This is a genomic window from Bradyrhizobium sp. BR 10289, assembly GCF_019455385.1.
Taxonomy (GTDB): Bacteria; Pseudomonadota; Alphaproteobacteria; order Rhizobiales; family Xanthobacteraceae; genus Bradyrhizobium.
The window spans coordinates 590,295-644,734 of sequence record NZ_JACOFR010000002.1 but is presented as its reverse complement, the minus strand read 5'-3'; the positions used below and the strand labels follow the sequence as shown (position 1 = coordinate 644,734).

Sequence of the window (54,440 nt, the reverse complement as noted above, 5' to 3'; positions counted from 1 at the left end):
GGATAATCTGGCTCACGGACGGCTCCTGTGAATGGGTGTGTGACAACCTCATTCTGGCACAACTGATGCCGTAGGGGGCCGTCCACACCATCAGAAGCGACACACTCTGTAGTCAGCTGGGCCCCGGTTCTGCGGCGCACCGCGGAGGCGCGCTGCGCCGCGTCCGGGGCACGAGACCATCATCTTTAATCCGAACTTAAGCGACCTGCCGCATCATCTTCCTCGCTTGGGGGAATGAACATGCGGTTGCGGCTGAAGGCGGACGGACGGGTCGTTGAGTTGCGGGACGGACAGGAATTTCCGGTCCAGCCCTCGCCGGTGCAGACCATGGACAACGCTGTACAGGGCGACAGCTCGCACGCGGTGCGTGATTTGCGCCGCCGCGCCTGCCTGACCCAGATGGAGTTCGCTGCAAAGCTCGGCGTGCCCGTCGAGACCATCCGCAATTGGGAGCAGGGCAAGCGCGCTCCGCGCGGGCCGGCCCGTGCGCTGCTGGCGGTGATCGCGCATGCGCCCGATACCGTGTTCCAGGCGCTCGCCAAAGCCTGATACCAACCTCCCGTTAGCATTGCACTGAAGATCCGGCCCGGCCTCCGTTGCACTCTGGCGGACCGGGTCCATAATGATGCCTGGTCACGACCGGTCACGACTCGGCACGACTCTTTGGGGGCGCTGCAACAGAGAGGATTCCTCATGCTGTTCGTCCAAGCCAATGGCGCAAGGATACCGGCGATCGGGCTCGGGACCTGGGAGCTGAGCGGCCGGCCGGCTGCACGCGTCGTCGAGCAGGCGCTGCGACTCGGCTATCGCCATATCGACACCGCGCAGATCTACAACAACGAGCGCGAGGTCGGCGACGGCCTGCGCGCCTCGGGCGTGCGCCGTGACGACATCTTCCTCACCACGAAAGTCTGGACCAGCCATTTCACGCCCTATGACCTCGAGCGCTCGGTCAAGGAGAGCCTGGTGCGCCTGCGGCTGCCCTCCGTTGATCTCTTGCTGCTGCACTGGCCTAATCCGCACGTGCCGCTGGCGGAGACGCTCGGCGCGCTGTCGCATGCCAAGCGCATGGGCCTCACCCGCCATATCGGCGTCTCCAACTTCACGGTGGCGCTGATCGAGCAGGCGGTGGAGCTGTCACCGGAGCCGCTGGTCTGCAACCAGGTCGAATACCATCCCTATCTCGACCAGACCAAGGTGAGGGCGGCCTGCGACCAGCACGGCCTCGCGCTGGTGGCCTACAGCCCGATCGCCAGGGGCCGCATCAAGTCCGACCAAACACTTGCGGCGATCGGCCGCGCGCATCGCAAGAGCCCGGCGCAGATCTGCCTGCGCTGGCTCGTGCAACAGAACGTTGCCGCGATCCCGCGCACCTCGCGCGTCGAACGCCTGTCGGAGAACATCGATATCTTCGATTTCGAGCTGACCGATGCCGAGATGGCCGAGATCGCTGCGCTCGCCAGCCCCAAGGGCCGCCTGACCGATTTCGGCTTCGCACCAAAATGGGATTGAGGGGGGCTTCCGTTATGCTAGGACCAGCCCGGCAACCCGAAGTCAGGCGATGGAACTGCGGAAGATCATACGGACGGACCTTGCAGCGTCGGCGATCGCCCATCTGACGCTGGTCGGGCTGATCATCCTGATCAGCGAGGTCCATCCGTTCCGCACCGCGCCGCAGGAGACCGTTGCGGTCGACATCGTCACGCCGGAGCAGGTGAAGGAGCAGGAGACGAAGGCGGAGGAGGCCGCAAAGGAGAAGGCGCCGGAGCCGACCCCGACTCCCGAGCTGCGACTGCCGAAGCTCGACGTCACCGACAAGGCGGAGGCGGCGCAGAAGCCGGCCGCCAAGCCCTCGCCGCAATCCTCGCAGCAGAAGTCCTCGCCCGAACCGCAGCAGCCGGCGCAGCAGAAGCAACCGCAGCCGGAGCCCTCGCAAGCGCCGAAGCAGCGTGAGGCCAACGTCCAGCCGCAGCCCCAGCAGCCGCCGCCATCGCAACAGCCGCCGCCCCAACCGCAGTCCCAATTGCCGCCGCAGGCGGTGCAGCCGCCGCCGACATCGCAGCCTCCAATGCAGCCGCCGCCACAAGCGCCACCGCCGCAGGCCGCGCCACCGCCGGCCTACCAGGCGCCCGAGCCCGACGTCACCGTCAAATACGGCGTCATGCTGGGCCTGCCGGCCGAATTGCCGGTAGAGCTGCCGAAGGACGCCCCCAAGGACGACGGTGGCGACGCCAAGGATTCGATCGCAGCCAAGCTGCCGGCGGAAGTCATCGCTGAGCTTCGCCGGCACTTGAGGAGCTGCGCGAAACTGCCGGCCGGTGTCGCGCCAACCGATGCCGTGCGCATCAAGCTGCGCACGGTGCTTGCCACTGACGGCACGCTGGCGCGCGAGCCGATCCTGATTGAAGCCCCGCCATCGGCGAAGGGCGTGGCCATGGTGAAATCCGCAATGGCCGCGCTCCAGGCCTGTCAGCCCTATAAGATGCTGCCGGCCAATCTCTACGCGGAGTGGAAGGTCTTGGATCTGCCGTTCAGTCCAAGGGATTTCGGCGGGTAGCGCATCCGGGCGCACATTGAGCTGTGAATTGGAGAGCGACGTCGTTCCTCATCCGACGTGGGGGGCACTTGTGTGGAAAAATGCCGCTCTGGTGCCCCGGCTCTGCGAAGCAGCGTCATAAGCGCGTTTACGCGCGTCTTCGACGCGCTATGGCGCTGCATCGCGTCCGGGATACGCGCCTAATGACCGCGCTTGACCTCATCGCCCGCGACGGCCTCCGGCGCCATCGCGGCCCAGGCGCTGGATGCGAACTGCCTTCGCCAGGTCACGATCACCACCGCGGCCGTGCTGACGAACAGCACCCAGGGGCTGACGAACCAGCCGAGATAACCGAGCGCGAAGAAGAAGGCGCGCTGGCCGCGGTTGAAGTGACGGCCGGCGGATTCAAACAGACGGGTGGTGCGGATGACATGGGCTTCCGCCGCCGGCGTGTCGCGCTGCGAGGCCGGCGGCATGCCGCCGTAGAGGATCGCGACATAGTTGAACAGGCGATAGGCCCAGGCAAATTTGAAGAAGGCGTAGACGCAGATCAGCACGAGGCCGACGCATTTCAATTCCCACATGGCGGGCGAGGTGCTGAGGTCGATCGGCAGCTTGCTCAAGATCGTGATCGCGTCGTTGGTGGCATGCAGCAGCGCCAGCGCGCCGCCGAGCGCGATCAGGCTGGTGGAGGCGAAGAAGGCGGTGCCGTTTTGCAGCGAAGCCATGATCTGCATGTCCACCATGCGCGCCTCGCGATCGAGCAGGCGGCGGACCCAGACTTCGCGATAGCGGTTCATCCGCGCCGACAGGCTGTCGCGGCCATAGGCCGAGTGTTCCAGCGTCAGCGCATAGACCAGCCATTCGACGATGAAGAAGCCGACCGCGGTGATGTCGACCCAGTGCCTGCTCATAGCTCTCTCCTCGCAGGCCGCAACGATTGCCACGCAGGACCGATGGCGGCAACGATTGATTGGCGGCAGCGGATGGCGCTAAAAGCAGCCGAATCCAGAAGACTTGCTCCAGAACATTTGCGGAAGGACCCGTGACATGGCTGCTCTCAAACTTGCCATCGGCAACAAGAACTACTCGTCATGGTCGATGCGGCCCTGGCTCGCGCTGCGCGCCAACGACATCCCGTTCGCGGAGACCCTGATCCCGCTCTATACCGACGACCCCGCCGACAAGCAGCAGATCCTGTCCTTCAGCCGCGCCGGAAAGGTGCCGGTGCTGGTCGACGGCGACATCACGGTGTGGGATTCGCTCGCCATCATCGAATACATCGCCGAGCGCTATCCCGAGAAGAAGCTGTGGCCCGACGGCGTCGCGGCCCGCGCCCACGCCCGTTCGGTCTGCGCCGAGATGCATTCCGGCTTCGTCGCGCTGCGCAGCGAATGCGGCATGAACCTGCACCGGCCGATCCGCGCCGTGCCGCTGTCGGCGGATGCGAAGGCCAATGTCGCGCGCATCGAGGAGATCTGGCGCGAGTGCCGGGCGCGCTACGGTGCCAACGGACCGTTCCTGTTCGGCCGCTTCGGCGCCGCGGACGCCATGTATGCGCCGGTCGTGCATCGCTTCCGCACCTATGCGATCGAGGTGGCGTCTGACACGAAAGCCTACATGGAGACGATGATGGCGCTGCCGGCCTTCCAGGAATGGACGCGCGAAGGGCTTGCCGAAAAGCTCGTCATCGCGAAGTTCGAGGACGCGTGAGCATGATTGTGATCGAGCGCTGCTTGACGGAATCCCGGGTGGCGGCGCTCAATCACGGAGCGGCTACGGCTTAGGAGAGGGCACGCCATGGGTATTCTGGACTCGCTGGAAAACAACCCCGCGCTGCGCAGCGCACTTGGCCAGCTCGGCGCCGCCGTGCTGCCGGCTGTGCTGAGCGAGGTGCTCGGCAGCAACAATCAGGGCGGCCTCAGCGCGATCGTCGCGAAGCTCCAGCAGGCGGGCTTCGGCGACCAGGTCAAATCCTGGCTCGGCAACGGCCAGAACCTGCCGATCTCGGCCGACCAGCTCCGCGCCGTGCTGGGTAACGACACCGTCCGCCAGCTGGCGGCACGCTACAACATCCCGGTCGACCAGCTCGGCCAGATCCTCGCCCAGGAGCTGCCCAAGGCAGTTGATCATGCGAGCGCCGACGGCAAGCTGCCGCATGGTGCCTGACGGGGCGGTTCCAGCGGTATTCAAGTGGTCCGCTGTTCCAGTTATCGTCCTGAAAAGACTTCAAAATTTGTGCGTTTGCCATGCTCGGATGAGGCTGGCCAAAAACGCCGCATGCGTGCTATACAGCGGCTGGGTTTCCAGCCGGCCTCGCAGTGGGACCATGGGCGAGGCAGGCGTTGTTTGAGTAATGGAGAGGGTGTTGAAGCACAAATTCCCCGTTGGAACGCGCGTTCTGTTCACGGCCAGCAATGTCGCGCGCCCCGCCGCCAGCGGCTCCTATGAAATCATCCGCTTGCTGCCGACCGAAGGCGACGACTGCCAGTACCGGATCAAGAGCTCGACCGAAGCTTTCGAACGGGTCGCCAAGGAAAGCCAGCTCGCTCAATCCTGACGCGCTGACCACTGCGCATTGACGTTGCGGATCAATGATCCGCTCGCCGTCAAAAGGCCCGCTTCGCCTCGACAAGGTGGGCCGGGGGGCAGTTGCCGACTCGCGGTGCTCGCTTGACCAATCGCTCTCAGCTCGCGTGAAGGGACGTCGCGCATGAACTGGGCATGGGCCTCATCGCTCGACCAAATCTGGCGCTCGCCGGCCTTCCCGATGTGGATGACGCTGGCGGCTGCCGGCTTCTTTGGATTGATCCTGCTGATCACGTTGCTGCGCGCCGAAAAATCGGTCGCCAACGGCGCACTCACCGTCATCACCCTGCTTGCCATCGGCATCGCCGTGGCCGCCACCATGCGTCTCTATGGACCGGTCGGGCAGACTACGCCAGCCGAGGCGCGCGCGCAGGCTGCCGTCACCGCAAGCCTGCCGGCGCTGTCCTGCCTCGATGACCTCGCCGGCGATGCCGTGGCGATCGGCTGCGAGAAGGCGCTGTTTGGCGCGCCCGACACGGCGGCCGCCGCGGTGACCACCACCGCTGCCAGGATCGACCGCCTGACCGGGCTTGGCGATGTCGCGACCGCCGAGAAGAACCTGACGCCCGACATGAAGGTGCTGCGCAAATCGCTGGAGCACGATCGCTACGGCCTCGTCGCGCAGGTGCTGGTCGCCCGTGACGGCTGCACGCAGTTCGATTGCGCCGCGTTCCGCTCGCTGACCGATCAGCAGCAGGTCGCTGCCAACATGGACTCCCATCTCTACGATCAGCTGGTCGCGCGCTACGCGCCGACCTGGAATGCGCCCGCGGCGGCTCCGGGGCCGGTGGCGGCGCTGCCGGTCACAGGTGCGCTTGCCGGACTGCCGCCGTCGATGCCGACAGGTAAGCCGACCAACGCCGAGTTCCCGAGCGCCTCGTCGACACCGCCTGTGAGCATCATGAATCCGGAGCCGGCCGCGCGCCAGGCCGCGCCGGCCGCCGGCACGGCGCCGGCAGCGTCGCGCGCACCGGCTGCGACGTCGGCACAGGCTGCAGCTCCCGCGGCACCTGCCGCCAAGAAGCCGCCGGCACCGAAGGCTGCGCGCGCGCCGGCGCCGGTTCCGCTCGCGCCACCGGCGTCCGCACCGGCTGCTCCAGCTGCGGATAACGAGTAGATCGGCATTCCAAATGGGTGGCTGCCCGGCTAATGCTGGGCCATGCCACTCCATCTGATCAAGCTTGCCGTCGGCTGCGACTCCGTCAAGGAATTGAAGGAGTGGGTGGCCGAGCGGATGCAGACCGCCAAGAAAAAGGGTCTGCCGCAACACCACATCCACATCACCCGCATGGTGCCCAAGCGCGATGCCGAGATCCTCGGCGGCGGATCACTCTATTGGGTGATCAAGGGTGAGATCGCCGCGCGCGAGAAGATCATCGGCATCGAGCCGTTCCGCGACAAGGACGGCATCGGCCGGTGCCGCATCGTGATGCAGCCGAAGGTGATCTCGGTGTCGCCGCGGCCGATGCGCCCGTTCCAGGGCTGGCGCTATCTCACCGACGATTCCGTGCCGGCCGATCTCGGCAAATCCGCCGCCGGCTCGATCGCGGCGATGCCTGAGCCGATGCGCCGCGAGCTTCGCGATCTCGGACTGCTGTAATCACACCGCGATATTGTCAATCAGCCGCGTCGTGCCGAGCTTTGCTGCGACCAGGATGCGCAACGGGCCGTCCTTGAGCGAGGTGACAGGCGCCAGCGTCCCGGCATGGCGGGCCTCGAAATAGTCGAGCGCGAAGCCGGCCGCCGTGATCGTCTCCGCGCCGCGCGCCATCGCGGGCGCGATCGCTTCGCCCGCCTTGATGCGCCCGGCGCTGTCTTTCATGGCGCGGTAGAGCACGGTGGCGGTCTGTCGCTCTTCCGGCGAGAGGTAGACGTTGCGCGAGGACATCGCGAGCCCGTCCCGCTCGCGCACGGTGCGGGAGCCGATCACCTTGACGCCGAGGTCGAGATCCCGCGCCATCTGCGTCACCACCCGCAATTGCTGGAAGTCCTTCTCGCCGAAGATCGCGACATCCGGCCGGCATTGCGTGAACAGCTTGCCGACCACGGTCGCGACACCGCCGAAGAAGTGGGGCCGGAAACGATCCTCGAGGCCGGCCAGTGCCGGGCCCTCCGGCACGATGCGGGTCGCAAAGCCCTCCGGGTACATCGCCTCGACACCGGGATGCCAGACGATGTCGACGTCCTCGGCGGCGAGCTTGGCGATGTCGGACTTCCAGGTGCGCGGATAGGCGCCAAAATCCTCGGTAGGTGCGAACTGGGTCGGGTTGACGAAGATCGACACCACGACGCGGCTGGCGCGCCGTTTGGCGAGGCGCACCAGCGACACATGCCCGTCATGGAGCGCCCCCATGGTCGGGACCAGCGCGACCGTGGCCTTTCGCTTGCGAAGATTGTCGACGGCGCGTCGCAGGGTGGGGACCGTGCGGGCGATCAAGGGGCTGCGTGACATCAGAGCTCGACGGGGTTTGGGATTGGGGCGGGCGCGTCCCGGCGCCCGGCTGGCTAACCTTAACAAGAGGCGCTCGTGGACGCCATGCATCCGGATGCGGCACAGCATCCCGTGTCGAGCCGCGCATGATCTCGCGAGTGTGTGGGCTGGATCACAGACGGTGGAAGGCGCTGCGATTCATGATGAAGAACGGCGCAGTGCGAATTGCATTATCTGTCACGCATTTCACTTGACCGCAGCGGCGGCCAACTCGAAGATATTCGTCAGGGGTTTTGAGGATCGCGATGCTTGTGCAGGCTAGCCAAGGCCGATCGGGCTCGGCGCATGTGGTCGTGCTCGGCAACGAGAAGGGCGGCTCCGGCAAATCGACCACCGCCTTGCACATCGCAGTCGCACTGCTGAAGGCCGGCCAACGCGTTGCCACCATCGACCTCGACTGCCGCCAGCAAAGCTTCACCCACTACATCAACAACCGTTCCGCCTGGGCCCGCCGCACCAAGCTCGACCTCGAATTGCCAGTGCACCGCTGCATCAAGCTCGGCGAGACCATGCAGATCGCCGAGAACGAGAACTCGGAGTTCCAGCAATTCATGGAGGCGGTCTCGGCAGTCGAGAGCAGCTTCGACTTCATCGTCATCGATACGCCGGGCACCGACAGCTACCTGATGCGCCTTGCGCACTCGATGGCGGATACGCTGGTCACGCCGATCAACGACAGCTTCCTCGACTTCGACGTGCTCGGCACCGTCGATCCCGCCACTTACGCGGTGACGGGCGAGAGCCATTACGCCGAGATGGTGCGCGACGTCCGGCGCAAGCGCCGCCAGCTCGACGGCTCCTCGACCGACTGGATCGTGGTGCGCAACCGCCTGTCGATGCTCGGCTCCCGCAACAAGCAGCTCGTTGCCGACGGCTTGAAGGATTTGTCGCTGCGGCTCGGCTTCCGCTACGTCGACGGCTTCGCCGAGCGCGTCGTCTACCGCGAATTCTTCCCGCGCGGGCTGACCGCGCTGGACGAGATCGACGAGGCCACGCTCGGCATGCGGCCCAATCTCGGCCACCTGACCGCGCGGGAGGAGGTGACGAGCCTGCTCCGGCAGCTCAAGCTGCCGCTCGACGAGCGCGGTCGGCGCCGTGCGGCAAATCGCGCCGAATGGTTCAGCCAGGTCGACAAGCCGCTCGAAGTCCACGACATCCTCGGCGCCTGAACCGGCGGTATAGCGCTACTTCCAGTAGATCCAAGCGGCCGGTTCTCGCCGGAACCGAGCGCGAGCTCGGCCGTTTTCACCCCACGTTTACTGCGAAATTGAACCCGATCGAGACCGGTTGCGTCCGATGGTGACCTGCACCCTGACGTAGCGGTATGAGAATGGGGTGCCCAACAAACGTGTGCGACGCACAATGAAAGGGCTCCCGGTTCACAATATTTAGCCTTCCTGTCACGCGGCTGTGACATATATTAGGGAATAGGCGCGAAGGGGCCGGAGAGCCCCGGAAGAAACACGATTTTCAACAGGGGTTCAGGCCGCAAGAGCCTGAGGCTGAGGACGAAAATGAAGCGTGGAATTGCCGTTCTGGTTTCGGTCAGTGCCCTCTGCGGCATCGCTTATTTTACGGCGAGCAAGTGGGCGATCAAGCACGAGACCATCACCTTCTATGACGCCTCGCGCGACAACCGTCCCGTCCCTGTCGATATCGCGGTTCGCCGCGATAAGGAAATGCAGGCCAACGCCGGCATGATCACGTTGCCGGTCGCGGTGATCAATCACGGCAATACCGTCAAGAACACCGAGTACGGCTTCCTCGCCAACATCTTCGCGGCGCGTGGTTACATGGTCGTGAGCCCGCAGCATGACCTGCCGACCGATCCTCCGATGGTGACCAAGCCGGGCGAGCTCTATGTCGGCCGCCTGCCGCAGATCCTGCGCGGCGTCGCCAACATTCATCTCGCGATGCAGGAGATGAAGAAGGTCCAGCCGAACGCCGACTACGACAAGGTGACGATGGTCGGCCACTCCATGGGCGGCGACATCACGATGTATTTCGCCAAGCAATATCCGGATGAGGTCAAGAAAGTCGTCACGCTCGACAATCTGCGCGTGCCCTTCGTCACCGCCGGCAAATTCAAGATCCTGTCGTTCCGTTCGCAGGACCCGCAGTTCAAGACCGATGCGGGCGTGATCCCGACCGACGAGGAATGCGAGAAGGCCGGCATTCAGGTGGTGAAGACCGAATTCCAGCACAACGACATGCGCGACACCGGCCCGGATGCCGCCAAGAACTCGATCCAGAGCATGCTGGACAAGTTCCTGAGCGCCACCGACAGCGAGGTGTCGCCGGTCGACACCCAATCGTCCCCGCCCAAGATTCTCGAGCCGGGTCCGGTCGCTCTGATGGCACCCGCCAAGAGCTGATGCACAAGAGCTGACGGCTCACTGAAAGGACGATACCGATCTTCAAAGCCTCCGCCGGCGTTCGCCCGCGGAGGCTTTGTGCATTGACCGAACCGAGTGCGCTGACCACATTAGCTGCTCACGTAAGGTGAAGGGCAGCGATGTCGGGCGAACCCATCAGACCGCGGGGTGGCGATGCCGTCTCGGCGCAAGCCGGCGGCGCGCTACCGCAAGCCAGCACCTCGGAGGATATCGCCGCCTTCGTCGCCAAGGCGCGTGAACTCTCGCCACATGCGCCCGGCGCCAAGGGGCGGCTGATTTTCGCGCTGGATGCGACGATGAGCCGACAGCCGACCTGGGACATGGCCTGCGCGCTCCAGGCCGACATGTTCCGCGAGACCGCGGCGCTCGGCAGTCTCGACATCCGGCTGGTCTATTATCGCGGCTACAACGAGTGCCGCGCCACGGGCTGGATCTCCGACAGCGCAAAGCTTGCGACGCTGATGAGCAAGATCGATTGCCGCGGCGGCGACACCCAGATCGGCAAGGTGCTGAGCGAGGCGCGACGCGAGGCGGTCGCCTCCGGCGTGCGTGCCGTCGTGTTCGTCGGCGACGCCATGGAGGAGAAGGTCGACGAGCTCTGCGCCAAGGCCGGCGAGCTCGGCATGCTCAAGGTGCCCGTCTTCCTGTTTCAGGAAGGCAACGACGCGATGGCCGAAAAGACCTTTCGCGAGATTGCGCGACTGACCGGCGGCGCCTGGTGCCGGTTCGATCCCGGTGCGGCGGCGCAGCTGCGCGAACTGCTGCGGGCAGCCGCGGCCTATGCCGTCGGCGGCCGCGAGGCGCTGTTGAAATTGGCGAAGAGCGCGAGCGGCGCGGCCAAGCTGATCGGCCAGATGAGGTAGCGCCGTCGCGATCCGCGGGATACGGACGCCATGCTTTTTGACGCGAGGCCGACTATATTCCGGCCATGACCCTGATCGCCGGCGCCGTCGCAATCATCACGCTTTACTTGCTGCTCCAGATGTTCCGCTCGGCCAATCCGGCGGTGCTGGCGCGCACCATCAAGTTCGGCGGCGGCGTGCTGGCGCTGGCGGTCGCGGCCTTCACGGGCCTGCGCGGCGAGCTGGCGGTGGCAATTCCGCTCGGAATTTTCGGCGCCGGGCTTCTCGGCTGGACGCCGCTCGCAAATGCCGGCCTCGGCAATGTCGGCGGGCTGTTCGGCGGCGGCGCGAACCGCCCGACGGGTCGGGCTTCGCGCGTGCGCTCGCAGTTTCTGGACATGCGGCTCGACCACGATTCCGGTCAGCTCGCAGGCCAGATCATCGCCGGTCCCTATGCCGGGCGCAGTCTCGACGAGTTCGATCTCGCGGGCCTGCTGGCCATGGTTCCGGCGTTCGACGCCGAGAGCGTGGCCCTACTTGAAAGCTATCTGGACCGCCGGTTTCCCGCCTGGCGTCAGAACGCGCAGGGCGATGCGGCAGGGCGGCAGCGCCGCACGGCGGCGAACGGTAAAATGACGCCGGAGGAAGCCTATCAGATCCTTGGCTTGCAGCCGGGGGCGGGGCGCGACGACATCAGCCGGGCTCACAAGTCCCTGATGAAGAAACTGCATCCCGACCAGGGGGGCTCGACGTATCTCGCTGCCCGTGTGAACGAGGCCAAGGATACTCTGCTTCGTACGCATAACGGCTAACTCCGGCATCACGCTACAAACGCTAATCCCGCGTCAGCTCCGCTTGCTCTGTCTGCCGTCGCCCCGATGCCCGCCTTGTCGGCGTGGTCGATCTGTTGAGTAAAAATTTAACCGTAAATTGTTGACGAGAGGTTGTCGGGAACTGACTTTGCGTCGCCGCACCTCGCGAAACGAAAAAGCCCGCACCGAAAGGCGCGGGCTTTGGTTTGAGGCGATGCGACGTGGATCAGTTACGGACCGTGATGCAGGAGATGTCGGCGCGCTTCAGGGCGCGGCAGACGGCCTCGGCCTGATCCCGCTCGAGCCCTGCGAAACGGGCGCGGTAGAGCTTGCGATTATCCTTGGCAACCACGGGCTCGGTGAACGGATCAGCCTTGCTGAGCAGGCCGCGGGCCGAGCTGCGCGCGGCGTCGATGCGCTGCTGGGCCTCGTTCTCGCTCTCGAGCGCGCCGACCTGGACGATCCAGCCGCTGTGGGTGACGACCGGCTTGGTGGTGGCGCTCATCTGGACCGGCTGCGGCGCCGGATCGGCGGAGGCGAGCTTCGGTGCCGGGGCGGGCGCGGCAGCGGTTGCGGCGGGCAGAACGCCGAGGATGCCATTGCCGGTGCCGAAGCCGGCCGGCTGGCGCGGCATCTCGGCGCGGACGCTCTCAGCCTTCGGCGCTTCCGGCTGGCTCACCGTCTCGGGCTTGTTGATGAGGTCGGCGCGGGCAACGACCGCGGTGGAGGTCTCCGCCACGTCGGGGCGGGTGGCAATCGTGTTCGTGACCTGCGGGGCGACCTGAGCCGGGGCGGCGGAGGCGACCTTCACGGCGCCGGCCTTGACCTGAACGGTCTTGACCCGGACCGGCTTCATCGGCTCGGACGAACCGGGGATGATGGCGAGCGGCTGGCTCGAGATCACGCCGTTGGTGAGCGGCGCCGGCTCGATCTTGGATTCCGTCGACCGCACCTCAGGCTTGACTTCGGGCTTGGCCGGAGCCGGGGGCACCGCGGCAGTCGCAGCCGCCAGCGTCTGCAGACGAGCGGCGAGACGCGACGGAGCCGATTCCGGAGCAGGGGCGGCAGCGGCCTGGATCTGCGGAGCGGGCCGGGCCGGCGGCGTATCCGAGGCGTCAGCGACATCGGTGCTGGCGTCGGCGCCGTTGCGTTCGGTCACGGCGGCGACGGTATGGGTGGTCGCCCCCTTCTCGAGGTTCTCCGCGAGCAGGTTGCGCATGATGGCATCGCGCGAGCCGCCGCTGCGGCCGCCCAGTACCACGCCGATCAGGTAGCGGTTGCCGCGGCGCATCGAGGTGACGAGGTTGAAGCCGGAGGCGCGGGTGTAGCCGGTCTTGATGCCGTCCACGCCCTCGACGCTGCCGAGCAGGTGATTGTGGTTGCGGATCGACTGGCCGCGCCAGTTGAAGGTCGAGGTTGCGAAATAGCGATAGTAGCGCGGGAAGCGCTCCTGGATGGCACGGCCAAGCGTGGCCTGATCGCGCGCGGTGGTGACCTGCTCGTCGTTGGGAAGGCCGTTGGCGTTGCGGTAGACCGTCCGGGACATGCCAAGCGCACGCGCCTTGCGCGTCATCATCGCGGCGAAATCGTCTTCGTTGCCGGCGATCGCTTCGGCGATCACCACGGCGGCGTCGTTGGCGGAACGGGTGACGAGGCCCTTGATCGCGTCCTCGACGCGGATGGTCTGGCCGGCACGCAGGTTCAGCTTGGTCGGATCCTGGTCGGCGGCGTGCTGGGAGACCGGCATCTCGGTGTCGAGCTTCATCTTGCCGGACTCGAGGCGCTCGAACAGCAGATAGAGCGTCATGATCTTGGTGAGCGAGGCGGGGTGGCGTATCCCGTCCGGGGCGTTCGATTGAAGCACTGCGCCGGAATTGCCGTCGACGATGATCGACGCGAATTTCTCGCTGGAGCTCTCGGAGACGTCGCTCTGCACCCGGTGGTGCGCGTAGTGACGCCGATGCCGACGCGCCTCGGCAGCATCGGTGGTAAAGATGACTGCGGTGGTGACCGTAAGAAGCCCAAAAACGCCGACCCGCGCCAAGCGCGAGGAAGACAAGCTGTTACGAAGCATGGAACCCCGTCCCCGTTTCTGACTTGATCACCGGCTCCTGAGGCGAAATTGTGCCCATTGGACCCGGGATCATTACCTGCTCAGGCTGTCCCTCCGCTGGTGTTCACTGCGGGAGACGTTGGGCCTGAGCCGCTATTCTGGCTAAGGTGATGTTCTCAAACGGCTTTTGGCCGATTGCGGAAGCTGAACACGTCCAGGGAATCAGGGTAGGGGGCCGCGGTTTCCAAAAGCTTAAGGAACCCTTGCGGGAAACTCCGGGAATCTCAGCTATTTGCGACGAGTTTTGTGCGTCGCACAAGATTCTTGACTTTTTTGTGCGTTGCACTAATTGTAGGCAGAGTCAGGGAGCCGGGGCTTCCGGACGCGAGCCAGGGAAAAGGATTCCGAAATGTTCAAGGTTGAAGACTTTCAGAACTACGGGAAAGAGCAGTTCGAGACGTGCGTTGCCTCCGCGACCTCGGTGCAGCACGGCCTCCAGGCGATCGCCAGCGCCTATGGCGACTACACCAAGAAGTCGTTCGAGGACACCAAGTCCTTCGTCGAGAAGCTTTCCGGCGTGAAGTCGCTGGACAAGGCCATGGAAGCGCAGACCGACTTCGCCCGCTCCGCCTACGAGACCTTCGTTGCGGAATCGCAGAAGATCGCCGGCCTCTACAGCGACCTCGCCAAGCAGGCGTTCAAGCCGGTCGAGACCATCGTGTCGAAGTTCACCCCGGCCGCCCACTAATTTTCCCGGACATCCTGGAAGCAAAAAGCCCGGCTGAAGCAGCCGGGCTTTTTTTGTTTGGGGCACGCTCCCGCTTATTTCGCGACGCGCAGTTTTGAGATCTGCGTCAGGATGTTTTTGAACGCGTCCGAGGTCTGAGTGGAGCTCGTGATCATCTGGAAATTACCGTTGGTCGCGCAGTCCTGCAGCACCTGGGATTTGGCGTCCTGGTTGTTGATGTTGACCTGGATGGTGAAGATCGTGACAGGGTTTGCCGTGTCAGCCTTGATGTTCCGACAGAGGATCTCCTGGCGGTTGTCGATACTGGACTGCGACGTGCTCCAGCGGTTCTGGGTGTTCAAGCCGTCCGACAGCAGCACGATATAGTCCTTGTAAACGTAGTTGCTGGCCTTGGCCGGCGCGGCAATCGGTCCGTTGGTCGTGCTTAGGGACTGCCAGCCCCAAGCGAGGCCCACGGCCTGGTTGGTATTGCCGCTCGGAGACATGGCTGAGATCTGGTCCTTGAGCGTCTGCCACTGATTGCTCATCGGAAACACCGTGGCCGGAAGGCAGCCGGACCACTGCTCCGCATAGAATTGCTTGGAAGGGCTGCCGCCGCCCGAGTCCGGCGCGGTGTTTTGCGTATCATAGTCCTGGTCACGATCGTTGACGCAGCCCGTCCAGGTGCTGCGCGAGGGGGCGGCTGCAGCCGTTGCCGCAGTGCCGTCGCCGCGCCAGAGGTGACAAATCTTGTTCGAGCCGGTGCCGGTGCAGGTGCACGCCGTGTTCGATCCGCAGCTTGCGCTCGAGCCGGTCGCGGTTGTGTAGCAACCGTTGTAATAGATACCGGTCTTGCCCGGGCGCTTGTAGCCACTGTCGATGCTCGGGCAGATATATCCGGCATAGGTGCCAGTCGAAGGTATCTTACCGTAGGGTGCGGCCTGCGCGCCGGGCAAGGTCGCCGGCCGGTCCATGCAGGTGAAGCCCTGATTGCCGTTCGTGAAGGGGCAATCCGATCCGCCGACGGCCGAGTTGAAGGCGCTGGATTTGTTTCCGACGAGGATCGGCGGTTCGCCCTCCCACTCGGTCCAATTCAGCCACGACGCACTGAGATTGCTGGAGCCGTTGGTGGTACCGACGTTGACGTCCTTCGAGAACGGAATGATCGAGATGTAAACGTCGCCGGTCTGCTTGTTGTAGTTGGACAGCGTGTCGATCATGTCCTTGGCCGCGGCCTGCATGGCGGTCATCTTGCCGTTCTGCCCCATCGATCCGGTGTTATCCAGGACCATCGCCACCCGCATGCGGGTGTTTCCCCATGCCGAGGTCGAGCTCGCGCTGAATCCGAGCGCCGGATAGCCGGCGATCCTCATGAAATCGGTCGGTATACTGCCAGACCCGGTGACGACAATGTTGGAGATGCCGTTCGAGTCCTTCGGCGTATAGGTGGCGTGGATGTCGGTCGTAGCCACCGCGCCGGCGCGGCCGGTGTAAAGGCCGCTGAAATAGGATTTCGCCCTGGCTTCGATGTCGGTTTCCGTGATGGTGCCATTCGTCAGGTCTTTTGAGACCATCAATGCGGCCGAATCGAGCGCGACTTGCAGCGAGGTCCGTGTTTGGACGGCGCGGCTATAATCGATCGCAGCCCCGATGAAACCCAGCACCGGGACCAGCGCGATGGCGAAGATTACGGCGATGTTGCCTTGGTCTGCCGCCGTGAAGTGGGCGAGCTGCCGGGTAAAGCGGCTGACAACGGGCAGGCGAAACATGACGGTCCCCGAGATCTGTGGTTTGCCCGATTTGACGCCACAGGGTTGAATGACGGGTAAATCGGACCGTAGAAAACCGGAGATCCTCGGGTACGGTCAGGCCAACGTCAGGTTCCTGGTCAAGACGTTCTAAACATCGGGACTGGAAATTTTTGTCAAATCGGTCCGGATTGATTAACCTTGGGCCGGATCGCCCGAACCGGGAATCGGGACCGCCGGCCGCATCGGCCAAGCCTTGAGGCAAGCCTTTGCACGCTTGCGGCGAGCCGGGGGCGGGCCCATATTGCTGACGAGCGATCCGGCTTGGACCGGACCGGTTGGAAGCGGCGATCCAGCAAGGCGGCGCGCCTGTGCGAGGCCCCGAAGTAGGGGGCGCGCGGCTGACTGTTATTCGCTTCTGTGGGGAATTTGAACGCCTGAGCCATGCCGCAACTGTCTTCCATAACCGAGCTGTCCACGGCCGCCGTTTCCGCTCCCCTTATGAGCAATGACGAGAACCGTTCCGGCAGCCCGACGGGTCCGAACACGTCCGTCATCACCAAGGTCAAGCCGAAGACGAAGCGGCCGAACCTGTATCGCGTGCTGATCCTGAACGACGACTACACGCCGATGGAATTCGTCGTCCACGTGCTGGAGAAGTTCTTCCAGAAGGACGTCGAGGCGGCGACCAAGATCATGCTGCACGTCCATCATCACGGTATCGGGGAGTGCGGCGTGTTCACCTACGAGATCGCCGAGACCAAAGTGACGCAGGTGATGGACTTCGCCCGCAAGCACCAGCACCCGCTGCAATGCGTGATGGAAAAGAAGTAACTGCGCGTTCGCATCCAGAGTTCTTGAGATTGTTCAGTCCGCGGTGTGTGATGTCAGCGCATGCGGCTGCGCGAGCCGATGACAATCAGCGTCGGCGCCAATCCTGCCCAAATGGGTAGTTTCTGCCCAAATCGGAACGGGTTTTGCATCGAATATGCGGTGGGCGGGCAATGCCCATTTGAGTCGCGGAACCGGTCTTTTGCCGCGGTCTTGTATAACTATATGTGACAAAGGTTGTTGTTGCCTGACCGGGCGATGGCGATCATGATGGTGGGGGCCATAGAGGACGCGAATGCCGACTTTTTCCCAAAGCCTTGAACAATCCCTGCATCGTGCGCTGGCGATCGCAAACGAGCGTCATCACCAATACGCGACGCTCGAGCATCTCCTGCTCTCATTGATCGACGACTCCGATGCAGCCGCGGTGATGCGCGCCTGTAGCGTCGATCTCGACAAGCTCCGCACGAGCCTCGTCAATTATCTTGAGACCGAATTCGAGAACCTGGTGACGGACGGCGCCGATGACGCCAAGCCCACCGCCGGATTCCAGCGCGTGATCCAGCGCGCAGTGATCCACGTGCAATCGTCAGGTCGCGAAGAGGTGACCGGCGCTAACGTGCTGATCGCAATCTTCGCCGAGCGCGAAAGCCATGCCGCGTATTTCCTGCAGGAGCAGGACATGACGCGTTATGATGCCGTCAACTATATCAGCCACGGCATAGCCAAGCGGCCGGGCGTCTCCGAGGCGCGCCCCGTGCGCGGCGTCGACGAGGAGACCGAGACCAAGGGAACCGAGGACGCCAAGAAGAAGGGCGAGGCGCTCGAGACCTATTGCGTCAACCTCAACAAGAAGGCGCGTGACGGCAAGATCGATCCGGTGATCGGACGCAACTCCGAGATCAACCGTGCGATTCAGGTGCTGTGCCGCCGCCAGAAGAACAATCCGCTGTTCGTGGGCGAAGCTGGCGTCGGCAAGACCGCGATCGCAGAAGGCCTTGCCAAGCGCATCGTCGACAGCGAGGTGCCGGATGTTCTGGCAGCTGCGACCGTGTTCTCGCTGGACATGGGCACGCTGCTCGCGGGCACGCGCTATCGCGGCGACTTCGAGGAGCGCCTCAAGCAGGTGCTGAAGGAACTCGAGGCGCATCCCAACGCCATCCTGTTCATCGACGAGATCCACACCGTGATCGGTGCGGGCGCGACGTCGGGCGGGGCGATGGACGCCTCGAACCTGCTAAAGCCGGCGCTGGCCTCGGGCACCATTCGTTGCATGGGCTCGACGACCTACAAGGAATATCGCCAGCACTTCGAGAAGGACCGCGCGCTGGTGCGGCGCTTCCAGAAGATCGACATCAACGAGCCGACCGTCGAGGACGCCATCGCGATCCTCAAGGGCCTCAAGCCGTATTTCGAGGACTACCACCGGCTGAAGTACACCAATGAAGCGATCGAGGCGGCGGTGCAGCTGTCCTCGCGCTACATCCACGACCGCAAGCTGCCCGACAAGGCGATCGACGTGATCGACGAGTCCGGCGCGGCGCAGATGCTGGTCGCCGAGAACAAGCGCAAGAAGACCATCGGCATCAAGGAGATCGAGACTACGATCGCCTCGATGGCGCGGATCCCGCCGAAGAGCGTGTCGAAGGACGATGCCGAGGTGCTCAAGCACCTCGAGCAGACCCTGAAGCGCACCGTGTTCGGCCAGGACAAGGCGATCGAGTCGCTGGCAGCTTCCATCAAGCTGGCACGTGCCGGCCTGCGCGAGCCGGAGAAGCCGATCGGCTGTTATCTGTTCTCGGGTCCGACCGGCGTCGGCAAGACCGAGGTCGCAAAGCAACTGGCGGCGACGCTCGGCGTCGAGCTGCTGCGCTTCGACATGTCCGAGTACATGGAGCGGCACACCGTGTCGCGCCTGATCGGCGCGCCTCCCGGCTATGTCGGCTTCGATCAGGGCGGCCTCTTGACCGACGGCGTCGACCAGCATCCGCATTGCGTGGTGCTGCTCGACGAAATCGAGAAGGCGCACCCCGACCTCTACAACGTGCTGCTCCAGATCATGGATCACGGCCGGCTCACCGACCACAACGGCAAGCAGGTCAACTTCCGCAACGTGATCCTGATCATGACCACGAATGCGGGCGCGGCGGATCTCGCCAAGCAGGCGTTCGGCTTCACGCGCTCGAAGCGGGAAGGCGACGACCACGAGGCGATCAACCGGCAGTTCGCGCCGGAATTCCGCAACCGTCTCGATGCCATCGTTTCGTTCGGCCATCTCAGCGTCGAGGTGATCGGCACCGTGGTCGAGAAGTTCGTGCTTCAACTCGAAGCGCAGCTCGGCGACCGCGACGTCACCATCGAGCTGTCCGAGCCTGCCAAGACCTGGCTGGTCCAGCACGGTTACGACGAGCAGATGGGTGCGCGGCCGATGGCGCGTGTCATCCAGGAGCACATCAAGAAGCCGCTGGCCGACGAGGTGCTGTTCGGCAAGCTCAAGGGTGGCGGTCATGTCCGCGTTGTCCTGGTCAAGGACGAGGCCGACGAGACCAAGGAGAAGATCGGCTTCGAGTTCGTCGAGGGCCCGGTCACGCCGAAGCAGGAAAAGCTGCCCGGCGCCCGCAAGCGCCCGCCAGGCAAGCCCAACAAGCCGGGCGGCCCCGGCGGCTCCAAGGGGCCGACCTCGAAAGGCCCGCTGGTCAAGGTTTGATCGGCACGTCATGAATTGAAAGAGGCCGGCTGAAGAGCCGGCCTTTTTGTTTGATCAGAGTGCAGTGCCTTACGTGCCGGTGTCCGGCGGAGGTGCTGCCGGCGCGCGCGGCTTCTTCGGCGCGGACGGCAGCGCGCGAGGAGGCGCCGACGGCTGCATGGTCACGATGACCGGGTTCGGCTTGTGATCGGTCGCGGCGCCCGTTGCGGCGTCGACGCCCATGCCGACGACACCGCCCAGCAAGAGATTGCCGGCAAAGCCGGCCGCTCCGCCGGTCTGGATGTCTCGGCTGAGCGGCACGACCTGCGGCTCGTAGCCTTCTTTCTGGAAGGTGATCGAGATGTCCGCGTTCCGCTTGACGACGACGGAGCAGGGCGTCGTGCAGGTGGTCGGGACTTCCATTCCGCTGACCATGGCTTCCACGCCTGACGGTGTCGATGAGATGCTGATATTTTCAGTCGTACCACGCGTGACAGACGCGCAGCCGCCCAGCATGACGCTGAGCGCCACAACTCCAAATGAACGCATGAATGCCCCTTATGCCCGGCGCCAATGAAGCGCAACCGGAGCGGGAGGGCAATACATCATTGGTCCGGATAGTTAAGCCACGCAACGGTTGTGTGGAAAGGGGGCGATCATCCTGGCGTAGACTTGGCTAATCGCCGCGCAGGCGTTGGTCGTCCTGGACGCGGACATGCTCGGCGCCGCGTGCGCCCGAAGGTGACAGCCGCAGCATGCTCAGGATCGCACCGCACAGCGCAAAGCCGACGCCGGTGAGGAGCGCGATCCGGGTTCCGTCAACCGGATAACGGCCGAGAAACAGCGCCACCAGCGCGGCGCCAGTGGTCTGACCCAGCAGGCGCGCAGTGCCCAGCATGCCGCTGGCACCACCGGAGCGTTCGCGCGGGGCGGCTGCGATCATGGTGCGGTTGTTCGGGGTCTGGAACAGGCCGAAGCCGGCACCGGCCAGCGCCATCCGCCAGATCACGTCGGGCGGCGTCGGCGCGGCCGGCAGGAAGGCGAGCGCAGCGAGGCCGCAGGCGAACAACGTGAGCCCGATGCCGCCAAGCAGGCCGGCCGGATAATGCTCGACCAGGCGACCGGCGAGGGGAGCCGCGAAGGCGACCGCGATCGGCCAAGGCGTGATCAACAGGCCCATATGCACGGCCGAATAGCCGAAGCGGCTCTGCAGGTAGAAGGGGATCGCGACGAAGGCCAGCATCTGCCCGCAGAACGAGGCGATCGAGGTCGCAATCGACAGTCCGAACACCGGGATGCGCAACAAATCGACCGGCAGCAGCGGCGATTTCATGTGCGTTTCGCGGTAAACGAGCGCCGCGCCGGCGACGATCGCGATGGCGAACTGGACGAGACAGGTGAGTGCGGCCTCGCCATGGCCGACGCTGTCGACGGCCGCGATGCCGACGCCGAAGGTGATCGCGGAGAGCCCCGCGCTCTGCCAGTCGAAGGAATGGCTTGCGGGGTTGGTATGCGGCAGGCTGCGCAGGCCCAGCACCAGCGTCGCCGCGCCGAGCGGTACGTTGATAGCGAACAGCCAGGGCCAGCTTCCGACCGCAAGAATGCCCGAGGCGAGCGTGGGCCCGACCGCGGCCGAAAAGGCGACGACGAGCGCGTTGAGGCCGATGCCGCGGCCGAGCAGGCTGCGCGGATAAGTGAAGCGCACCAGCGCCGAGTTGACGCTCATGATGCCGGCCGCGCCAAACCCCTGGACGATGCGCGCGACCGTCAGCAGCGGCAGCGTATGCGCGAGCGCGCAGAACGCGGAGGCGAGCGTGAACAGCACGAGCCCGACCAGATAGACGCGGCGATAGCCCACGATCTCGCCAAGCGAGGCCAGCGGCAGCAGCGAGATGGTGATGGCGAGCTGATAGCCGTTGACGATCCAGATCGAGAAGGCCGGGCTCGCGTCGAGATCGATCGCGATCGTCGGCAGCGCCACATTGGCGATCGCACTGTCGACGACCGCCATGATGATGCCGAGCGCAATAGTCAGCACCGCCTGGTTGCGCAGTGGCTGCGGCAGGCCGTCGGCATGTACGGTGGGAGCGGACGACATGATGAAGGCGCGCTTGATTCGAGCCGTGTTTCGTTCCCGGATTAGGAAATTGCAGGTGGGATCGCAACCCGGCAGGACACGGACAGTTCCTGTCCCCTTGTCCTGTCCCTTGGCGGGCCGCCCGGAATGGCAAGCGTGGGTCGCTGCCTCACCAGCGCGCCGTCCACTTTCCGAAGACGTAGAGCACGATCAGCCCGACCGTCACGGCGGTCGACATGACGATGATGGCGCGGTCCCAGTCAATCCTCGTCCGTTCGGCGCGGTTGAGATTGAGCACCGTGAACAGGGCCTTCATGGCAAATCGGCGCATCGGAGAGCCTCGCGACGGCCGCATCATGCCACGGCCGGCGCAAGCGGGCTTGACGCACCTCAACGGCGGCCGTGCGACTACACCGCCGGCGGATTGCGGTCGGAGAACGTCCCGCGCTGGTGCCAGTAGGGATAGGGCAGCGTCACCTTGCTGGCGGCATCAAGCTTCGCAATCTGCTCTTTGGTCAGCGACCAGCCGACCGCGCCGAGATTTTCCCGCAGCTGTGTCTCGTTACGTGCGCCGATGATCAGTGTCGAGACCGTCGGACGCTGAAGCAGCCAGTTCAGCGCGATCTGCGAGACGGTCTTGCCAGTTTCCTTCGCGACCTCGTCGATCGTCTCGACCACGCGATAGACGTGCTCGTCCGGCACGGGCGGTCCGAAATCGGCGGTCTGGGGCAGGCGGCTGACTTCCGGCTTCGGCTGGCCGCGGCGGATTTTTCCGGTGAGGCGTCCCCATCCGAGCGGCGACCAGACCACGGCGCCGATGCCCTGGTCGAGGCCGAGCGGCATCAGTTCCCATTCGTAGTCGCGCCCGACGAGCGAATAGTAGGTCTGATTGGCGACGTAGCGCGGAAAGCCGTGCTTGTCGGCAACGGAGAGCGACTTCATCAGGTGCCAGCCCGAGAAGTTGGAGACACCGACGTACCGGATCTTGCCGGCGCGCACGAGCACGTCGAGGGTGCTGAGCACTTCTTCCGGCGGCGTGAACGCGTCAAAGCCATGGAGCTGGAACAGGTCGATGTAGTCGGTGCCGAGCCGCTTGAGCGAACCGTCGATCGCCGCGAGCAGATGTTGCCGTGACGAGCCGATGTCGTTGGGACCGTCGCCGAAGCGGAAAGTGGCCTTGGTCGAGATCAGCACCTTCTCGCGGCGGCCCTTGATGCCTTCGCCAAGAACCCGCTCGGACTCGCCGAGCGAATAGACGTCGGCGGTGTCGAACATCGACACGCCGGCCTCCAGGCAGATATCCAGGAGCCGCCGCGCTTCGGTCGCATCCGTCGTACCCCATGCGGCGAGGCGGCCGACGCCGCCGAACGTGCCTGTTCCCAGGCTCAAGGCGGGAACCATCAGGCCGGACCGGCCCAGGCGTCGGTATTCCATCGATGTGCTCCTCGGCTGCCCGCTGCTTGATCGGTGCGACCTTGATGCTGAGGTTAGCGCAAGCGGGTGCCTTGACCTATCACGCGCTCACATGGCGGCTCTGCTTGGGAGCGGCCTAGTCGTGCCGCAGCATCTCATCGACCGCAGCATCGACGACGCGTGGGCCGACGATCTTTGCCTGAGCTTCGCTCGCTGCGACAGCGGGGACGCAGGCAAGCTCACCGTTGCGCGCCCGCTGTGGCAGGAGAGTCAAGCTCCAGCCCAGCACGACAAGCATCGCGAGCCGGATCGCGATCACGCTGAGCAGCAAGTCCGATCCGCTTATCGTCGCGTGAATCCTCATGCGTGCAGCCTGATGCACGCGTCTCGACAAGACAATCTGGAATTGGCGAGCGTTGGCTTCGTCTCAGCCGAAGGCTAGGACAGATGGCTGCTCAGTGCCGCAGCTGGCTCTGCCGGAAGTCGCGCGGCGACATGCCGAAATGCTCGCGGAAGACGCGGCCGAAATGCGAGAGGTCGTTGAAGCCCCAGGCGAACGCGATCTCGCTGATGTGGCGGTGCGCGAGCATGGGCGAGGCGAGATCGCGCCGGCACCGGGCCAGACGTTCGGCAAGGACATAGCGCTGGAACGAAGTATCCTCGTCGGCGAGCAGGTCGTTGACATAGCGCGCGGAGATGCCGAGTGCGGCGGCAGTCTCTGCGGGCGACAGATCAGGATCGGCAAGATGGGCGCGGATGTGGGCCTTCAGACGGTAGAGCAGGGCGGAGCGATGGGTCGAGGACGGCAGCGACGTCGTGCCGAGCCGTTCGCTCAGCGCCATCGCCAGAAGATCGACGGCCTGTTCCGATAATGCCCCCGCGTTGCCCGATGCAAGCCGGTCCGCGTTCTGGCAGAGCCGGAAGATGAAGTCATAGGCTAGCCGCTCGAGCGGGGCGTCCGCGCCGAACGACATCGCAGTCAGCGTCTCGGTGCCACCGAGCCGCCGCTGCAGCATCTCGCGCGGCACCTTGAAGATGGTCTGGGTAAAACTGTCGTTGAACTTCAGCTCGTAAGGCCGCGTGGTGTCGTAGAGCGCAAACTCGCCGGGATGGATCACGGTTTCGCGGCCGTCCTGCGCAACGCCGCCAACGCCGCGATTGCCAAGCGCGATGAGAACATAATCCTGGTCCGAACGGGCGATGCGCGAGGGCGTGCGGAATACGTGCTGGCGGTCGGAGCAGACCTCGGAGCACACCGCCTTGCCGAGCGTGGCTTGCGTGACCGAGCCGTGAAAGGCACTGCCGAGGTCGGACTTGCAGTCGAGCCCGACGAAGACGTCGCAGACGATGTCCTGCCACAGCGCCAGCCGCCGGTAGCCGGGGCTGCCGTCCGTCGTGAACTGGATTGTCATCGGCAAGCCTCCCTGTCGCATCCGGCAAAACCGCATGTGGGCGCGGATTCGGCCTCGTTGCAGGCAAATTCCGTACCCGTTGGGCGATCCTGCCCAGTCGAGTTTTTGTTCCGTCGCGGTCGAGCGCCCGGCCGCCCGGCTTGTCTCAATAGACTGCATCGGACGTGGCTTCCGATCAACCGGCAATGGAGGCGGTAATGGGCATCGAACATCCCCGATACAAGGTGGCGGTGGTGCAGGCGGCACCGGCTTGGCTCGATCTCGACGCTTCGATCGACAAGTCGATCGCGCTGATCAAGGAGGCCGCCGAGAAGGGCGCCAAGCTGATCGCGTTCCCCGAGGCTTTCATCCCCGGCTACCCCTGGCATATCTGGATGGACTCGCCGGCTTGGGCGATCGGCCGCGGCTTCGTGCAGCGCTACTTCGACAATTCGCTGTCCTATGACAGCCCGCAGGCCGAACGCCTGTGCGATGCCGTGCGCAAGGCAAAACTCACCGCCGTGATCGGCCTGTCCGAGCGTGACGGCGGCAGCCTCTATCTGGCGCAATGGCTGATCGGGCCCGACGGCGAGTCCATCGCAAAGCGCCGCAAGCTGCGGCCGACCCATGCCGAGCGCACTGTCTATGGCGAGGGCGACGGCAGCGATCTCGCCGTGCATGCGCGACCCGATATCGGCCGGCTCGGCGCGCTGTGTTGCTGGGAGCACCTCCAGCCGCTGTCGAAATACGCGATGTATGCTCAGAACGAGCAGGTCCACGTCGCGGCCTGGCCGAGCTTCTCGCTCTACGATCCGTTCGCGCCGGCGTTAGGCGCCGAGGTCAATAACGCCGCCTCGCGCGTCTATGCCGTGGAAGGCTCCTGCTTCGTGCTCGCGCCGTGCGCCACGGTATCACAGGCGATGGTCGACGAACTCTGCGACCGTCCCGACAAGCACGCGCTATTGCATGTCGGCGGCGGTTTTGCCGCGATCTACGGCCCCGACGGCAGCCAGATCGGCGACAAGCTTGCGCCGGACCAGGAGGGCTTGCTGATTGCCGACATCGATCTCGGCGCCATCGGCGTCGCCAAGAACGCGGCCGATCCCGCCGGGCACTATTCGCGGCCGGACGTGACGCGGCTACTGCTCAACAAGAAGCGATATCAGCGCGTCGAGCAGTTCGCACTGCCGGTCGACACCATCGAGCCCACGGACATCGCGGCGGCGGCAAGCTGATCGCGAGCATCGAGGGGAGGGTCTGATCATGGAATCCGCAATTCCTCAGCATCTCGAAGCGCTGCGCACGCGTCACAAGCGCGTGCCCGATGATTATCAGCCGCCATATCCGTCCTTCGTAGCGCGCTACAAGCCGGCCGTGAGCCGGGTCGTGATGGCCTATTTCGGTGTGCAGTATCGCGGTGAGGTACCACTGGCTGCGCTGACCGAGATCGCAGGACTATTGGCCAGCGAAGGCGGCCCATCGCATTGGGACCGCGCGCGCTATGTCGACCAGGCAGGCTACGCGACCATCGTCACGGTCGCCTATTGGGACGATGTCGCGCGCTTCGATGTCTGGTTCGCGGCAGCGCGCGAAGCCTGGACCGGCAAAGCACGGGAGGGCATCGGCAGCTTCATCGAGGTGCTACGTCCCACCGTGGCGCGGCATGAGACCCTGTTCTCCTCGCCCGACCGGCCCGAGGGTGTCGCCGTCATTGCGGACGGCATGAGCGGCGAAGTGCAGGAGCACGCCTATTGGGGCGGCATGCGCGACCGCATCCCGTTGTCACAGACCGATGCGATGGCGCCTGGCGGCGCGCCAGGGCTGGTCCGTGACGGCGCGCGCCTGCGCGTGAAACCGCACGACAATCTCTGCCTGATCCGCTCCGGGCAGGACTGGAGCGATACCGAGGCCTCCGAGCGAAAGCTTTATCTCGACGATGTCGAGCCGGTGCTGCGCGAGGGCATGGACTTTCTGCGCGACGATGGGCTCGCGATCGGCTGCTACGCCAACCGCTACATGCAGGTGCTCGCGGCCGATGGCACCGTCAGCGAAAAGTCCTACGGTCAGAGCTGGTGGAAGAGCCTTGCCGCGCTGGAGCGCTGGGCGGAATCGCACCCGACCCATGTCCGGATCTTTGGTGCGGCGATGAAATATCTCTCGACGCTAGGGCCGGCAGCGAAGCTGCGCCTCTATCACGAGGTCACGGTCGCAGCCGCGGACGAGCAATTCTTCGAATATCGGAACTGCCACGCGAAGACGGGCATGCTGGCGGCGGTGGAGACCATCGGCGCCTAGGCTTGTTGCCTGAGCATGATCTTGTCGGAAAACCGCGGCACACTTTTCCCGATCATGCTTTGCAATGGCCGAGCAACTCGGGATGCGCGGCGCAGATATGATGCGCGCCGGCATCGCGCAACTCGGCTTCGCTGCCATAGCCGTAGAGCACGCCGATCGCGGTCATGCCGTTGGTGCGGGCGCCGACCACGTCATGGCTGCGGTCGCCGATCATGATGGCCTTGCTCGCGTCGACCTTGGCCTCGTCGAGCGCGTAGCGGAGCAGGTCGCGCTTGTCGACGCGGGTGCCATCGAGCTCGGAGCCGAACACGCGCTCGAAATACGGCTTCAGGCCGAAATGATCGACGATGCGCGTGGCGTAGACGGAGGGCTTGCTGGTCGCCACGAACATGCGCTGGTTGGTTGCGGCAATCGTCGCCAGCGTCTCCATGATGCCGGCATAGGCCTCGTTCTCGAACAGTCCGATGTCAGCAAATCGCTCGCGATAGAGCAACAGCGCCCGGTCAGCCAGTTCCTCGCTGCCCGTGAGCTTCTTCAGGCTCGCATGCAGGGGCGGGCCGATACACCAGGTCAGCTCATCCTCGCTCGGCACGCCGAGGCTGAGCTTTCTCAGCGCGTACTGGATCGAGCGCGTAATTCCCGGCTTCGGGTTGGTCAGCGTGCCGTCGAGATCGAAATAGATGGTGGCCATCAGAGCGGAACCGCGTTGAAAGTGCCGCCCGTTGCTAATTCGCTGGGCTCTCAAGTCAAGAGCAAAGGCGTCTTCCGAGGCGTCATTGCTGCCGTGCCCATGCGACGATTGCGGCCGCATCGGTGCCGGTCTTCGCCTCCCAATCAGCGATCGTGCTTGTCGCAGCGCTGCGGAGAGATGCGATGAGGGATGGCGGGGCGGGCTCGACGATGCTGACGCCATTTTCGCGCATGCGCGCATAATTCTCAGCAGTACGGTGGGCGAGGAGGGCGAACTGGCTCTGCTCGGTCTCGGCGGCGGCCGCCATCACCTCGCGCTGCATCGGCTCGGACAGTGCGGCAAAGTCTTCGCTGCGGACGAAGGCGATGGAGATAGGCATCGCGTAGTTGATCGCCGTGAAATACGGCAGGAAGTCCCAGAGCTTTCGCCCGGCGCCACCGTCGCCGGAGGTGAGGAACGCGTTCAGCTGGTGTTCCTTCAGGCCGGCCAGCGCCTTGTCCATCGGGAGGAACTGCGCATTGGCCCCGGCCGCGCGCATCACCGCGCTGGAATTGGCGTCGTAGGCCCGCAGGTTCAGCTTTGGCAGATCGTCGGCGCCTGCAAGCGCGTGCTCCGACCACAGGCCCGTCGCCGGCCAGATCGTCAGAGAAAGCAGCTTGAGGCCGCGCGCAGCAAAGGCCTTTTCGTACAGCGGACGTGCCCTCGCGTTGATGGCGCGGGCGGCGTCCACCGATTGCACCAGGAAGGGCAGGGTGGAGAGGCCGAGCACCGGATCGAGGCCGGACAGCGCGCCGGCAAAGGCATCGCCGCCGGCGATGCGACCATCGAGCGCAGCGCGCGGCATTTCGCCCGAGTTGATCTTGAGCTCGTTGTCGAAGGCGTTAGCTACGGTCACGAAACCGTTTGTGCGCGCCGCGACGCGATCGGCGAAAGTGGAGAGGCCGATCCCGGAAATGTTGTTTTGCGGATATTCCGTGGTCATCCGCCAGTTGACTTGCGCCGCGGCGGGCGCTGCGGAGAGGACGAGGGCGGCGAGCGCAAGGAGGGCACGGATCCGTTTAGCGGGTGAGCGCATTGAGAGAAGCAGGTCAGGCAACATAATTGGCAACTCGTCGAACCATGGCACGATGCCACAATATGGCAGATCATCTTGTTGCATGCCGCGTCCACGTGCGCCACAGCGATACTTGGGCAAGGCTGCCGCGAATTGCAGCATTCGTCGGAGCCGTGCTGCTGGCTTCCGCGACAGAGGTCGCTGCGTGGGACAGCTCGCCTGCGAAAACCAACGTGGCTGTCCCGAGCGTCGAGGAGCTTGCGCATCCGCCGGAGAAGCCGGCCGATGCGCGCGAGAGCGACACGCGGGAATCGATCTGCCTGATCGTCGAGGCGGCCGCGCGCGATGCCAATCTGCCGCTGGAATTCTTCGCCCGCGTGATCTGGCAGGAAAGCCGCTTCCAGGCCGACGCCGTCGGGCCCATGACGCGCAGCGGCGAGCATGCGCAGGGGATCGCACAGTTCATGCCGGGCACCGCCAGCGAGCGCGGGCTGCTCAATCCGTTCAACCCGGTGCAGGCGCTGCCGAAGTCGGCGGAGTTCTTGAACGAGCTGCGCAACCAGTTCGGCAATCTCGGCCTTGCGGCCGCCGCGTACAATGCCGGCCCGCGCCGGGTGCAGGAATGGCTGGCCGGCACCGGCCCGATGCCGGAGCAGACCCGCAATTACGTCTATGCCATCACCGGCACGAGCGTGGACGCATGGGCCAAGGCGGGAGCGACCGGTAAGGGCCCGCCGAGTTCGCCGCCGACCAGCTGCCGCGACCTCATGGCGCTGCTCAAGCGTGCGCCGAATGCCTTCGTCGCCGAGCTCGAGCAGCACGTCGAGCTTGCCGCAGCAAAGACCTGGGGCGTGCAGCTCGCCGCCGGCTTTGATCGCAACAAGGCGCTGGCGATGTATTCCCGCGCCGTCACGCGGCTGAGCGCCGTGATCGGCGAGCGCGACCCGAGCTTGCTCTCCTCCGTGGTCCGCAGCCGCGGCTCGCATGCCTTCTATCAGGTGCGGATCGGAGCCGACACGCGCGCCGAGGCGGACGATCTCTGCAATCGCATTCGCAAGGCCGGCGGTGCTTGTTTCGTGCTGAAGAATAGAGGGGTCGCGGGCTAATGGCCCTCGCGCGCATGCCAGCCCCGCCGCGCGCTTCCTTGACGCGGAAGCCAGCATTGCCCGTTATGCAGGCGCACGATTCCTCAGCCGGCCAAAACTCCCGTGGCGCTTCCTCCGCTCGATTCCCCGCAATGGCAAAGTCCCTGGCGCGCCTTTACGTGGGGGCTGCGGTCGATCACGCAGACGATCCTCACGCTCGTCCTGTTCGCGACCTATCTCGGCATCGGCGCGCTCGCCCATGACACCCATTTCAGCCTGCTCTGGGCGCTCTGCTCGACGCTGTTCGTCTGGGCGGGCCCGGCACAGATCATCCTGATCACCACGCTCGGCTCGGGCGCCACCATCATCCAGTCGGCGATTGCGGTGACGGTCAGCGCCATCCGCCTGTTCCCAATGGTGGTGTCGGTGCTGCCGCTGATGCGCACGCCGACGACCAGGCGGCGCGAGCTATTCTTTGCAGCGCATCTGACCGCAGTGACGTTGTGGGTCGAGTGCCACCGCTTCCTGCCGCAGGTGCCGCGCGAGCGGCGGATCGCCTTCGTCAACGGGCTTGGCTTCGGCCTGGTCTCGGTGTGCCTCACCGCCAACACGGTCGGCTATTTCCTCGCGGCCAACCTGACGCAGACGTTGGGAGCGGCGATCCTGATGCTGACGCCGCTGTCGTTCCTGTTCTCGACCGCGCGCAACAGCCGGGAGGCTGCCGACGTCGTCGCGCTGGCGCTCGGCGTGCTGCTCTATCCGATCGCGGCGAAGATGAACTCCGGCCTCGACATCCTCGTCAGCGGGCTCGTCGCCGGCACGATCGCCTATGGCGTGCATTGGTGGCGGGAGGTGCGCGCATGAGCTACGCGCAGCTCATCGGCGACTGGCAGGCGCTGGTCGTGCTGTTCGTCGCCGGCGTTGTTCCGAACCAGATATGGCGCATGCTGGGCTTGTGGTTCGGTGGCGGCATTGACGAGGGCTCGGAGCTGCTGGTCTGGGTGAGGGCGGTTGCCACCGCGATTCTGGCCGGCGTCATCGCCCAGATCGTGGTCCAGCCGCCGGGTGCGCTGGCGAGCGTGCCGGATGCCCTGCGCTACGGCGCGGTCGCCGCCGGGCTCATTGTCTTCCTCTCGACCCGGCGCTCGATTTTCGCCGGCGTTGTCAGCGGCGAACTGTTCATGCTGGCCGGCAAGTGGTGGTTGGGCTAAAACCGCCTCCGAACAGCCAGGGAACAGAAATATGGTTCGCGAAAACGAGCTCCGCGAAGGCGAGATCGCCATTGAGCTGCCGTCCACTGGGGATGCCAGCCTCGTCTTCATCGGCCGCATCCGCACGCCCTGGAGCTCGCGGCTCGAGACGCCGCGGCAGGGGCGTCAGGACGGCCCGATCTGCCGGCTCGAGATCTTCGAGCCGTTCGTGCCGGCCATCAAGGGCGTCGATTTCTACAGCAATCTCGAAGTGCTCTATTGGCTCGACAGGTCGCGCCGCGACATCGTGCTGCAAAGCCCGAAGAACAACGAGAAAACCCGCGGCACTTTCTCGCTGCGCTCGCCGGTGCGGCCGAACCCGATCGGCACCTCGATCGTCAAGCTGGTCGGCATCGAGGGCAATGCCATCCTGGTGCGCGGCCTCGACTGCATCGACAACACGCCGCTGATCGACATCAAGCCGGATCGTTGCGAGTTCACGCCGTTGGCCGCGCCGCAGGCAGGTGATTTTCAGATGGAGTAGTCCGTCATTCCGGGCTCGCAACGTTGTCGCGCCCCGGAATGACGGTCAGGCCTTCAACGCCGCGATCAGCTTGGTCGCGTTCTCTTCCAGCACCTTGACGTCTTCCTTGCGGCTGGCGGGCGGCAGCATGGCGACGCCGTCGTGGCGCGGCATCACGTGCATGTGGAGGTGAAACACCACCTGTCCGCCGGCGGCCTCGTTGAACTGCTGCACGGTGATGCCGTCGGCGTTGAAGGCCTTCATTGCGGCTATGGCGATCTTCTTCGCACCGCGCGCGACATGGGCGTAATCGTCCGGCGAGATGTCGAGGATGTTGCGGGCGGGGGCCTTCGGGATCACCAGCGTGTGGCCGGGGACGCGCGGCATGATGTCGAGGAAGGCGAAGACGTGCTCGTCCTCATAGACCTTGTGGCAGGGCAGCTCGCCGCGCAGGATTTTTGCGAAGATGTTGTTGGTGTCGTAGGCGGTCATGGCGGCGGCTCCCAGGTACTTTGAGCTTCAAATTTTGCGCTTACTGTCACCAGCCGCGGTGAACCGTCAAGGCGCCTCGTCGATGCCTTTGCGGAACGGGCCGAGCTCGGCGAGCTCGCGTCCGGCTTCGGCGACATAGGCGCGCTCGCGTTTGAGGTAATCGTCAATGGCACGGCGCAGGCCGGGGTCGGCGATGAAATGGGCGGAATGCGTCGTCCGGGGCAGGTAGCCGCGCGCGATCTTGTGCTCGCCTTGCGCGCCGGCCTCGACATGTTTCAGGCCGTGTTTAATGGCGAAATCGATCGCCTGATAGTAGCAGACCTCGAAGTGCAGGAAGGGATGGTGCTCGACCGCGCCCCAGTTGCGGCCGAACAGCGTATCCGAGCCGATGAAGTTGATGGCGCCGGCGATCCAGCGGTCGTTACGGCGAGCCATCACCAGCAGCACGTCCTTCGCCATTGTCTCGCCGATCAGTGAGAAGAATTCGCGCGTGAGGTACGGCCGGCCCCATTTGCGCGAGCCGGTCTCCATGTAGAATTCGAAGAAGGCATCCCAGGCGTCTTCGGTGATGTCGTTGCCCGTGAGCCAGTGGATGGTGATGCCGGGGGCGAGCGCGTCGCGCCGCTCGCGCTTGATCGATTTGCGGTGGCGCGAGTTCAGCGTCCCGAGGAAGTCGTCGAAGGTCGCAAAGCCTTCGTTGCGCCAGTGGAACTGCTGGTCGGTGCGCTGGAGGAAGCCGTGCTGGGCGAGCAGCTTCCACTCGGCCTCGCGGGCAAAGGTCACGTGCACAGAGGAGGCCTTGCTGACGCCGCACAGCGCGATGAGGCCACTTGCCAGCGCCTCCGTGATGCGCTCGCGGTCGACGCCGTCACGGACCAGCAGCCGCGGCCCGGTGGCGGGGGTGAAGGGAACCGACACCTGGAGCTTTGGATAGTACCGCCCGCCGGCGCGCTCATAGGCGTCCGCCCAGCCGCGGTCGAAGACGTACTCGCCCTGGCTGTGGGATTTCAGATAGCAGGGCACCACGCCGGCGACGCGGCCGTCGAGCTTGGCGACGAGGTGCCGCGGCCCCCAGCCGGTGCGGATCGTCGCCGAACCCGATGTCTCGACGGCCGAGAGAAAGGCGTGGGAGACGAACGGGTTATAGGCGGGCTTTAAGAGGCCGAGAGAATCGCCTGGAGGGACAGATGAGGATCCCGCACTATACCCGTTGCAAGCGCTACCGGGATTGGCGCAGGCGTCCCAATCCGCAGGCGAGATTTCGCCAATGGACGGGACGGCCTCGAGCGTAATGTCGGATGATGCCATTGCGCCCAAGATCGTGCATTGCAGCAGCGACTTCAAGGGGGGCGGGAACGCAGGTCTCGTGCCCCGGACGCAGCGCGTCCGGGGCACGGAGCCCTACGGCACGAACCCCTCGAAGATCATCTGATCGGCATATTGCCCCACCCGCGTCCGCTGCTCGGGCGTGCGGACGGTCCAGCCGAGCAGGGCGCAGCCGAAGACGTTGCGGGCGATCCAGGGGGCAGGCGCCGGGAGGTGGTCGACCTTGAAGGCGACGAAATGCGGCTGGGTCTGGAAGCCGTGGCGCAGGTACAGCATGCTGTCGCGCTGCGCCTCTGTCAGGTAAGCCCAGTACTCGTCCTCATAGCTCCGCTGCGCGACGATGCCGCGCGGGCGCTCCGGCAACAGCTCGCGCAGCGCCAGCACCTGGTCGGGATCGAAGGACATGCCGACGGCGCGGCCCTGATAGGACGACAGCACCTCGGCCATCCGCTTCACCAGCCTGCGGTCGCCGTCAAAATGGCTCTTCACCTCGATCACCAGCGGCACCCGGCCGGCGACCATAGCGCAGAGGTCGGACAGCGACATCATCCGCTCGCCGGTGTCCTTGAACTTGACCGCCTTCAGCTCCGCAGCTGTTTTAGCCACGACCGGGCCGGCCGCTTCGGTGAGGCGGCCGAGCGCATGGTCGTGATGCACCATGGCCTCGCCGTCGGACGAGAGCTGGATGTCGACCTCGATCGAGAAATTGCCTGATATCGCAGCCTGCACCGCGCCCGGCATGTTCTCGACGATGCCACGGGAGATGTCATGCAGGCCGCGATGGGCGACCGGCCGGGCTGTCAGCCAATCCGGAGCGCGCATGCGCCTCAGGCGACCTCGAACACGCCGTCGACCTCGACCGCGGCATCGCCGGGCAGCGAGGCGACGCCGACGGTGGTGCGGGCGTGGCGGCCCTTGTCACCGAAAGCGGCGACCATCAGGTCGGAAGCGCCGTTGAGCACCTTCGGCCCCTCCAGGAAGTCCGGCGCCGAGTTGATGAAGCCGCCGAGGCGCACCACGCGGGTGACCTTGTCGAGGTCGCCGAGCGCGGCCTTGACCTGGGCCAGCAAATTGACGGCGCAGCCACGCGCGGCCGCGGTACCGTCTTCGAGCGAGACGCCGGCGCCAAGCTTGCCCTTGGCGATCAGCTTGCCGGAGGGGTCGTAGCAAACCTGGCCGGAGACGAACAGCAGATTGCCGGTGCGCACGAACGGCACGTAATTGGCCACGGGGGTGGGGGCCTCGTGCAGCTTGATGCCCTGCTCCGCCAGCTTCTGTTCGACCGTGCCCGCCATGTCCGACCTCGTTGTCAAAAATTCATCCGCTCCGGCCGTGGCGGCCAGGCGGGACCTGTTTCGCCCATCGTGCCGCCACATGCAAGCAACCGGAGGGGGATGCATTTTTCCGAGCCAGGGCAGGAGGTTCAACGCGCCGGCCGCAACTTTACGTGAAACCGCCTCAGTTGCGACGTAATGGAACGGTCATTAAAATGCCGAATCTGCGCTTTCCCCAGGGACCAGACATGCAGCACCTTTTTCGGACTTCGTTCGGTGTGATCGCGCTCGCAGCGGCCGCTGCCGGCCCGGGCAGCCTGGCGCAAGCCGCCAACGGTCCTTTCCTGGCGCATCAGGCGCTCTATGACCTCAGCCTCGTCAAATCGCGCTCCAATTCGATCAACAGCGCGCGCGGCCGCATCCTCTACAATTTCACCGGCAGTTCGTGCGAGGGCTACACCTCCGAATTCCGCCAGGTGTCGGAGCTCGACAGCGGCGAGGGCAAGATCACGCTGAGCGACCTCCGCTCCAATTCCTGGGAAGACGCGGCGGGAAAGAGCTACCGCTTCAAGATCGAGACGCGGATGAACGAGGCCGATGCCGGCCGGGTCGACGGCTCGGCGGAGCGCGACGGCGACCACATCAACGTCAAGCTGAAGCTGCCGGCGCCGAAGAGCTTTACGCTGGACGGCAAGATCGTGTTCCCGACCGAGCAGATCCAGCGCATCATTGCCGCCGCCAAGGAGGGCAAGTCGCTGCTCGAGCTCTCCGTCTATGACGGCTCCGACGACGGCCAGAAGGTCTACAACACGCTGACCGTGATCGGCCAGCCGATCCCCGACGACCGCACCGCCTCGCCCGATGCCTCGACCTCGGACGAGCACATGAAGTCGCTGAAGCGCTGGCCCGTCACCGTCAGCTATTTCGACCGCGAGTCGCAGCAGAAGGAAGGCGAGCAGACGCCGGTCTACGCGATGGCGTTCGAGCTCTACGAAAACGGCGTCTCGCGCCAGCTCGTGCTCGATTACAACGATTTCGTGATTTCGGGCGCGATGGGCAAGTTCGACGTCAAGGACAGCAAGCCCTGCAATTGAGCGTCGAGGCTGGCCCTCGACACTGTCTTTCGCTACGCTCGCTCCCAACCACAAACTCCGGGAGCCAGCCCATGCCCAAGCTCGATCATCTCCGTCCCAGCGGTCTGCACCACAATCCCGCTTATTCCCACGTCGTCACAGCCTCGGGCGCGCGGACGATCTACATCTCCGGCCAGGTCTCGGTGGACGAGGAAGGGCGCATCGTCGGCGAGGGCGATCTCGCCGCGCAGACCACGCAGGTGATGCAGAATCTCGGTCACGCGCTGAAGGCGGCCGGCGCCACCTACGCCAACATCGTCAAGATCACGACCTTCGTGGTCGGCTACAAGCCGGAGCTGCGCCCGATCATCGGCAAGGCCCGCTCGGCCTTCTTCGAAGGCATGGAGCCGCCGGCCTCGACCCTCGTCGGCGTCTCCGCGCTCGCCGCGCCGGAATGGCTGATCGAGATCGAGGCGATCGCGGTTGCGGATTGAGGTCGAAAGGCCGCGCATCCGCAAAAACTCGAAAACAACCCCATGCACAGTAGAGGCGCGATCGCGACGGTCGCGCCATTTCGTATTTTTAGAAATTTCACTTGACGCGTCGGGCAAAACAGTGGCATTATGCGATCGTGGCCATCTGACAATGCCAACGGCCAATCGGGAGGCTGCGCGACGGTGCATTCTGGCGCGCTCGTTGATCAGCCATCGCGTTTTCAAAGGTTTACCAGGGTAGCTGCTTGTTGAAGCGATCAACGTAGCGCAAGCCAGTTCGGCCCCGATTGGACTCAATCATGTCGACGACGAGCGGAATGCTCTCCTCGATCGAGAGGAGCGCATCGCCGCCGCCCATCTCGGTTCGCACCCAGCCGGGAGCGACGAGGAGCAACGCATGTCCATCGCTCGGATGCTTGGCGGCATAGCCCTTCATGAGCATGTTGAGGGCAGCCTTGCTGGAGGAATAGAGTTGCCAGGAGCCGGTGGCGTTCTCGATGCTGCCGAGCTCGGAGCTCATGATCGCGATCGTGCCACCCGCAGGCACCAGATCTCGCAACAACTCGACAGCCCGAACCGGTGAGAACGCATTTGTCAACATCATGTCGAGAAAGTCTCTTTCGCTTGCGCTGGCCGGGCTCTCGGGGACCACGCGCGCGATCCCGGCGTTCACGAACAGAACGTCAACACTGTGCCCATCGAGCCGCTTTCGAAGCGCGCGGATCGTCTCGACCTGGTTGATCTCCATCGTTTCGATATCGAGCTTGCCGGGAAACCGGTTCGAGAGCTTCGCAAGGTCGCTCGAGCTGGTGCGAACGGTCGCAATCACGTGCCATCCACGTGTCAGCCATTCCTCCGCAAGGGCGAGGCCGAGGCCGCGAGAGGCCCCCAGAACCAGAGCAGTTTGTTGAGCCATGATGATCTTCCGAGTTGATTTTGGAGGCTAGAAGGAAAGCTTGCCGATCGACGCGCCGCCATCGACATGGATGGTTTGGCCGGTGATGAAGCCCGCAGCATCGGACAACAGGAACGCGATGGTTGCGGCGATCTCGTCAGGCTGGCCAAATCGTCCCATCGGAACGCTGGCAAGGTAGCGGCGCTCCCCGTCGCTTCCGGGAGCATTGTTGGCGCGGAACAGCTCCGTCTCGGTTGGTCCAGGAGCGACCGCATTGACAGTGATACCGGTGCGCGCCAGCTCGAGCGCCCAGCTCCGGCTGAAGCTCACCAGAGCAGCTTTTGCGGCTGCGTAGGCGGTGCGTTCGACCGCGCCGAGGACGGTCAGGCTGGAGATGTTGACGATCCGTCCCCAGGCTCGCTCTGTCATACCTGGCAGGAGCGCCTGGACGGCCTGAAGTGCCGGGTGCAGATTAAGCCTCATCACGTCCTCAAGCGCGGTCAGATCGACGGCGCCGAGCCGCTGCGGACGAACCAGCCCGACATTGTTGACGACCCCATCGACGCGGAAGCGTTTCAAAATACTGTCGAGCGCTTCGCCGGTCGCCTTTGCGTCGGCGAGCTCGACAGGAAGAAGCGTGCCGGGAAAATCCGGTGCCGCATTGCGCGCAAAGCCGATGACTTGATGACCATTCTGGCTGAGGCGATGGGCCAGAGCCAAGCCGATACCCCTGCTGGCGCCGGTGATGAGGAAGGTGCGAGACATGGAACACTCCGCAGAGAGGCGGGCCGCGATGAAGCAGCGGCGTTATGTCAGTGCGAGACCGCGACAGCGCGCCGGATCAACGGCAGCATGTCCTCAGGCTCCGGGCGCCGGGTGTAGTCCGGATTGACCTCGGCGTAGAGGATCGTCCCATCCTGTCCGATCACGTAACGCGCGGGCATAGGCAGCGTCCAGCTCTGGTCGCCATTGAATGCCGGGAGATCGTTCTTGAGGCTCTTGTAGAGGTCGACGAGATAGTCCGGCAGCGCATAACGAACGCCAAACGCAGCTGCCACATCATTGTGAGGATCCGACAGTATCGGATAGCCAAGAGCGTTTTGGCGCACGGATTTGCGGCTGTTGGTCGCGCTCTGCGGCGAGATCGCGACGAGACTCGCGCCGAGCTTGTCGAACTCGGACAAAGCGGCCTGGAGCGCCTGCAGCTCCATGTTGCAATACGGGCACCACACGCCGCGATAGAAGCTGACCACCAAAGGCCCCCTGGCAAGCAGGTCCGCCGAAGAAACGGGCCGACCATCGGGGTCATTCAAGGTGAAGGCCGGCGCCCTGTCGCCCGCCTTGAGTGCGTGGCCGGCGGCGCCGCTGGCAACCAGCTCGGCTGTCGCGCGCAGCATCGTTTCGATCACAGATCGCGGCACGTTGTAGGGCGGCTTGCCGGCTTGAAACTCGGCTTTGAATGCGTCGAGCCTGGCTTGAAGAGACATCGTTCTGCTCCCTGGAGCTTGGAATTCGGGCAGTCGTGCCCGGTGGTGAGGAAGTGCGCGCCTTGCAATCCGTTCGCTGATGTGCCGCGAGAATGCATCCCTTCCGCTCGACAGGGCAGCAGGCTTCGAGCGATAACGATCATTCCCAGGAGGAATGATGGTGGACAGATTTCAAGCGATGGCAACGTTCGTGCGCGTGGTCGAGACGGGCTCGTTCTCGGCTGCCGCACGCCAGCTCAATGTCGGGCAACCCGCGGTTTCGAAGACCATTGCGCAGCTCGAAAGCCGGCTTCAGGTCAGCCTCCTGCTCCGCACGACGCATGGATTGAGCCCGACGGAGGCCGGGCTTCGCTTTTATGAACGGGCCAAGGCCGCCATCCAGGAGGCCGACGAGGCCGAGCTCGCCGCGCGAGGGGCCGGCGCAGGGCTCACCGGCTGCCTGCGTGTCTCGGCCGCAACAACCTTTGCGCGGCTCCATATCGTACCGCTGCTGCCGCGTTTTCTCGCCCAGCATCCAGAGCTTGAGATCGATGTCATCCTCGACGATCGCATCATCGACCTGGTCGCCGAAGGTATCGATGTGTCGCTGCGAATGGGCGAGCTGGCCGATTCCTCGGCCATCGCGCGCAAGCTGGCGACGGGGGGCCGCTCGGTATTGGCGACGCCCGATTACCTCGCCCGCGCAGGCCAGCCTAACAGCCCGGCCGATCTCGGGGCCCACGAGGCGGTGATCTATAGCCAGCTTCCCAACGTCTGGTCGTTCACCCGGGATGGCGCGGCGGCATCGGTATCGGTGCGAGGGCGCGTCAGGGTGAGCGCAGCCGAGGGCCTGAGGGCCGCGGTGCTTGCCAATATGGGGCTGACCATTGCGTCCGACTGGATGTTCGCTCCTGAATTGGCTAGTGGCACAGTGCAACGCGTCCTGAAGGATTGGGAATTGCCGCCGCTCGACCTCTGGGCCGTGTTTCCCGCAGGTCGCATGGCCAGTGCCAAGGCGCGCGAGTTCGCCACTTTCGTGGAGCGGGCGATGACGCCTCCCTATTCCCAACAAGCATAAGACTTATTGCCTCGTGCCGTCGTCCATCTCGGGCAACAACCGCGTAGCTGATCCCCACGCCGCCGCTTCCGGACGGCCCTTAATCGAGGATCAGTACAATGGCCAAATTCGACACCTATCGCGACGCTTTCCCGAACGTCCGCCTGATGCGCAAGGATAACGGCGTACTGGAAGTCGTGCTGCACACCGATGGTGGCAAGCTGGTATTCAACGGTCACACCCACGAGCAGTTCGTGGATCTGTTCCATCAGATCGGAGAGGACCGGGAGAATCGGGTCGTTATCCTGACCGGTTCGGGCGACGCCTTCATGGATGCGATCAATCCCGAGGGCTTCGATTTCTTTACGCCCGAGGGTTACGACAAGATCCTGCGCGAGGGTCGCAAGGTGCTCTCCAACATCCTCGACATCGAGGTGCCGATGATCACCGCCTTGAACGGCCCGGTGCTGCTCCACAGCGAATACGCTCTCCTGACCGATATCGTTCTCGCGACACCCGACACGGTATTCCAGGACAAACCGCACTTCGAGTTCGGCATCGTGCCTGGAGACGGCGTACACATCCTTTGGCCGCATGTGATCGGATCGATCCGCGGTCGGTACTTCCTGCTGACCCGGCAGGTGCTCGACGCCGAGACGGCGAAGAACTACGGCGCCGTGAATGAAATCGTGCCAGCCGACCGTCTGCTCGCCCGTGCCCACGAGATCGCCGACGGGATCGCCGCGCTGCCGCCGCTGACAGGCCGGTATACGCGCATTGCTCTCACCCAGCAGCTCCGTCGCCTGATCGACGAGGGAACAGGATATGGGCTCGCTCTCGAGGGTATCAGCGCCGCTGCGGTTGCGCGCAGCATGGCCGTACAAAGCTGAAGCGGTCGACGTTTGGATTGCATGTCCGAACGCCCGACGGCAGAGCTGACTGCTAAGCGTTCATTCGGGGCGCGCTGTGCAATCTCGTCGCCAGATCATTCCCGCTCCGCCTTCTCCGGCCCGTCATAGGCAATGCCGCGGATCACCGCGGCGCTGCCGAATTTCTTGCGCAAAGTGTCGACCGCGCGCTCGGCGCGGTCTCCGGCTAAGCTCTCTCCCAACCATAAACTCCGGCAGGCAAGCACCATGCCCAAGCTCGATCATCTCCGCCCCTGCGGCCTGCACCACAATCCTGCTTATTTCCACGTTGTGACCGCCACCGGCGCGCGGACGATCTACACCTCCGGCCAGGTGTCGGTGGACGAGGAGGGACGCATCGTCGGCGAGGGCGATCTCGCCCCGCAGACCACGCAGGTGATGCAGAATCTCGGTCGCGCGCTGAAGGCGGCCGGCGCCACCTACGCCAACATCGTCAAGGTCACGACCTTCGTGGTCGGCTACAAGCCGGAGCTGCGCCCGATCATCGGCAAGGCCCGCTCGGCCTTCTTCGAAGGCATGGAGCCCCCGGCCTCGACCCTGGTCGGCGTCTCCGCGCTCGCCGCGTCGGAATGGCTGATCGAGATCGAGGCGGTGGTTGTCGATCACCGTCATGAGCTGTCTCCTTGAATCGAAGCCAGCCGTCTCGCTACAGGCTAGAGCATGCTCTGGGAGGCGGCGAGGCGGCGGGCGCTATCCGTCTGTCAGCAGAGCTATCTTGCTCACATGAGTTTTGCCGAATTGATCCGAAGCAGACCTTCCATTGCGCCGATCCTCAAGACCCGCTCGGAAAATTCCGTGCTGCTCGCCGCACCAAGCCTACGAAATTGCGAACGACCGGCGACGGTTCGCCGCGGCGCGACGCGAGGTTCAACACCGCTTTCGGTTGACCGCCGCCTTTGATCGGCCGGTACGCGACACCGTCCATTGTCATACGCTGCATGCACGCCGGAACCAGTGAGATCCCGAGCCCGACGGCGACCAGGCTCAGCGCCGATATAATTCGAGGCGCTTCCTGGCCAAGACGAGGGGTGAACCCCGCCTTCATGCAGGCCGTCATCGTCGCCTCATAAAACGCTGGCCCAAGCTGGCGCGCGTAGATAATGAATGTCTGGTCGGCAAGGTCCTTCAATGCAAGAGCCCCGCGGCCACGATCGCCCCGCGCCAGCGCGTGATCGCTCGGCAAGGCGACCACCATTGGCTCTACCAGCAACGGATTGACGACGAGCTTCTGCGATTCGACGGGGGCGCGCAGAAAGGCAACGTCCATCTGCCCATCGCTCAGGCGCTGGAGCGCCTCCTGGCCGAGGCACTCATCGAGCGTTAGCGAGACCAGCGGGTAGGCCGTACGAAACGCCCGAATGATGGACGGCACAAAAGGATGAAACGGTGTGGTCGGAACAATGCCCACGCAGAGGCGGCCCTGCTCGCCGCGCGCCGCGCTGCGCGTGGCTTCGAACGCGCCGTCGTACTGCGCAAGCGTCGCCCGCGCTCGATCGAGGAATACCTGGCCGGCTTCGGTCAGTTCGACGCCGCGGGCCTTGCGCCGAAACAGCTGAACATCCAGCTCGGCTTCGATCGCCTTGATACGTTGGCTAAGCGGCGGCTGCTGCATACCGAGCCGCTCGGCTGCCCGCGTAATATGCCCTTCTTCGGCGACGGCAACAAAATGCCGGAGATGTCGTAGCTCCATTACCATATCGCTTTCGATATGATTTTTGCTCGACACATATAATAGCTGAACTTTTACCCGAGCGATAGACAGGCTTGTCCGATCGAGGAGAAGGGTCATGAAGCCATCGCGTCGGCAATTTCTGCAACTGACCGCAGGCTCGATTGCCGCGTCCGCGTCGTCGTCCTTTGCGATTGCGGAGAGCTATCCAGCCCGGCCGGTGCGTCTGCTGGTGCCATACGCGCCCGCCGGCCCAGCCGACATCCTCGCCCGCCTTGCCGCCCAGAAGCTCTCCGAGCAGCTCGGAAACCAGTTCTATGTCGAGAATGTCGGCGGTGCCGGGGGCAACATCGGAATGGGTCAAGGCGCGCGGGCCACGGCCGACGGCTACACCGTTCTCGTCGTACCGCCGAACATCGTCGTCAATCCGGCGATGTATGACAAGGTGCCGTACGATCCCTACAAGGATTTCGCGCCGGTGACGGTGGCGGTGAGTGCGCCCACGGTGGTGACAATCCATCCTTCGCTGGCGGCCAGGAATCTGAGCGAGTTGGTCGCGCTTATCAAGGCGGGCGGCACGAAATACAGCTTCGCGTCACCCGGCACCGGCACGCCGCCACATCTCATCGGCGAGCTGTTTCGCCTGTCGTTGGGGCTCGACCTTGTGCATGTCCCTTTCAACAGCGCGGGCCAGGCGGTTGGCTCGACGTTGGCGGGTCAGACGCCGATCGCGTTCACGTCATTACCGCCCGCGGTACCGCATATCCACGAAGGAAAACTGCGTGCGCTCGCCGTCACCAGCCAAACGCGATCGTCGGCGCTGCCCGAAGTGCCTGATACGGCCGAAGCCGGATACCCACAGATTCAGGGGGAGGGCTGGTTTGCGTTTGTCGTTCCGGCCGGGACGCCCAACGAGGTCATCGCGCTGCTCAACCGCGAGATCACTCGCGCCATGACGCTCCCCGACATCAAGGAGAAAATGGCAGCCCTTGGGTTCACGGTGGTCGGTACCACACCGGAGGACTCCGCGAAGCTGTTTCGCACCGAAAGTGCGAAATGGTCCAAGGTCATCCGCGATGCCGCCATCAAGGCAAATTGACACGCTCGGCCGGAGGATATCGTGATGCGCGATCGTGTGCATGTTGTGGGCATCATGGCAGCCGGCGGGGCTCCACCGGTGGCGCGATTTAAGGATGGCATGCGCGAGCGCGGCCTGGTCGAGGGCGAAAACGTCGTGTTCCACGAGCGGATCGCCCATGGTGACTCGACAAGACTCGCTGGATTCGCTCAGGACATGGCTCGCCTCCGCGTCGATTTGATTGCGGCGGTCGGAGCGGTGACCGCGCGCGCAGCAAGAGCTGCTTCGGCCAAGATTCCGATTGTCTATTCGGTAGTCGTGGAGCCCGCCGGTGACGACCTTGCGAGTCCTTCGGGCGATCCCCTCCGGAACATGACCGGCGTCACGACCTTTGACGTCGGCCAAGCGGCGGCTCAGATCGCGCTGCTGCGCTCGGTCAAGCCGGACCTTGCGAGGATCGCCTATCTGTCCGACGCAGCCGTCTCCGATTGTCTTCGCAGTGCCAGCATGCGCGCCGCGCAGGAAGCCGGTCTACGCGCAATCGACGTGCGTGTCGGCGGGGCTGAGCCTGATCTGCAGATGGCTTTCGCCAGGATGCGGGAATATGGCACGCAGGCGCTTGTTGCGCTGGAAAACCCGATCATCGGCGTGCACGCCGCCCAGATTGCCGAGCGTGCTCTGTCGCAAAATCTACCGGCCCTGCTGGCGCTGGACCAGGCCGGGGCAGGCGGCCTTCTGAGCTACGGAACCTCGCTCGGGCAAGCCGCCCATCGCATGGCGTGGCAAGTGAGCCGGCTCCTTGACGGCGATACTGCAACCGAGCTGCCGATCGAGACCCTGCGCTGCCCCGACCTTGTGGTGGACATGCGTCCTGCGCGCCGCCTGGGCCTGACGGTACCGCCTGAAGTTCTGCGTCGGGCGGGCCGAGTGATTCAGTAGCTTGTAGGGTCTGTGCAATCTGCGCATGGTCCTTGCGATCACGGGGGACGTCTGTTTTCCGCCGCTGTGGGGGGAGCAGACATCGGACGATCAGTTGCTCTTGAGGACACAGCCTCGGCTCAATTCGGCCCGCTCATATTTTGTAACAGAACCATTGCTTCATCGGCCCTGTCGTGAGGCACGAAGAGGTGATCGTGATGAAAAGCTGACACGGCGTTGACACTGATGCCGGCTGCGGCGAGACGCGCGGTGATGGCCGCCAGGAATCCCACGGCATCAAGTGCGGAGTGGACCGTCAGCGTGATCAGGCACGAGGGGAATGCATGGTCAAATCCTGCCGCTTCGGCTTCTTCACGCAGAACCACGAGCGTCGTTCCTTCCTGCTCGCGGAATGTCAGCAGTGGATTGAGGGCTGCCGGAATGCGGGCATCGGCGGCGATGGTGCAGAACACGAAGGTGCCCGGCTGCATCTGCGGTTTCATCTGTTTCAGCAGTGCATCGAGGTCGCGTTCGCCTGTCACGGTCAATCCCTGTTATTTCTTACGGCGCCTCCCGTCATCCTGAGGTGCCGGAGGCCTCGAAGGATGAACGGCCCGACTGACAGCTCGGCCGTGCATCCTTCGAGGCTCGCAAGGCTCGCACCTCAGGATGACGGATTGGGGACTTTCGTCGCAGCCAGATTACTCCCGCTCGGCTTTCTCCGGCCCGTCATAGGCGATGCCGCGGATCACGGCCGCGTTGCCGAACTTCTTGCGCAGGCTGTCGACCGCGCGTTCGGCGTGGGCGGCGCGGCGGTCGAGCATGTCGGTGTCGTCGGAGGCCGAGCCCTCGCGCAGCGCGCTGACGCCGGCGCCCATCAGGCGGAAGGCGGTGCCGTCGATTTCCTTGGCGAGCATCTCGCGGCAGATCGAGAAGATCTTTGCGGCAAGCTGCGTCGGCGCTGCGATCGATTGCGAGCGGGTGCGCTGGCGGAAATCGGCGGTCTTCAGCTTAAGTGTGACGGTGCAGCCGGCGAGCTCGCTGCTCTTGAGGCGCGACGACGTCTTCTCGCACAGCCGCCAAAGAATCTTCTCCAGCGTCGCGAAGTCGCGGATGTCGGTCTCGAAGGTGGTTTCGCTGGAAATGGTCTTGGCGCCGCGGTCCGGCTCAACGCGGCGGTCATCGATGCCGCGGGCGAGCCGCCACAGCCGGCGGCCATCGCTCGGAAACTGCCGCATCAGCTCGATCTCGTCGGCCTTTTGCAGGTCGGCGATGATGCGAAAGCCGCGCTGCATGAGGCGCTCCTGCGTCGCAGGGCCGACGCCGAAGATGAAGCCGACCGGCCTCGAAGCCAGCATCTCGCGCGCTTCCTCTTGATCAAGCGCGGCGAAGCCGCGCGGCTTGTCGAGGTCGGAGGCGATTTTTGCAAGGAACTTGTTGCAGGACAGGCCGACCGAGACGGTGATGCCGACGTCGCGCTCGACGTCGCGGGCAAAGCGCGCAAGCACTTTGGCCGGGATCATGCCGTGCACCCGCTCGGTGCCGGAGAGATCCAGAAAGGCCTCGTCGATCGAGAGCGGCTCGACCAGCGGCGTGAGCGCCTGCATCGCCTGGCGCACCTCGCGGCCGACGCGGACGTACTTGGCCATGTCTGGGCGGATCACGGTGGCGTGCGGGCAGGCTTCGAGCGCCTTGAACATTGGCATCGCCGAGCGGACGCCGTAGGTGCGGGCGATATAGCAGGCGGCCGACACCACGCCGCGCTTGCCGCCGCCGATGATGACGGGCTTGTCGGCGATCTCAGGATTGTCGCGCTTCTCGACCGTCGCGTAGAAGGCGTCGCAGTCGATATGGGCGATGGTCAGGCTTGCCAGCGCCCGGTGGCGGACGAGGCGAGGGGAACCGCAGGCCGAGCAACGCCGCAAACCCGTGTCCAGATCGGCCAGACAATCCCGGCAGAAGCAGCGGGGCCCGGCCGCATCTGGAATGGTCACGGCACGTCGCGCTCCCAGGAGGGGTCGCCGAGCGCGTCGCCCAGCACCTGCCGCGCTGCGGCAATATTGGTCGGATGCAGCTCCACGGCCTTGGCAAAGGCCTTCACGGTGGCGTCATCGCGCAGCACGAAATCGAGCACGTTGAGGAGGAAATTCGGGTCCGAGGCGGCGTTCCGCAGGGTCTCCGGGCCGACCCCTGTCTCGGCCAGGAACAGGCCCAGCCGTTCGGGCTCGCCCGCGACGAAGGACAGCGCCTGAATCGCAACGATTTCAGCGACTTCGCGGGGGTTGTGAACAGGCTTTTTCAAGGGGTCGGTTTGCCTTTCCGTTAACTTTCGGTGTCTACTTTGAAACCATCATGCCCGAGTCTCCGTCTTGAGTCTTGCGACCCCGGGGCAAGCAACTGGAAACCACATCGCAGAAAGTGGCCCCTTGGGTTTAACGAAACTCAAGCGAATTCGAGGCTAGTTTGAATCCAGTTTTCGAAGCGCCGGAAAGCGGCGCCTGAGGCGTCAGATGCATCGGTCGTCAGGACCAACAGGAGGGCGGGATGGCTAAGACCGTCCTGATCGTGGAAGACAACGAGCTCAACATGAAGCTCTTCCGCGACCTGTTGGAGGCGCACGGCTACCAGACCTCCGGCACCAGCAATGGATATGAGGCGCTCGACCTCGTTCGCAAGATGCGGCCCGACCTCGTGCTGATGGATATCCAGCTGCCGCAGGTCTCGGGTCTCGAAGTCACGCGCTGGATCAAGGACGATCCGGAGCTGCGTGCCATTCCCGTCGTCGCGGTCACGGCGTTCGCGATGAAGGGCGACGAAGAGCGCATCCGCGAGGGCGGCTGCGAGGCCTATTTGTCCAAGCCGATCTCGGTCGGCAAATTCATTGAGACGGTCCGGCGTTTTATCGGATAGGAAGTGAGTTCACAGTGTCCGCGCGTATCCTGGTTGTCGATGACGTTCCTGCCAACGTCAAACTCCTCGAAGCCCGCCTGTCAGCCGAATATTTCGACGTGATGACGGCCTCGAACGGCACCGAGGCGCTGGCGCTCGCCCGCCGCGCCGAGTGCGACATCATCCTGCTCGACGTGATGATGCCCGACATGGACGGCTTCGAGATCTGCCGCCGCCTCAAGACCGATCCGGCGACGCATCACATTCCCGTCGTCATGGTCACCGCGCTCGACAGCCCGGCCGACCGCAACCGCGGGCTGGAGGCGGGCGCCGACGACTTCCTGACAAAACCCGTCTCCGACGTCGTGCTGATCGCGCGCGTGCGCTCGCTGACGCGGCTGAAGATGATGACCGATGAGCTGCGCATGCGCGCCATCACCTCGCTCGAGATCGGCATGCAGGCGCCCGAGCGCAGCGCCGTCGCCGACACCGGCAAGGGTGGTCGCATCCTGCTGGTCGACGACCGCGAGTCCTCCTATGAGCGACTGGCGACGATCCTCGCCGCCGAGCACACCATCGACGTCGAGCCGAACCCGACCGAAGCGCTGTTTCACGCCGCCGAGGGCAATTACGACCTCTTGATCGTCTCGCTCGACCTCAACAATTTCGACGGCCTCAGGCTCTGCAGCCAGGCGCGCTCGCTGGAGCGCACGCGCCACGTGCCGATCCTCGCCATCGCCGACCCCGAGAACTCGACGCGGCTGCTTCGTGGGCTCGAGATCGGCGTCAACGACTATCTCTTGCGCCCGATCGACAAGACCGAGCTCCTGGCGCGCGCCCGCACCCAGATTCGCCGCCGCCGCTACACCGATCATCTGCGCGACAACGTGCAGAACTCGATCGAGATGGCGATCACCGACGCGCTCACCGGCCTGCACAATCGCCGCTACATGGAGAGCCATCTGGCGACGCTCGCCGAGCAGGCCTCCACGCGCGGCAAGCCGCTGGCGCTAATGATCCTGGACATCGACTATTTCAAGTCGATCAACGACAATTACGGCCATGACGCCGGCGACGACGTGCTGCGCGAATTCGCGGTGCGCGTGCGCAAATCGATCCGCGGCATCGATCTCGCCTGCCGTTACGGCGGCGAGGAGTTCGTCATCGTGATGCCGGAGACAGATCTGCACGTCGCCGGCATGGTCGCCGAGCGCCTGCGCCGCTCGATCGCGGGCGAGGCCTTTGCCGTCCACAAGGGCAGCAAGCGAATCGAGGTCACGATCTCGATCGGCCTGACCACGCTGGAGCAGAAGGGCGAGGCCGTTGCCGACGTCCTCAAGCGCGCCGACACCGCGCTCTATCGCGCCAAGCACGACGGCCGCAACCGGGTGGTGTCGCACGCGGCGTGATAGTCGTGTGCAGTCGCTAGCGCCATAAACTCCGCTGTCATTCCCCGCGTAGGCGGGGAATCCAGTACGCCGCGGCTTTTCGATTCAATCACAACTGCCTCTGGAATACTGGATCACCCGCTTTCGCGGGTGACGACACCGAGGAATATGGCGACAGCGATTATTGTGGCGCGCGCTTGCCCTTCACAGGTGCCGGCTTCGCATCACTGCCCACATCGACCCCCGCATTGCGCAACAGCACCTTGGCCGCTTCCTTCGCCGCGCGGGCCATCGCGGGATCGTCACGCACGAGGTCCTGCGCGATGGAGCCGTCGACCAGCAGCACCAGCTGCGTCGCCAGCGCATCCGCACTCGCAACACCCAGCTCGTTCAGCCGGTCGCGAAACCAGACGCGGCGGCTTTCCTTGAAGGCGATCGCGATCTTCTTCACCGCGCGATCGGCGGGGCCGAGCTCGGCGACCGCATTGACGAACGGGCAGCCGCGAAAATCTTTCGCCGCAAAACGCCGCTCCAGCGAATCGAACGTCGCCAGGATCTGCTCGGCCGGCGGCTTGTCGGAGGGGCGGGTGTGGACGAAGCGGCGCTCGAGATAAGCCGCGATCAGCGCGTCCTTGGACGGGAAGTGGTTGTAGAGCGTGCGCTTGGAGATCCGGACCTCGGCCGCAATGGTGTCGACGCCGATGGCGCGAATGCCTTGCAGATAGAACAGCTTGTCGGCGGTCTCGAGAATCCGCTCTTTCATCGTCTGTGGGGTCGTCGGGGGAGCCATGCGATTGTGCGCATCCTGTTCGCTTGACAGCTTGGACCTTTCATAGCCTAAGTACACAGGTCTGTGTAACTAAAATCATCGAGAATCGCAGACGGCGGCACGCGTGCCGCGCGCCCGAGGGAGAACAAAAATGCCCCTGTTGCAGGTCCTGCGTCCGACATTGCCCATCCTGATCGGCGCCTCGATCATGCTGACGCTGAGCATGGGGCTGCGGCAGTCGCTCGGCATCTTCATGCAGCCGCTGACGCGTGACATCCACATCTCGATCTCGGATTTCACGCTGGCGCTGGCCGTGCAAAACCTCGCCTGGGGCTTCTTGCAGCCGCTCGCAGGCGCGATAACGGTGCGCTACGGCTTCCGTCCGATCATGATTGTGGGCGCGCTGATGTACATTGTCGGCCTCATTTTGATGGCGACCGCGGGCGGTCTCGTCAGCATCATGATCGGCGCCGGTGTGCTGATCGGGACGTCGCTCGCCTGCACCGCGGCCGCGATCGCGATGTCGGTGGCTGCGCGAGCGGTGCCCGCAACGGTGCGCTCGACCGTGCTCGGCATCGTCTCTGGCGCCGGCTCGCTCGGTGCGCTCTTGTCGGCGCCGATCGGGCAGATGCTCAACGAAGGTTTTGGCTGGCGCATCGGGCTTGCCGGCTTCGTCATCATGTCGGTGCTGATGATTCCCGCCGCGTGGTATGCCGGCCGCGTCGACGCCATTCCGCTACCCAAGCCCGCCGCCGATGATATCGGCGATGCCACGGCTGCATCGGTGGCGAAGGCGGCGTTCGGCAACGTCCCCTTCGTGGTGATGACCTGCGCCTATCTCGTCTGCGGCATGCAGCTGGTGTTTCTCACCACGCATCTGCCGTCCTATCTCGCCATCTGCGGCCTCGATCCGATGCTGAGCGCGCAGACGCTCGGCATGATCGGCGGCTTCAACGTGCTGGGCTCGCTGTTCTTCGGCTGGGCCGGCCAGCGCTGGAACAAGCTGGCGCTGTTAGGAGGCATCTACATCCTGCGCTCGCTGGCGCTCGCCTGGTACTTCATGCTGCCGGCGACGCCGTTCTCGACGCTGCTGTTCGGCGCCATCATGGGCTTCCTCTGGATGGGCGTCGGCCCTCTGGTCGCAGGCGCCGTCGCCGAGATGTTCGGTCTGCGCTGGCAGGCGATGATCCAGGGCCTCGCCTTCATGAGCCACCAGATCGGCAGCTTCCTCGGCGCGTATGGGGGAGGGCTGCTCTACGACGCGCTCGGCTCCTACACCATGGCATGGCGCATCGGCGTGGCGTTAGGCCTCGCCGGCGGCATCGTCCAGGTGGCGTTCGCGCTTGTCAGGCCGTCGCAGCCGCCAGCGCCGGTGTTGAAGGCGGCGTAGGCGGGAGGATGGCTCGCGAGCGTCCGCTCAGGGGCGGGCGCGGCGCACGTCGCGCCGCTCGGTTGTGATCGGCCGCTCCTGGCCTGAATCGAAACGAGCGAATTTCGCCTGAACGGGCAGGGCGCGAAAAGTGCGCTTCAGCGAGTTCTCACTCCCAAGTCTTGCGCAAAACGGAGGAGATAGCCGTCTGGATCCTGCACCAGGAATTGCCTGTTGCCGCGCTCCTCGCCTGCGATCCGGTACCATGCGTCGTGACACTCTCTGAAGAGAGCCCAGTTGTGCTGTTTCAATGCGTTGAGAAGAGGAGCAACAGAGTCGACAAAGATTTGGAAATTGATCCCGCGCCCTAACGGCCGTTCCAGAGGCCCCGTTTCCCAGTTGCCATTTGTTTGATTCAGCATGACCTGCGCTCCCTGTAGCTCGATGTACATGAAGAGATTCTCAGGCCTTTGATAGGCAATCTGGAAGCCAAGTATATCGCACCAAAAAGACTTGCTGCGTTCCAGGTCAAACACGTCGAACTCGGGTACAAGCCGAGCGAAGCCGCCAGCAGGTAATCTATCTACCGTTATTCCCATGGCTCGGCAGTCCTCCACGCTCGTGGGTCAGCGAATTGCGGCAGAGCGCGATGTCGCTCCCGCAAGGGGCTATTTATCACGGATCCTTGCGACCGTTTCTGTGAAGGGTTTCGGATGCCGACCTTCTGGCTGGCCTGCGACGATGCGGACAAGCTCCGCGAGCTCGCGCAGGAGTAAGTCGAACGCGGCAAGATCTCTTGCCGCGTTCGACGTCATCGCTTGCGGCCGCCAGGGATTACTGGGTCGGCGGCAGCACGACCTGCGAGGTCTGCTGCGGCAGGTTGCTGTAGGTCGCGCTCTCCTTGGTGCAGATATCCCTGAACACCACGACGCCGGCCTGGGGATATTCCTTCACGAGGCAGTTGCAATTGTTGTTGACGACCGGCGCCGGGGCTGCCGCCACGACGGGCGCCGGCGTGCTCGCAACCACGGTCGCGGGCCGCTGGACGACGACCGTCTCCTTCACCACCGGCGCGGTCGGGACATACACCGGCTTGTTGACGACGACCGGCACGGGCACCGGCCTGACGACCACCTGCGGCGGCACATAGACCGGGGGCGGCGCGGGGCGCGGATAGACAGCGACTTGCGGCGGCATCGGCCGCGGACTCGGGACGAGGATGGCAGGGCGCTGGCCGCCATTGCCGCCATAACCGCCGAAGTGGGGGCCCATCTGAGGCCTGCCCTGGGGCGCATTGCCGTACTGTCCCTCCGAACCCCAGCCGGCCTGCGCGGAATTGCTCGTGATACCTGCCGCCACGCTCGCCAACACCATCGCGGCCGCCATCTTCGTGATCATCGCTGTCTTCGTCATGGTCCACCCGTTTGTTTGTTTTGCAGCAGATTGTCGTCGTGGGATGAGTGATAGCCGTGCCTGACGCGGACATCCGTGACGCAGCGCACACGTCGTCCTCCGATGGAATGAGCGATGGAAAGAGAGGCACGCCGGCGCCATCGACGTGCGAGAGGTGGAGCGATCCTCGGTCCAAAGGATCGGCCCTCGCTCGCTTTGTCGCCGCCGCCGATCCCCGCCTGATCCTTTGCTGGTTCCAGCGGAACCAAACTTAATCTGCATCAAACAAGTCGGCCCGCCATTGGCAGTGTTGCGGCCTCGCTACAGCAACGGTGAGTGGAGCCACCTAGGTTTCACGCGGCAGGGGGCCAACAAGCCGTGCTTTCAACTTTCCTTCGAGGAGACACTGATATGAATAAACGTCTGGTTTTTGCCGCCGGCGCACTGGCCTTCGGCCTGTCAGCGCCCGCCGGCGCCGCTGATATGGCGGCCCGTCCTTACACCAAGGCGCCTCCAGCGGCGGTCGCTACTGTGTACGACTGGAGCGGCTTCTACATTGGCGCCAACGGTGGTTGGGGCTCGAGCCGCAACAGCTGGGATTCGGTGGCGCCGTTCGCGGTCGGCCCCGAAGGTTCGCACGATGCCACCGGCGCCGTTGCTGGCGGTCAGGTCGGATATCGTTGGCAGACCGGCACTTGGGTGTTCGGCCTCGAAGCACAGGGCGATTGGGCCGACCTGCGCGGCAGCAATTTGAGCACGCTGTTCGGACCCGGTTTCAGAAATGATTCCCGCATCAATGCGTTCGGTCTCTTCACCGGTCAGGTCGGCTGGGCCACGAACAACGTTCTGTTCTACGTCAAGGGCGGTGCAGCCGTGACCGACAATCGGAACCGGATCTACTCGACCGCAACCGGCGCTCAGCTGGCCAGCACCGGTGACGACACCCGATGGGGTGGCACGGTCGGCGTGGGACTGGAATACGGATTTGCACCCGGCTGGTCGGCCGGCGTCGAATACGATCATCTGTTCATGCAGGACCGTACGCTCAACTTCACCACGCCTGCGGGCGTGGCCTTCGGGGCGGATCGCATCCGTCAGGACGTCGACCTGGTCACGGTTCGTCTGAACTACAAATTCGGCGGTGCTTTCGGCGGACGCTACTAGGCCTTTCGGCATCCCGTTCCAGCGAACTTGCCCGGTCGCATTGCGGCCGGGCATTTCTTTGAAGGCTACGACGCGACGACATTCGCCTGACAGGCAGCGGAAGGCGCAGCCCGCGGGCGCCGCGCGGCCTGGTTGTGATCGGCGGCCTTTGATCCGAGGCATGCTCGTCGGCCTCGAAACAGATTGTTCTTTAACGGCTCGCGTTATTTCGCCGTCGCTGATCAAAAAGTAAGCGCTTAGTCGTCGAGCTTGCAGGTGGTCCGCCCGATGGTATGCTCCGGTGGGCTGAGGGAATTTCCGCTCTCGCTTTTTGGTTCTTTGCATTTTCATTGAACGCGCGAGTGCGCGACCTCTCGGCCTTTCTGTCAATTCCGCCAACTCGCCCGGCAGAGGAAAGGAATTTCATCGTGCGTGTTTCATTCATTGCAATCGTATTCGCTTTGCTGGCGGTATCATGGCCGTTTACGCCGGCTGTTGCCGTTCCCACTAACGGCTCTCGCTCAACTTGGGTTTCGGGAACCGGTAACGACGCCAACACCGCCACCTTTTGCCAGCGTACTGCGCCATGCGCGTCGTTTGCATCCGCACTCTCCGTAACGCTGGACGGGGGCGTTATTTCTTGCGCAGATCCCGTGTCCTCCAATCCGTTCGTGATTTCGACCTCGGTGACCATTGACTGCACCGGAACCGGCGCAATAGTTCGTGCGTTTGCTCCAGATAACGGCATTAGCATCAACACAGCCGGCATCTTCGTCGCTCTGCGCGGACTGACCATCAACTCCTCGGACATAGTGCTCGGCGTAGCTGGCATCAGCGTGAGCGCTGGCGCGATCGTGCAAATCGAGCAATGCAAGTTTGCTGATTTCAACTTCAATTCGGCGATTGCCGTCAATTTCATTCCATCGAGTGGAAGCGGCCATCTCATCATCAATGACAGCACGATCTTCCACAGCGGCAGCAATTCGGTTGGCGGCGGCATCGTCATCAAGCCGCAAGGAACGGCGAATTCGAGAGTCACTATCAACAGGGTCGTGGTTGCAGGCGGCCTCTTCGGCATCGCTGTCGATGGCAGCAACAGCACGGGCGGCGTGAACATGACGATCGCCGACAGCGTTCTCGCGTCAAACGTCAATGACGGTGTGGTGGCGACGACTTCGGTCGGCGGGGCGCCCATCGGGGTTACAGTTATCAACACCAAGACCGTGAACAACGGATTCGGCGTCCGCTCGATCGGCAACAACGTGACTGTGCGGCTGGAGCGCTCAACCGTCGTTGGCAACGTCACCGGCCTGGCTGCTCTGTCGGGCGGCGCTCTAACGACGGCCGGCAACAACATTGTCGAGGCCAATGCGTCGAACGGCTCGTTCT

General features: G+C 64.4%; 60 protein-coding genes (1 of these 60 only partly in view). 33 read left to right on the top strand and 27 right to left on the bottom strand.

Annotation, left to right across the window (positions count from 1 at the left end; genetic code table 11):
• Positions 1 to 234: 234 nt before the first annotated feature.
• From HYH08_RS06645 to tolA, 3 genes are all read left to right on the top strand, one after another.
• Positions 235 to 549: a helix-turn-helix domain-containing protein gene (locus tag HYH08_RS06645; protein WP_220008915.1), complete on the top strand. Its 315-nt coding sequence runs from the start codon at positions 235 to 237 to the stop codon at positions 547 to 549.
• A 144-nt stretch (positions 550 to 693) separates the two neighbouring features.
• Positions 694 to 1,512 carry an aldo/keto reductase gene (locus tag HYH08_RS06640; RefSeq protein ID WP_220008914.1) on the top strand — a complete coding sequence of 273 codons (819 nt, stop codon included), beginning with the start codon at positions 694 to 696 and terminating at the stop codon, positions 1,510 to 1,512.
• Positions 1,513 to 1,561: 49 nt separating this feature from the next.
• The gene (gene tolA / locus HYH08_RS06635; protein WP_220008913.1) at positions 1,562 to 2,557 is read left to right on the top strand and encodes a cell envelope integrity protein TolA; all 996 of its coding nucleotides are present in this window, start codon (positions 1,562 to 1,564) and stop codon (positions 2,555 to 2,557) included.
• Positions 2,558 to 2,736: 179 nt separating this feature from the next.
• Here the strand turns inward: tolA and HYH08_RS06630 are convergent, their stop codons facing one another.
• A complete protein-coding gene (locus HYH08_RS06630) occupies positions 2,737 to 3,450 on the bottom strand; it encodes a DUF599 domain-containing protein (RefSeq protein ID WP_220008912.1) in 714 nt (237 codons plus the stop codon).
• Positions 3,451 to 3,586: 136 nt separating this feature from the next.
• Here HYH08_RS06630 and HYH08_RS06625 point away from each other — a divergent pair, with 136 nt between their 5' ends.
• The 5 genes from HYH08_RS06625 to HYH08_RS06605 all read left to right on the top strand — a co-directional run bounded on the left by HYH08_RS06625 (position 3,587) and on the right by HYH08_RS06605 (position 6,725).
• A complete protein-coding gene (locus HYH08_RS06625) occupies positions 3,587 to 4,249 on the top strand; it encodes a glutathione S-transferase family protein (RefSeq protein WP_220008911.1) in 663 nt (220 codons plus the stop codon).
• Between the two features lie 87 nt (positions 4,250 to 4,336).
• A complete protein-coding gene (locus HYH08_RS06620) occupies positions 4,337 to 4,705 on the top strand; it encodes a YidB family protein (protein ID WP_220008910.1) in 369 nt (122 codons plus the stop codon).
• Between the two features lie 187 nt (positions 4,706 to 4,892).
• Complete coding sequence (locus tag HYH08_RS06615; RefSeq protein ID WP_220008909.1) at positions 4,893 to 5,096, top strand: hypothetical protein; 204 nt, start codon at positions 4,893 to 4,895, stop codon at positions 5,094 to 5,096.
• Between the two features lie 153 nt (positions 5,097 to 5,249).
• The gene (locus HYH08_RS06610) at positions 5,250 to 6,242 is read left to right on the top strand and encodes a hypothetical protein (protein WP_220008908.1); all 993 of its coding nucleotides are present in this window, start codon (positions 5,250 to 5,252) and stop codon (positions 6,240 to 6,242) included.
• Between the two features lie 42 nt (positions 6,243 to 6,284).
• Positions 6,285 to 6,725: a DUF1489 family protein gene (locus HYH08_RS06605; RefSeq protein WP_220008907.1), complete on the top strand. Its 441-nt coding sequence runs from the start codon at positions 6,285 to 6,287 to the stop codon at positions 6,723 to 6,725.
• On the opposite strand, the gene panC is transcribed toward HYH08_RS06605, so the two are convergent.
• On the bottom strand, positions 6,726 to 7,577 hold the full coding sequence (panC, locus tag HYH08_RS06600; RefSeq protein ID WP_220008906.1) for a pantoate--beta-alanine ligase: 852 nt from the start codon (positions 7,575 to 7,577) through the stop codon (positions 6,726 to 6,728).
• Positions 7,578 to 7,861: 284 nt separating this feature from the next.
• On the opposite strand from panC, the gene HYH08_RS06595 reads away from it, so the two are divergent.
• From HYH08_RS06595 to HYH08_RS06580, 4 genes are all read left to right on the top strand, one after another.
• Positions 7,862 to 8,785, top strand: coding sequence for a division plane positioning ATPase MipZ (locus HYH08_RS06595; RefSeq protein ID WP_220008905.1), 924 nt, complete (start codon positions 7,862 to 7,864; stop codon positions 8,783 to 8,785).
• A 345-nt stretch (positions 8,786 to 9,130) separates the two neighbouring features.
• A complete protein-coding gene (locus HYH08_RS06590) occupies positions 9,131 to 9,991 on the top strand; it encodes an alpha/beta fold hydrolase (RefSeq protein ID WP_220008904.1) in 861 nt (286 codons plus the stop codon).
• A 140-nt stretch (positions 9,992 to 10,131) separates the two neighbouring features.
• Positions 10,132 to 10,875, top strand: a complete 744-nt coding sequence (locus HYH08_RS06585; RefSeq protein ID WP_220008903.1) for a vWA domain-containing protein — start codon at positions 10,132 to 10,134, stop codon at positions 10,873 to 10,875.
• A gap of 65 nt (positions 10,876 to 10,940) precedes the next feature.
• Positions 10,941 to 11,666, top strand: coding sequence for a DnaJ domain-containing protein (locus HYH08_RS06580; RefSeq protein ID WP_220008902.1), 726 nt, complete (start codon positions 10,941 to 10,943; stop codon positions 11,664 to 11,666).
• A 226-nt stretch (positions 11,667 to 11,892) separates the two neighbouring features.
• Here HYH08_RS06580 and HYH08_RS06575 read toward each other — a convergent pair whose 3' ends face one another.
• Entirely contained in the window at positions 11,893 to 13,740 is a 1,848-nt protein-coding gene (locus tag HYH08_RS06575; RefSeq protein WP_220008901.1) for a D-alanyl-D-alanine carboxypeptidase, read from the bottom strand.
• Positions 13,741 to 14,128: 388 nt separating this feature from the next.
• Between HYH08_RS06575 and HYH08_RS06570 the strand changes: the two genes are divergently transcribed.
• The gene (locus HYH08_RS06570; protein WP_220008900.1) at positions 14,129 to 14,467 is read left to right on the top strand and encodes a phasin family protein; all 339 of its coding nucleotides are present in this window, start codon (positions 14,129 to 14,131) and stop codon (positions 14,465 to 14,467) included.
• Between the two features lie 74 nt (positions 14,468 to 14,541).
• On the opposite strand, the gene HYH08_RS06565 is transcribed toward HYH08_RS06570, so the two are convergent.
• Entirely contained in the window at positions 14,542 to 16,215 is a 1,674-nt protein-coding gene (locus tag HYH08_RS06565) for a TadE/TadG family type IV pilus assembly protein (RefSeq protein ID WP_220008899.1), read from the bottom strand.
• Between the two features lie 480 nt (positions 16,216 to 16,695).
• Here HYH08_RS06565 and clpS point away from each other — a divergent pair, with 480 nt between their 5' ends.
• Complete coding sequence (gene clpS, locus HYH08_RS06560; RefSeq protein WP_027548135.1) at positions 16,696 to 17,028, top strand: ATP-dependent Clp protease adapter ClpS; 333 nt, start codon at positions 16,696 to 16,698, stop codon at positions 17,026 to 17,028.
• Between the two features lie 292 nt (positions 17,029 to 17,320).
• Positions 17,321 to 19,732 (top strand): ATP-dependent Clp protease ATP-binding subunit ClpA, encoded by a 2,412-nt coding sequence (gene clpA / locus HYH08_RS06555; RefSeq protein ID WP_220008898.1) that lies wholly within the window; start codon positions 17,321 to 17,323, stop codon positions 19,730 to 19,732.
• Positions 19,733 to 19,801: 69 nt separating this feature from the next.
• Here the strand turns inward: clpA and HYH08_RS06550 are convergent, their stop codons facing one another.
• From HYH08_RS06550 to HYH08_RS06525, 6 genes are all read right to left on the bottom strand, one after another.
• On the bottom strand, positions 19,802 to 20,260 hold the full coding sequence (locus HYH08_RS06550; RefSeq protein ID WP_220008897.1) for a PEGA domain-containing protein: 459 nt from the start codon (positions 20,258 to 20,260) through the stop codon (positions 19,802 to 19,804).
• Positions 20,261 to 20,387: 127 nt separating this feature from the next.
• Positions 20,388 to 21,809, bottom strand: a complete 1,422-nt coding sequence (locus HYH08_RS06545) for an MFS transporter (RefSeq protein WP_220008896.1) — start codon at positions 21,807 to 21,809, stop codon at positions 20,388 to 20,390.
• 148 nt (positions 21,810 to 21,957) lie between these two features.
• Positions 21,958 to 22,119 carry a hypothetical protein gene (locus HYH08_RS06540; RefSeq protein ID WP_220008895.1) on the bottom strand — a complete coding sequence of 54 codons (162 nt, stop codon included), beginning with the start codon at positions 22,117 to 22,119 and terminating at the stop codon, positions 21,958 to 21,960.
• Positions 22,120 to 22,196: 77 nt separating this feature from the next.
• Positions 22,197 to 23,222: an aldo/keto reductase gene (locus tag HYH08_RS06535; RefSeq protein ID WP_220008894.1), complete on the bottom strand. Its 1,026-nt coding sequence runs from the start codon at positions 23,220 to 23,222 to the stop codon at positions 22,197 to 22,199.
• Between the two features lie 115 nt (positions 23,223 to 23,337).
• Complete coding sequence (locus HYH08_RS06530) at positions 23,338 to 23,532, bottom strand: hypothetical protein (protein ID WP_228747560.1); 195 nt, start codon at positions 23,530 to 23,532, stop codon at positions 23,338 to 23,340.
• Positions 23,533 to 23,656: 124 nt separating this feature from the next.
• Complete coding sequence (locus HYH08_RS06525; protein WP_220008892.1) at positions 23,657 to 24,613, bottom strand: AraC-like ligand-binding domain-containing protein; 957 nt, start codon at positions 24,611 to 24,613, stop codon at positions 23,657 to 23,659.
• Between the two features lie 197 nt (positions 24,614 to 24,810).
• Between HYH08_RS06525 and HYH08_RS06520 the strand changes: the two genes are divergently transcribed.
• The gene (locus HYH08_RS06520) at positions 24,811 to 25,827 is read left to right on the top strand and encodes a carbon-nitrogen hydrolase family protein (protein WP_220008891.1); all 1,017 of its coding nucleotides are present in this window, start codon (positions 24,811 to 24,813) and stop codon (positions 25,825 to 25,827) included.
• A 28-nt stretch (positions 25,828 to 25,855) separates the two neighbouring features.
• On the top strand, positions 25,856 to 26,887 hold the full coding sequence (locus HYH08_RS06515) for a phenylacetaldoxime dehydratase family protein (RefSeq protein WP_220008890.1): 1,032 nt from the start codon (positions 25,856 to 25,858) through the stop codon (positions 26,885 to 26,887).
• A gap of 52 nt (positions 26,888 to 26,939) precedes the next feature.
• Here HYH08_RS06515 and HYH08_RS06510 read toward each other — a convergent pair whose 3' ends face one another.
• Complete coding sequence (locus HYH08_RS06510; protein ID WP_220008889.1) at positions 26,940 to 27,578, bottom strand: HAD family hydrolase; 639 nt, start codon at positions 27,576 to 27,578, stop codon at positions 26,940 to 26,942.
• A gap of 82 nt (positions 27,579 to 27,660) precedes the next feature.
• Entirely contained in the window at positions 27,661 to 28,677 is a 1,017-nt protein-coding gene (locus HYH08_RS06505) for a TRAP transporter substrate-binding protein (RefSeq protein WP_220008955.1), read from the bottom strand.
• A 20-nt stretch (positions 28,678 to 28,697) separates the two neighbouring features.
• Between HYH08_RS06505 and HYH08_RS06500 the strand changes: the two genes are divergently transcribed.
• The 4 genes from HYH08_RS06500 (at position 28,698) to tsaA (ending at position 31,451) form a co-directional block, all read left to right on the top strand.
• On the top strand, positions 28,698 to 29,738 hold the full coding sequence (locus tag HYH08_RS06500) for a lytic transglycosylase domain-containing protein (protein ID WP_228747556.1): 1,041 nt from the start codon (positions 28,698 to 28,700) through the stop codon (positions 29,736 to 29,738).
• Positions 29,739 to 29,840: 102 nt separating this feature from the next.
• The gene (locus HYH08_RS06495) at positions 29,841 to 30,581 is read left to right on the top strand and encodes an AzlC family ABC transporter permease (protein WP_220008888.1); all 741 of its coding nucleotides are present in this window, start codon (positions 29,841 to 29,843) and stop codon (positions 30,579 to 30,581) included.
• Positions 30,578 to 30,928 (top strand): AzlD domain-containing protein, encoded by a 351-nt coding sequence (locus tag HYH08_RS06490; RefSeq protein ID WP_220008887.1) that lies wholly within the window; start codon positions 30,578 to 30,580, stop codon positions 30,926 to 30,928. Before HYH08_RS06495 ends, HYH08_RS06490 begins: the two co-directional genes overlap by 4 nt.
• A gap of 31 nt (positions 30,929 to 30,959) precedes the next feature.
• Positions 30,960 to 31,451 carry a tRNA (N6-threonylcarbamoyladenosine(37)-N6)-methyltransferase TrmO gene (tsaA, locus tag HYH08_RS06485; RefSeq protein WP_220008886.1) on the top strand — a complete coding sequence of 164 codons (492 nt, stop codon included), beginning with the start codon at positions 30,960 to 30,962 and terminating at the stop codon, positions 31,449 to 31,451.
• A 45-nt stretch (positions 31,452 to 31,496) separates the two neighbouring features.
• Here the strand turns inward: tsaA and HYH08_RS06480 are convergent, their stop codons facing one another.
• From HYH08_RS06480 to HYH08_RS06465, 4 genes are all read right to left on the bottom strand, one after another.
• Complete coding sequence (locus tag HYH08_RS06480) at positions 31,497 to 31,922, bottom strand: HIT family protein (RefSeq protein ID WP_220008885.1); 426 nt, start codon at positions 31,920 to 31,922, stop codon at positions 31,497 to 31,499.
• 66 nt (positions 31,923 to 31,988) lie between these two features.
• Positions 31,989 to 33,230 carry a GNAT family N-acetyltransferase gene (locus HYH08_RS06475; RefSeq protein ID WP_220008884.1) on the bottom strand — a complete coding sequence of 414 codons (1,242 nt, stop codon included), beginning with the start codon at positions 33,228 to 33,230 and terminating at the stop codon, positions 31,989 to 31,991.
• Positions 33,231 to 33,323: 93 nt separating this feature from the next.
• Positions 33,324 to 34,070, bottom strand: a complete 747-nt coding sequence (locus tag HYH08_RS06470) for a glycerophosphodiester phosphodiesterase (RefSeq protein WP_220008883.1) — start codon at positions 34,068 to 34,070, stop codon at positions 33,324 to 33,326.
• A 5-nt stretch (positions 34,071 to 34,075) separates the two neighbouring features.
• Positions 34,076 to 34,543: a RidA family protein gene (locus HYH08_RS06465; RefSeq protein ID WP_220008882.1), complete on the bottom strand. Its 468-nt coding sequence runs from the start codon at positions 34,541 to 34,543 to the stop codon at positions 34,076 to 34,078.
• 227 nt (positions 34,544 to 34,770) lie between these two features.
• Between HYH08_RS06465 and HYH08_RS06460 the strand changes: the two genes are divergently transcribed.
• Together HYH08_RS06460 and HYH08_RS06455 are read left to right on the top strand one after the other, a co-directional pair.
• Positions 34,771 to 35,616: a cell envelope integrity EipB family protein gene (locus HYH08_RS06460; RefSeq protein ID WP_220008881.1), complete on the top strand. Its 846-nt coding sequence runs from the start codon at positions 34,771 to 34,773 to the stop codon at positions 35,614 to 35,616.
• Between the two features lie 71 nt (positions 35,617 to 35,687).
• The gene (locus tag HYH08_RS06455) at positions 35,688 to 36,089 is read left to right on the top strand and encodes a RidA family protein (protein ID WP_220008880.1); all 402 of its coding nucleotides are present in this window, start codon (positions 35,688 to 35,690) and stop codon (positions 36,087 to 36,089) included.
• 229 nt (positions 36,090 to 36,318) lie between these two features.
• Here HYH08_RS06455 and HYH08_RS06450 read toward each other — a convergent pair whose 3' ends face one another.
• Genes HYH08_RS06450 through HYH08_RS06440 form a run of 3 tightly spaced genes read right to left on the bottom strand, consistent with a single transcriptional unit; the run spans position 36,319 to position 38,471 of the window.
• On the bottom strand, positions 36,319 to 37,005 hold the full coding sequence (locus HYH08_RS06450) for an SDR family NAD(P)-dependent oxidoreductase (protein WP_220008879.1): 687 nt from the start codon (positions 37,003 to 37,005) through the stop codon (positions 36,319 to 36,321).
• Between the two features lie 27 nt (positions 37,006 to 37,032).
• Entirely contained in the window at positions 37,033 to 37,749 is a 717-nt protein-coding gene (locus HYH08_RS06445) for an SDR family oxidoreductase (RefSeq protein ID WP_220008878.1), read from the bottom strand.
• A gap of 47 nt (positions 37,750 to 37,796) precedes the next feature.
• Positions 37,797 to 38,471, bottom strand: a complete 675-nt coding sequence (locus HYH08_RS06440; RefSeq protein ID WP_220008877.1) for a peroxiredoxin-like family protein — start codon at positions 38,469 to 38,471, stop codon at positions 37,797 to 37,799.
• 160 nt (positions 38,472 to 38,631) lie between these two features.
• On the opposite strand from HYH08_RS06440, the gene HYH08_RS06435 reads away from it, so the two are divergent.
• Positions 38,632 to 39,528, top strand: a complete 897-nt coding sequence (locus HYH08_RS06435; protein WP_220008954.1) for a LysR family transcriptional regulator — start codon at positions 38,632 to 38,634, stop codon at positions 39,526 to 39,528.
• 98 nt (positions 39,529 to 39,626) lie between these two features.
• Positions 39,627 to 40,397, top strand: coding sequence for an enoyl-CoA hydratase/isomerase family protein (locus tag HYH08_RS06430; RefSeq protein ID WP_220008876.1), 771 nt, complete (start codon positions 39,627 to 39,629; stop codon positions 40,395 to 40,397).
• Positions 40,398 to 40,492: 95 nt separating this feature from the next.
• Here HYH08_RS06430 and HYH08_RS37660 read toward each other — a convergent pair whose 3' ends face one another.
• Positions 40,493 to 40,618, bottom strand: a complete 126-nt coding sequence (locus HYH08_RS37660) for a hypothetical protein (RefSeq protein WP_283844102.1) — start codon at positions 40,616 to 40,618, stop codon at positions 40,493 to 40,495.
• A gap of 25 nt (positions 40,619 to 40,643) precedes the next feature.
• On the opposite strand from HYH08_RS37660, the gene HYH08_RS06425 reads away from it, so the two are divergent.
• The gene (locus HYH08_RS06425; protein WP_220008875.1) at positions 40,644 to 41,063 is read left to right on the top strand and encodes a RidA family protein; all 420 of its coding nucleotides are present in this window, start codon (positions 40,644 to 40,646) and stop codon (positions 41,061 to 41,063) included.
• A gap of 145 nt (positions 41,064 to 41,208) precedes the next feature.
• Here the strand turns inward: HYH08_RS06425 and HYH08_RS06420 are convergent, their stop codons facing one another.
• Positions 41,209 to 42,225 carry a LysR family transcriptional regulator gene (locus HYH08_RS06420; protein ID WP_220008874.1) on the bottom strand — a complete coding sequence of 339 codons (1,017 nt, stop codon included), beginning with the start codon at positions 42,223 to 42,225 and terminating at the stop codon, positions 41,209 to 41,211.
• Between the two features lie 100 nt (positions 42,226 to 42,325).
• Between HYH08_RS06420 and HYH08_RS06415 the strand changes: the two genes are divergently transcribed.
• Together HYH08_RS06415 and HYH08_RS06410 are read left to right on the top strand one after the other, a co-directional pair.
• A complete protein-coding gene (locus HYH08_RS06415) occupies positions 42,326 to 43,204 on the top strand; it encodes a tripartite tricarboxylate transporter substrate-binding protein (RefSeq protein ID WP_220008873.1) in 879 nt (292 codons plus the stop codon).
• 24 nt (positions 43,205 to 43,228) lie between these two features.
• Positions 43,229 to 44,122: an ABC transporter substrate-binding protein gene (locus HYH08_RS06410; RefSeq protein ID WP_220008872.1), complete on the top strand. Its 894-nt coding sequence runs from the start codon at positions 43,229 to 43,231 to the stop codon at positions 44,120 to 44,122.
• 119 nt (positions 44,123 to 44,241) lie between these two features.
• Here HYH08_RS06410 and HYH08_RS06405 read toward each other — a convergent pair whose 3' ends face one another.
• The 3 genes from HYH08_RS06405 to HYH08_RS06395 all read right to left on the bottom strand — a co-directional run bounded on the left by HYH08_RS06405 (position 44,242) and on the right by HYH08_RS06395 (position 46,403).
• The gene (locus HYH08_RS06405) at positions 44,242 to 44,643 is read right to left on the bottom strand and encodes an ACT domain-containing protein (RefSeq protein WP_220008871.1); all 402 of its coding nucleotides are present in this window, start codon (positions 44,641 to 44,643) and stop codon (positions 44,242 to 44,244) included.
• A 159-nt stretch (positions 44,644 to 44,802) separates the two neighbouring features.
• The gene (locus HYH08_RS06400) at positions 44,803 to 46,095 is read right to left on the bottom strand and encodes a DNA polymerase IV (RefSeq protein ID WP_220008870.1); all 1,293 of its coding nucleotides are present in this window, start codon (positions 46,093 to 46,095) and stop codon (positions 44,803 to 44,805) included.
• Positions 46,092 to 46,403, bottom strand: coding sequence for a DUF3572 domain-containing protein (locus HYH08_RS06395; RefSeq protein ID WP_220008869.1), 312 nt, complete (start codon positions 46,401 to 46,403; stop codon positions 46,092 to 46,094). Before HYH08_RS06395 ends, HYH08_RS06400 begins: the two co-directional genes overlap by 4 nt.
• A 242-nt stretch (positions 46,404 to 46,645) precedes the next feature.
• On the opposite strand from HYH08_RS06395, the gene HYH08_RS06390 reads away from it, so the two are divergent.
• Positions 46,646 to 47,011, top strand: coding sequence for a response regulator (locus tag HYH08_RS06390; protein WP_008566616.1), 366 nt, complete (start codon positions 46,646 to 46,648; stop codon positions 47,009 to 47,011).
• Positions 47,012 to 47,025: 14 nt separating this feature from the next.
• Positions 47,026 to 48,399 carry a PleD family two-component system response regulator gene (locus HYH08_RS06385; RefSeq protein ID WP_220008868.1) on the top strand — a complete coding sequence of 458 codons (1,374 nt, stop codon included), beginning with the start codon at positions 47,026 to 47,028 and terminating at the stop codon, positions 48,397 to 48,399.
• Positions 48,400 to 48,559: 160 nt separating this feature from the next.
• Here HYH08_RS06385 and HYH08_RS06380 read toward each other — a convergent pair whose 3' ends face one another.
• Entirely contained in the window at positions 48,560 to 49,168 is a 609-nt protein-coding gene (locus HYH08_RS06380; RefSeq protein WP_220008867.1) for a TetR/AcrR family transcriptional regulator, read from the bottom strand.
• A 130-nt stretch (positions 49,169 to 49,298) separates the two neighbouring features.
• Between HYH08_RS06380 and HYH08_RS06375 the strand changes: the two genes are divergently transcribed.
• Complete coding sequence (locus HYH08_RS06375; RefSeq protein WP_220008866.1) at positions 49,299 to 50,537, top strand: MFS transporter; 1,239 nt, start codon at positions 49,299 to 49,301, stop codon at positions 50,535 to 50,537.
• 137 nt (positions 50,538 to 50,674) lie between these two features.
• Here HYH08_RS06375 and HYH08_RS06370 read toward each other — a convergent pair whose 3' ends face one another.
• A complete protein-coding gene (locus HYH08_RS06370) occupies positions 50,675 to 51,052 on the bottom strand; it encodes a bleomycin resistance protein (RefSeq protein ID WP_349631402.1) in 378 nt (125 codons plus the stop codon).
• Between the two features lie 298 nt (positions 51,053 to 51,350).
• Positions 51,351 to 51,929, bottom strand: a complete 579-nt coding sequence (locus tag HYH08_RS06365) for a hypothetical protein (RefSeq protein ID WP_220008864.1) — start codon at positions 51,927 to 51,929, stop codon at positions 51,351 to 51,353.
• 390 nt (positions 51,930 to 52,319) lie between these two features.
• On the opposite strand from HYH08_RS06365, the gene HYH08_RS06360 reads away from it, so the two are divergent.
• Both HYH08_RS06360 and HYH08_RS06355 read left to right on the top strand, forming a co-directional pair.
• Positions 52,320 to 53,072, top strand: coding sequence for an outer membrane protein (locus HYH08_RS06360; RefSeq protein WP_220008863.1), 753 nt, complete (start codon positions 52,320 to 52,322; stop codon positions 53,070 to 53,072).
• A gap of 407 nt (positions 53,073 to 53,479) precedes the next feature.
• Positions 53,480 to 54,440, top strand: the 5' portion of a protein-coding gene (locus tag HYH08_RS06355; RefSeq protein WP_220008862.1) for a hypothetical protein. Its footprint extends 23 nt past the window's final position; only the first 961 of its 984 coding nucleotides appear in the window; the start codon lies at positions 53,480 to 53,482; the stop codon falls past the right edge of the window.

Bases quoted from the DNA above. Each gene is read 5' to 3' on its own strand.
- HYH08_RS06505 (WP_220008955.1), bottom strand. From the start codon at position 28,677: ATGTTGCCTGACCTGCTTCTCTCAATGCGCTCACCCGCTAAACGGATC.
- HYH08_RS06545 (WP_220008896.1), bottom strand. From the start codon at position 21,809: ATGTCGTCCGCTCCCACCGTACATGCCGACGGCCTGCCGCAGCCACTG.
- HYH08_RS06520 (WP_220008891.1), top strand. From the start codon at position 24,811: ATGGGCATCGAACATCCCCGATACAAGGTGGCGGTGGTGCAGGCGGCA.
- HYH08_RS06450 (WP_220008879.1), bottom strand. From the start codon at position 37,005: ATGGCTCAACAAACTGCTCTGGTTCTGGGGGCCTCTCGCGGCCTCGGC.
- HYH08_RS06375 (WP_220008866.1), top strand. From the start codon at position 49,299: ATGCCCCTGTTGCAGGTCCTGCGTCCGACATTGCCCATCCTGATCGGC.
- HYH08_RS06585 (WP_220008903.1), top strand. From the start codon at position 10,132: ATGTCGGGCGAACCCATCAGACCGCGGGGTGGCGATGCCGTCTCGGCG.
- HYH08_RS06510 (WP_220008889.1), bottom strand. From the start codon at position 27,578: ATGGCCACCATCTATTTCGATCTCGACGGCACGCTGACCAACCCGAAG.
- HYH08_RS06610 (WP_220008908.1), top strand. From the start codon at position 5,250: ATGAACTGGGCATGGGCCTCATCGCTCGACCAAATCTGGCGCTCGCCG.
- HYH08_RS06475 (WP_220008884.1), bottom strand. From the start codon at position 33,230: ATGGCATCATCCGACATTACGCTCGAGGCCGTCCCGTCCATTGGCGAA.
- HYH08_RS06630 (WP_220008912.1), bottom strand. From the start codon at position 3,450: ATGAGCAGGCACTGGGTCGACATCACCGCGGTCGGCTTCTTCATCGTC.
- HYH08_RS06390 (WP_008566616.1), top strand. From the start codon at position 46,646: ATGGCTAAGACCGTCCTGATCGTGGAAGACAACGAGCTCAACATGAAG.
- HYH08_RS06565 (WP_220008899.1), bottom strand. From the start codon at position 16,215: ATGTTTCGCCTGCCCGTTGTCAGCCGCTTTACCCGGCAGCTCGCCCAC.
- HYH08_RS06465 (WP_220008882.1), bottom strand. From the start codon at position 34,543: ATGGCGGGCACGGTCGAACAGAAGCTGGCGGAGCAGGGCATCAAGCTG.
- HYH08_RS06425 (WP_220008875.1), top strand. From the start codon at position 40,644: ATGCCCAAGCTCGATCATCTCCGCCCCTGCGGCCTGCACCACAATCCT.
- HYH08_RS06645 (WP_220008915.1), top strand. From the start codon at position 235: ATGAACATGCGGTTGCGGCTGAAGGCGGACGGACGGGTCGTTGAGTTG.
- HYH08_RS06420 (WP_220008874.1), bottom strand. From the start codon at position 42,225: ATGACCCTTCTCCTCGATCGGACAAGCCTGTCTATCGCTCGGGTAAAA.
- tolA (WP_220008913.1), top strand. From the start codon at position 1,562: ATGGAACTGCGGAAGATCATACGGACGGACCTTGCAGCGTCGGCGATC.
- tsaA (WP_220008886.1), top strand. From the start codon at position 30,960: ATGGTTCGCGAAAACGAGCTCCGCGAAGGCGAGATCGCCATTGAGCTG.
- HYH08_RS06640 (WP_220008914.1), top strand. From the start codon at position 694: ATGCTGTTCGTCCAAGCCAATGGCGCAAGGATACCGGCGATCGGGCTC.
- HYH08_RS06595 (WP_220008905.1), top strand. From the start codon at position 7,862: ATGCTTGTGCAGGCTAGCCAAGGCCGATCGGGCTCGGCGCATGTGGTC.
- HYH08_RS06625 (WP_220008911.1), top strand. From the start codon at position 3,587: ATGGCTGCTCTCAAACTTGCCATCGGCAACAAGAACTACTCGTCATGG.
- HYH08_RS06365 (WP_220008864.1), bottom strand. From the start codon at position 51,929: ATGACGAAGACAGCGATGATCACGAAGATGGCGGCCGCGATGGTGTTG.
- HYH08_RS06580 (WP_220008902.1), top strand. From the start codon at position 10,941: ATGACCCTGATCGCCGGCGCCGTCGCAATCATCACGCTTTACTTGCTG.
- HYH08_RS06540 (WP_220008895.1), bottom strand. From the start codon at position 22,119: ATGCGCCGATTTGCCATGAAGGCCCTGTTCACGGTGCTCAATCTCAAC.
- HYH08_RS06410 (WP_220008872.1), top strand. From the start codon at position 43,229: ATGCGCGATCGTGTGCATGTTGTGGGCATCATGGCAGCCGGCGGGGCT.
- clpA (WP_220008898.1), top strand. From the start codon at position 17,321: ATGCCGACTTTTTCCCAAAGCCTTGAACAATCCCTGCATCGTGCGCTG.
- panC (WP_220008906.1), bottom strand. From the start codon at position 7,577: ATGTCACGCAGCCCCTTGATCGCCCGCACGGTCCCCACCCTGCGACGC.
- HYH08_RS06535 (WP_220008894.1), bottom strand. From the start codon at position 23,222: ATGGAATACCGACGCCTGGGCCGGTCCGGCCTGATGGTTCCCGCCTTG.
- HYH08_RS06360 (WP_220008863.1), top strand. From the start codon at position 52,320: ATGAATAAACGTCTGGTTTTTGCCGCCGGCGCACTGGCCTTCGGCCTG.
- HYH08_RS06430 (WP_220008876.1), top strand. From the start codon at position 39,627: ATGGCCAAATTCGACACCTATCGCGACGCTTTCCCGAACGTCCGCCTG.
- HYH08_RS06490 (WP_220008887.1), top strand. From the start codon at position 30,578: ATGAGCTACGCGCAGCTCATCGGCGACTGGCAGGCGCTGGTCGTGCTG.
- HYH08_RS06445 (WP_220008878.1), bottom strand. From the start codon at position 37,749: ATGTCTCGCACCTTCCTCATCACCGGCGCCAGCAGGGGTATCGGCTTG.
- HYH08_RS06440 (WP_220008877.1), bottom strand. From the start codon at position 38,471: ATGTCTCTTCAAGCCAGGCTCGACGCATTCAAAGCCGAGTTTCAAGCC.
- HYH08_RS06550 (WP_220008897.1), bottom strand. From the start codon at position 20,260: ATGCGTTCATTTGGAGTTGTGGCGCTCAGCGTCATGCTGGGCGGCTGC.
- HYH08_RS06590 (WP_220008904.1), top strand. From the start codon at position 9,131: ATGAAGCGTGGAATTGCCGTTCTGGTTTCGGTCAGTGCCCTCTGCGGC.
- HYH08_RS06470 (WP_220008883.1), bottom strand. From the start codon at position 34,070: ATGCGCGCTCCGGATTGGCTGACAGCCCGGCCGGTCGCCCATCGCGGC.
- HYH08_RS06380 (WP_220008867.1), bottom strand. From the start codon at position 49,168: ATGGCTCCCCCGACGACCCCACAGACGATGAAAGAGCGGATTCTCGAG.
- HYH08_RS06460 (WP_220008881.1), top strand. From the start codon at position 34,771: ATGCAGCACCTTTTTCGGACTTCGTTCGGTGTGATCGCGCTCGCAGCG.
- HYH08_RS06480 (WP_220008885.1), bottom strand. From the start codon at position 31,922: ATGACCGCCTACGACACCAACAACATCTTCGCAAAAATCCTGCGCGGC.
- clpS (WP_027548135.1), top strand. From the start codon at position 16,696: ATGAGCAATGACGAGAACCGTTCCGGCAGCCCGACGGGTCCGAACACG.
- HYH08_RS06615 (WP_220008909.1), top strand. From the start codon at position 4,893: ATGGAGAGGGTGTTGAAGCACAAATTCCCCGTTGGAACGCGCGTTCTG.
- HYH08_RS06570 (WP_220008900.1), top strand. From the start codon at position 14,129: ATGTTCAAGGTTGAAGACTTTCAGAACTACGGGAAAGAGCAGTTCGAG.
- HYH08_RS06575 (WP_220008901.1), bottom strand. From the start codon at position 13,740: ATGCTTCGTAACAGCTTGTCTTCCTCGCGCTTGGCGCGGGTCGGCGTT.
- HYH08_RS06605 (WP_220008907.1), top strand. From the start codon at position 6,285: ATGCCACTCCATCTGATCAAGCTTGCCGTCGGCTGCGACTCCGTCAAG.
- HYH08_RS06525 (WP_220008892.1), bottom strand. From the start codon at position 24,613: ATGACAATCCAGTTCACGACGGACGGCAGCCCCGGCTACCGGCGGCTG.
- HYH08_RS06500 (WP_228747556.1), top strand. From the start codon at position 28,698: ATGGCACGATGCCACAATATGGCAGATCATCTTGTTGCATGCCGCGTC.
- HYH08_RS06515 (WP_220008890.1), top strand. From the start codon at position 25,856: ATGGAATCCGCAATTCCTCAGCATCTCGAAGCGCTGCGCACGCGTCAC.
- HYH08_RS06455 (WP_220008880.1), top strand. From the start codon at position 35,688: ATGCCCAAGCTCGATCATCTCCGTCCCAGCGGTCTGCACCACAATCCC.
- HYH08_RS06620 (WP_220008910.1), top strand. From the start codon at position 4,337: ATGGGTATTCTGGACTCGCTGGAAAACAACCCCGCGCTGCGCAGCGCA.